Origin of the sequence: Thalassospira australica (assembly GCF_044790785.1) — a bacterium.
GTDB lineage: Bacteria > Pseudomonadota > Alphaproteobacteria > Rhodospirillales > Thalassospiraceae > Thalassospira > Thalassospira australica_A.
Window position 1 is genome coordinate 2,492,672 of record NZ_CP085258.1, and the last position, 57,671, is coordinate 2,550,342.

Genomic DNA, 57,671 nt, shown 5'->3' on the forward strand with positions numbered 1-57,671 from the left:
GACCCTTGCTGCCGCCTGACGCAGACGAATATAGGTATTTGTGTGGTTCAGTGTTACCAATTCGTCCGACTTGAGCGCGTAATCGATAATCCATTCGATTAAGTTTTGAGCAAAACCTCCGCATCGCCATTCTGTCATTTCAAACCCAGCACAGAATACTGATGAACTGGGGGGAACCTCCAGCAACGGAGTTAATATACAATTCGGGGAAACTTGGTATGGCGAGGTCATCGAAGCATCTATACTATTATATACCTCTAATACGGTAACCTAGCCCCATTGAGTAAACAATCAATAATTGCATTTCCCTGAGCGGTCTTCTGCTAAAAACACGCTAATCGACATTTAGCGACGGAAGAAGAAAACTCGCCAACTATCCTTCATAAGCGCCAATGGCAGCATTCGATTTCGATGCTGCCGTTTTTCGTTGGATTATTTGATGGCGCGTTCGGCCTGCTGTTCGAGCTTGTCGATCCGTCTAAGACCAAACCAGCCAAGCCCAAGGAACACGATCAGCAAAATAGGACTTAGCAGCGTTAGGTTACGTTCAAGCAGTTCCGACATCCCCTCGCCCAAGGCATATCCAAGCACGAAGAACAACCCGATCCAGATCAGAATCGATGCGATACTCAGCGGCAGGAACCGCATGAACGACATCGAGCTCATCCCCACCGGAAACACACTGATCGAACGGATGGTGTTGGGATAGCGACACAGCATGATATAGGCCACGCCATAATGTTCAAACAGGCGCATGGTTTTGCCCAGCCACTTTGAAAACGAGTCAGGAAGTTTTCTGACAATCGCATCGCCATATTTCCGGCCCAGCCAAAAGCGCACCATGTCCCCGACAAATGCGCCGGAAATCATCGCGGCCATGGATGGCCCGATCAGAAGGCTTTTGGATACGACAAAGATGCCGACAAAAACCGGCAGGATGCTGGCCTTGCTGACGCAATAGGTAAAGATCAGCGTATAGACCAGTTGCTGATGATCCTGAATCCAAAGGTTGATTGTCTCGAACACGTGCGCACTCGCCTGCCTGCCCCAAAGATAAGAAGGCTTCTAGGCCAATCCGGTCATATAAGCGAGTGTGCGGCTTCACACTACAGATCCGTGCGGCACTTTCCCTGTCCGGTCACGCCATCTCGAACCGAACCGCCTGTGCCCCTTCCCACAACGTCATCTTGCCCAGCTTCTCGAGGCTTTCATGATTACTGGTGACCGTGATGAAATGGTTACCGGCAAGCTGCCCGACCTTGGATGCAAAATGCACCCCGCCATAGGCCAGCAGGATTTCGGTTTCGCTGATCCCGCCGGGATACAGGATGATCTGGCCCGGTGCCGGGAAACTGGTATGGTTTTCATACCCGACGCCAAACTGATAATCGCCAAGCGGCATCCACACGCCCTCGCCGCTCCAGCGGACATGGACGGCCTTGCTTTCAAACGGCATGCGATCCATGAATGCCTTGCAGGTTTGCGGCGCCCTTTCAATCTCGAACATGGCATCGAACTCAAAGGGTCCGGCGGTAATTTTCAACGCGGTCATAAATGGTCTTTTCCTGTTGCGATCACAAATCCGGCCTTATTATTCCGGCGTCATTCCGGCCCGTAAGACATGTGTATTCCGTCGAAATCGGGGTCTATTCTGACACCTCCCGCATAGGGATTGGCATAAATCGACAGCAGCCAAAACACGAAAAGAGTAACAGTGCCAAATAGCCCCAAGGCCCGCCGCCCCGCCCGTGGCCGGTCGGCATGTACCATCGCAATCGCGATATGCGACAGAACCACCAGAACAATCACACCGACCCATTTAAACGACCCGTGATCGTTTCCCCCGATGGTCAGGCGTTCCACCCTGGCATTTTCAAGCATATTGACCGCCGAAATCAGGTCACTTGCCACCGGGCTCGCCAGACCGTCAAAGGCGGCATTGACGACGATCCGGCGAATGTCGTGAATGATCGCATCGACTTCCGGGGTGGCTTCGCGGTTTCGCGACTGTCCCCATTCGTCATCCACAACCCGTTCCTGATAGGTCGCGGCAAGCGAAGCAATTTCCGAAAGGTCGAAACGGTCAAAATGCGATGTTTCATGCAACCGTGAGAGTGCCGTGCGTTCCTGATTATGCGCAAGCTGAGCCCGGTCGTTCAGACGCCATAATTCAACGGCAAGAAAACTGAACATCAGCGCAAACATCGTCGTTGCCGTCACAAAAAACGGCCCGACCGGAACGGCATCCGATCCGGTTTTGCGCGCCCGCCAGAATATGATGCTGCTTAACGCAAAACAGATCGCAACACCTGCTGCAATGATCAGAAGTTGCCAGCGCGGCGAAAGTGCAAAAAACTCTCCCATCCCGTATCCCCCGGTTATTTCATGATATTATTGCATAAGAAATATCATGCACCATACAAGCGCCAGTGCAAGACTGATCAGGGTAACAGGGATGCCGATCCGGGCATAATCGCCAAAGCCGATAACAATCCCGGCGGCACGGGCCTGCTCGACCGCAATGATATTCGCAACCGAACCGACAATTAAAAAGTTGCCCGACAATGTGCTGAAAACAGCCAATCCGTGCAACAGTTCCGGCGTCCAGTCCGGGCCAAGCGACAGTAACATCATCACCAGCGGCACATTGCCAATCGTGTTGCTACCCGCAAGCGAAAGGGTTGCCAACACCACCGGATTATCGATCCGAAGCCCGGACAAAGCATCACGGAAAACCGCGGCAATCGCTTCATCTCCGGCCATTGCTCCGGTAACGATGAACAGCCCGCAAAACAGGGCAAGCAAATGCCAATCCACCCGCCCCAGTACCTGATCGGTGCCAAGCTTCCGGCTGAGTAACAGCACGGCCACAATTAGAAGCGACCAAAGGGCACGATCCTCGATAAAGATGAAAATCGCGATTACCGCAATGGTCGCCACAACCGCCTTGATCAGCATCGGACGATCAAGGGGGATGACAACATCTTCGTCCACTTGCGCCAGTCCGGACACAGACGCAAATGCGGCACGCGTCATCGGGCCAAAGGCAATCACGCCATACACAATCAAAAGCCCGATCAGGGCGGGCACCCCGCAGGCCAGAAGGAAGGCCATAAAATCAAGCTGCCCGAATTCGGCAATCATAAGGTTCTGCGGATTACCGATCAGGGTTGCAGCCGATCCGGCATTGGCCGCACACGCCACCGCAATCACATAGGGACGCGGATCAAGTCGGCGCGCCATCACTCCCTGTATCAGGATCGGCGTCACCGCCCAGACGACAACATCGTTGGTCATCACCGCCGACAGGCCGCCACAAATTGCAATTACCCCGGCCAGAAGCCCGCGCGGGGTCAGATCAAGATGGGTAATCCGGTTGCCGATCCAGTCAAAGAAACCGCTGGCGGCATATTGCGATGACAACACCATAAGCATCAGCAAAACCGAAAGTGTTGCGAAATCGACCGACGCCAGGGCAGCATCCCCGTCTATCGCCCCGCTTAACAGCAGTACCAGCGCCCCGATCAGCGCAATCCCCGTGCGATTGATCGCAAGCCCCGGCCAGCGCCCCAGCGCCATGCCGATATAAACGCCGACAAATACAGCAACAATCAGCCAGTCCAATATCCGCCATCCCGTTCAAATTAGGGGCCTGATGCCCGCCTGTCATGTATCGCTACTCCGGCAATCGAGCGCGGTCAATCTCATCGCGGGATATGCACAAATTGCAATGCCCCATGTTGAAATCCGATAAATTACGTTCTTGCAACGCTCAAAAGCGGCCATTCGCGCCATTTTGTGCACAGCAACATCGTTTGTTCGACGTTTCTGCGGCTGTCTCATGACAAAACGCCATAAAATTTCACTTGCGCCCGAGGTTCAACAGGCGTACATCGCGACTTGCCCAAAGTCGCACGTGCCTGTGGTGGTCCTGCTAGATGGAACCCGTAGGACTTACTTAAAGCAACGACGGTGTAGGGCTTTTTTGGTCTCAGGTGGTTGTCCAAATACCACCGACACTGAAGAGGCACACCATCATTGCCCTACGTGCGGACGGGAAACTCCCATCCAGAGCGAGGCAACAAGTTTCGCAAGTTCCGGTAGGCACCGGAGCTTATCAGCCTGCCGGTAGTCCGCGTATATGCGCCTCCACCGCGCCTAAACGCATCAGGTACCGCAAGCTGCCATATCGTGGAATGGGAGAACGCCCCAATGGCAACGCAGCGTATTATCGATTTTCTCGCCCAGAACCGACCGGAAGGTCCGTGCCTGGTTGTCGACCTTGACGTGGTTCAGCGCAACTACGAAACCTTTACCCGTGCCCTGCCGGATTCCCGCATTTTCTATGCGGTCAAGGCAAACCCGGCCCCCGAAGTCCTGAGCCTGCTTGCCGATCTTGGCAGCAACTTCGACACCGCATCCGTGCCCGAAATCGAAATGGCGATGGCCGCAGGTGCGAGCCCGGAGCGTATTTCGTTTGGCAACACCATCAAAAAAGAACGCGATATTGCACGTGCTTATGAAATGGGTGTTCGCTTGTTCGCCGTTGATTGCGTCGAAGAAGTCGAAAAGATTGCCCGCGTTGCGCCGGCTTCGCGTGTGTTCTGCCGCATCCTGACCGATGGTGAAGGCGCCGAATGGCCGCTGTCGCGCAAATTCGGTTGCGCACCGAGCATGGCACTCGAAGTTCTCGAACATGCCCATCACATGGGTCTGGACGCATACGGCGTTTCCTTCCATGTCGGGTCGCAGCAGTGCAATCTTGACGCATGGAATACCGCCCTTGCAGAAGCCTCGTCGATTTTCCGTACCCTGGCCGAAAAAGGCATTGTCCTTCGCATGGTCAATATGGGCGGCGGTTTCCCGACCCGTTATCTGCGCGACGTTCCGGCAACCGAAGCCTATGGCTCGGCGATCGTTGACGCGCTTCACACCCATTTCGGCAATCACATGCCCGAAACCATCATCGAACCGGGCCGTGGCATGGTTGGTGATGCCGGCGTGATCAAAGCGGAAGTCGTTCTGATTTCGCGCAAACACGCCGATGACGATGTGCGTTGGGTTTACCTTGATATCGGTAAATTCGGCGGCCTTGCCGAAACCATGGACGAAGCAATCCGTTATCCGATCACCACGATCCATGACGGCGGTGATGTTGCACCGTGTGTTCTTGCCGGTCCGACCTGTGATTCGGCCGACGTGCTTTACGAAAAGAAACCCTACGACCTGCCGATTGCCCTGACCATCGGTGACGAGGTTCTGATCGAAGCAACCGGTGCCTATACCACCACTTATGCCTCGGTGGCGTTCAACGGTTTCGCACCGCTGACCGCCTATGTGATCTAGGGATCACATAGATGATCGTAATTGATCGCGAAAACAGCCTTTCGCACGTCGAACGTGAAAAGCTGCTTGATCGCGTCATGGGTCCGGCGCGCTTTCAGAAATCGTCTGAACTGCTGCGCCGTGACCGTCTTCCGGCGGACGGTCTGGCGTTTGTCGCCTTTGATGGCAAACACATGATCGGGACGGTCCGGTTGTGGAATGTTGATGCTGGCGACAGCGGTTCCGCGCTGTTGCTGGGGCCGCTTGCGGTGGAAAAAATTTATAACGGTTCGGGCGTCGGCGCGGGTTTGATGTATGCGGCATTGAATGCTGCACAGTCAGCGGGGCACCGTTCGGTTCTGCTGGTTGGCGACCCGGATTATTACGCGCGTTTCGGATTCCATGCGGCCCCTGCCAACGGGCTTTTGATGCCCGGCCATTTTGATCGCCACCGGTTCCTCGGCATCAATCTTGGCAATGGTGATGCTCTTTCGGGTTCCACCGGCATCCTTCAGGCCACCGGCCAGATGGCACATTGAGTTGGCACATCGATAAAACGACCATGACCTTATAATAAAAGCCCCGCAGTCAGTTCACAGTGCTGCGGGGCTTTCATTTTATGGGCGATACAGCAATTAGCTGGTGCAATTATTGCGCGACAGCCAGCCGATAAAGATGCCGTTATGTTCAAGCCGCTGGTGGCTGAAACATTCACCGCCGGGATAGGCCCCGCTTGCCGGGGTGAAGCGCACGGCCCCCTCGCCGGGCAGACGGTTGGTATTGGCTTCAACCAGTTCGGTATGCACTTCGCCAAGTCCATCGGACGGGGCCAGGCAATCATACCGCCCGCCATTGCTATTGATCGTGCGAACTCCGATCATGCCGTGGTTCATCGGCCAAGCTTTCAGAACCGATGTCAGATCGCCGCTTGATACCGCAAGGCAGGAATTGATTGCCGGCATCAGTTCGTTGATGAAGCGTGTCCATTCCGGGTTGTCGGGCTTTTCAAGTTCCTCGACATCGACGACCGGGAAATCACCGGGTGCCAGGGCAAGCCCGGTAATTTCGGCCGAAACAGCACATTTGGTCGAACCGCTCGGCCCGGTCCAGATGGCGTCCTGCCCCTTGCCGCGGATCGAATACATCTCGTTGGCATATTCATATCCCGACCCGGTCCGCTTGATGTTCAGAACCAGTGGCTCCCGGCCAAGGAACTCCACAACCGCCTCACCTTTACGGCCTTCAAATGTCGCATAAAACCGGCTTTTATCCTCGCAGATAAAGGTCTGGCGTCCGGTCAGCGGGGCCATTGCGGCCTCGTCCAGGGCGGCTTCGATACGACTTAACGCGACCTTGCTTTGCGCCATCGCCCCGCTGACTTCATGCTCGTCCGGGGTGCCCGGCGTGCCATTGACGGTTTTTGTTCCCCCGGCAAAGCGACCCATGGCAAAATCAAGATTAAGCTTAAAGTTCAGCGCATCACCGTCGCTTGCCCCGCCAAAATTTGTGCGATTTGCATCTTCAACAAATCGCAGAAGCTTGCCGTTGCGGTAATAGAATTTGACATCCGACTTGCCATAATGCCCAAGATCACGATGTTCCTCCACATAGACCGGCTGCCCATCGGTAGTGACATAGGCCTTGAATGTCGCCTTGCTGTCCCCGGCACTATAACTGCCCGGGATCATCCGCAGATCGGGCAGGCGTGCCTTGATCTCGGCAACGTCGCGTTCAACATCCGAACTACCGCCATTGCGCGCGGCCGCGGCTGATCCCGGTCCGGCCCGCTTGACCAGAACCTCGACATCATCAGGCGCATCGTTGGTCAGCACGGGATATGCCTGTTCATTGCGAAACAGCAGATCGCCATTCTTGGTTTCGATCTTGGCCTCGATCACGTAACGATGGCGCGGATCAATCTGTGTGGCATCATAAGGCAGGATAAACACCATCGGCGGATTGGCCGCCGGTTGGGTGATGGATGCTATTTCGGCCGACGGGGCGTCGGCCTTTGACACGTCAAGAAGTCGCACGACAAGGTTGGCACTGTTGGGTGCCAGCGCGATCCTTTCGCGAAAAACAACGGTGCCGGTAACCCGGTCCTGATTGGATTGCAGTCCGGCGCAGCCCGTGACCAGGACCAGAAGCCCGATCATCAATACCGCCCGCAACCTTCCCCAAATCCATGAAGAGAGTTTCATTCTGGCCTCAGTTTGCTCGTGTTATTATCGGGTGTAGTCCCCCACCCGCAATCGTGACCGCAAACAACAAGAAAACCAAGGCCAAAAATCGGTAAAATTACTGATTAAAGTTATGTGATTTCATTACAGCACTGTCAGGCGGCAAAGCCGCCTGACACCGGACAACCTGATACCTGCTTTAACCGGCAAACCGGGTGCAAGCCTGCCCCGCCACATCGGTTTCAATCGACAGCAACGCACCTTCAAGCTCGTTGCCATTGCCTTCCAGCCCGACCGATGCAGACGTGATATAAAGTGTTCTAAGGTCCGGCCCGCCAAACACGCAACTGGTTGGCTGCGTCACCGGAAGTTCGATGATGCGGTCAACCGAACCATCCGGCGCAAACCGGATCAGGCAGCTGCCCCCCCAGCGCGCATTCCAGATATAGCCTTCCGCATCCATCGCCGATCCATCCATATTGCCCCGTTCGTGCGGGCCAAAGAACGGTTTGGGATTGGATGGTGTGCCGGTTGCCATGTCGAAATCATAAACATCCAGCGTATTCCTGATCGTGTCGCCAAAGAACATCTTTGTCCCATCGGCCGACCACAGCAACGTATTGGAAATCCCGACATCCGCGACAAAGCGTTTGATATCGCCATTCGGCTCCACCCGGTTCAGCGTTCCGGTCGATACCGTCACCGGCAGGTCTTCGCCATTCGGCCCGATATTGTTTTGCATCGTCCCGTGCCAGAACCGCCCCGCCGGATCGACACGCGCCTCGTTCGAACGGTTGCCAGGATGATCCGCATCCGGGGCGACAAACGGGGTCGTCTGTCCACTTTCAGCCTCCAGAAACGCCAAACCGTCGGCCAATGCCACCAAAAGCCCGCCGCCTGTGCGCGGCACAATTGCCGATACCGGCTGATCAAATGTCCAACTACGCGAGCCACCGTCACGCGGGCGCAATGCAAATGCTGTTTTACCGACAATATCCACCCAGTAAAGGACACCATCCTCGGCATCCCAATGCGGCCCCTCGCCCAGTGTGCAGCGTAAGTTCGGCAGGACCGTTTTGACTTTGGACATGATATCTCCCTGAAATTCTGGCGGGTTTTCCCCGTTTTAACCTGTCCCTTTAACACAAACCGGCCGACCATCCGGCCACGATCCGGTGCAGGGAAATCGTTATGTCTATTGCTATCGCGAATGGGCAAATCTGAAAAGTCATTTTGTATGATGATTGAGCCAGGTTCCATTTTAACCGTGCTGGACAATCGCAACTCGGTTGCATTTTCATCAGGTTATTGATAGGCATTCTCATATTCATGCAGCCTGCTTTGCCGGATGTGATCCGCGATTTTGCACCGGTACCGACTTCTTGCGAGTTTCCGCCCAATGTTCGATCTGAAAAATGTCTCCTTCCAAAGCGAAGGCAAGAACCCGAAAACGCTGCTGGGCGATATCTCGGTATCCTTCCCGACCGGCAAATTCAGCGCAATCGTCGGACATAACGGATCGGGCAAAAGCACGCTTTTGAAATTGCTCGCCCGCAAAAACAAACCGGCATCCGGGCAAATCACGCTTGATACCCGGATCCTCGATACTCACAGCACGCGCGATTTCGCCCGCAAGGTCGCCTATCTGCCGCAAAGCCCGATTGTACCCGCCCATCTCAGTGTGCGCGAACTGGTTGCCTTTGGCCGATATCCGTGGCGCGGTGCCTTTGGCCGCTATCGGGCGGAGGATCATGAAAAGATCGAACGCGCCATGGAAATGACCCATGTCACCGATTTTGCCGACCGCTTTGTTGCAAGCCTTTCGGGTGGGGAACGCCAACGTGTCTGGCTTGCCATGCTGCTGGCACAGGATGCTCCGATTCTGCTGCTTGATGAACCGACCTCGGCCCTTGATGTTGGTCACCAGCGTGACATCCTGCAACTGGTGGCGAACCTCAAATCCGAAATCGGCCTGACGGTGATCGCGGTTCTGCATGATATCGACATGGTCGGACGCTTTGCCGATCATATCTTGGCCCTTCGGGATGGCCGCACCTGCTGGCAGGGAATAGCGGGCGATTTCATGCAGGCCGACACGCTTCGCGATATTTTCCAAACCGAAATCGGTGTGATTCGCCTGCCGGAATCCGCCCATTATATCAGCTACATAGCTTAGGGTCCTGACCATGCGAAACCGCCTCATCGCATCCATCGCCTGTTCCGGCATGATTGCCTCCGGTATCCTTGCCGCATCAATCGCGTCGGCCGAAACCTACATCCACGAAATGGGAACGGTGAATTTCGCGACCCCACCGACCCGTATTGCCGTATCGAACTGGTCACTGACCGAAACGGTTCTGGCCCTTGGCATTAATCCGGTCGCCATCCCCGAGGCAGACGGCTATCGCGAATGGGTGGTCGAACCAGCATTGCCCGCCGAATTCATTGACCTTGGTACCCGTATGGCCCCGAATTTCGAAGCCCTGCGCGACAGCCGCCCCGAAGTCATTCTGATCAGCAGCGACGTCGCCATGGCCTATGACAAGCTTTCGGCTTTCGCCCCCACCATGGTCTATTCGATCTATAACAGCGATCAGCCCGCCATCGACAAGGCCGAAGACCTGATGCGCAATGTCGGCAAACTGACCGGACGCAGCGATAAGGCGGAAGAAATTATCGCATCCGCCAATCAGCAGATCGACGCCGCTGCCGACCGCATCCGCAAGGCGGTTGGCGACGATGCCAAGTTCGCGGTCGTGCGCATCCTTGACGATGCCCATTTCCGCATTCACGGCACCACATCTCTTTTCGGATCGACCCTGGCGCGGATGGGCTTTGCCAACACTTGGACCGGTGCGGTCAATGGCTGGGGGTTCAGCAACGGCGAAATTGGCGACCTTGCCAAACTCGGCTCGGCCCACTTCGCCTATATCGAACCGACGCCCGAGGCAGAAAAGACCAGACTGTTTGCCTCCCCGGTGTGGAAGGCATTGCCATTCAACCGGCAAAACACCGTCTATGAAGTCCCGGCAAGCTGGACATTCGGCGGACTTTTGTCGGCGGTACGTTTTGCCGAACAGCTTGCCGACGCCATCACCGAAGCACACGGATCGTAAATCGATATGACCAGACACCTGTTTCTTTGCCTGTCCGTGATCGCCGGTTTGATCGCACCGCTTGCGCCGAAATTTGTGCAGGCTGAACCGATCACCATTGAACATGAACGCGGCACGCTGACCCTTGATACCCCGGCAAAACGCGTTGCGGTGACCAACTGGGCCACCACCGAAACCGTCATTGCACTCGGACTTGATCCGGTCGCGATTGCCGATCCGCAGGATTATATTGATTGGGTTGCCAAACCCGACCTTCCCCAAAACTTCACCGATATCGGCCAACGCGCGGCACCCAATATCGAAGCCCTGCGTGATGCCAAACCCGACCTGATCGTGATCAGCAAGGACCTTGAAATGGCATATGACAATTTCAATGCCATTGCCCCAACCATCGTATTGTCAGTCTATAACAACAACCGCGATGCCCTGCCCGAAGCGCGTAAACTTTTCGATACACTCGCCAAAGCCACCGGTCGCGAGGCAGAGGCCGCCGCATGGCTTGCCGATGCCGATGACAAATTCGCCGAATATGGCGATCGCATCCGGGCTGCCATGCCGCCGGGGCGCGCACTTGCCATCACCCAGTTTGTCTCCGAGAGCCATATCGGCCTTTATGGTAAATCGTCTCTGCCCGGTACAGTACTTGCAATAATGGACCTGCCACTGGCCTACCAGGGGCCAGTCAACAATTGGGGTTTTGCCAAGGGCGGGGTCGAAATCCTTGGGCCCCGGGCACAGGATACGCTGGTGTATCTTAACCCGGTACCTGATGTAATCCGTGAAAAGGTATGGGCATCCCCGGTCTGGAAAATCCTTGATTTCGTGCGAAATGACCGGGTTTACGAACTGCCGGTCGTCTGGGCCTATGGCGGCATGCCATCCGCCCTGCGCTTTGCCCGGCTTCTTGCCGAAAGCATGGAAAGCGGCCCGGTTAAATGAGCGGCGAAACGAGCCGTGACATGAGCCGGTTTTTCTATCGCGGTCCGGCGATCCTGTGCCTTGTACTTGCAATCTGTTCGGTTGCCATCCTGATCAACGATCTTTGGCCATTCCTGCAAAAGGGGGCAGGGATGAACGTGTTGTTTCATCCCGATGAAACCGATTTCGATCAGATCCTGTTTCATTTCAGCACCCTGCCCCGTGTCGCGATGGCCTTTATCTGCGGTGCCGGTCTGGCCTTGGCTGGTGCTGCAATCCAGACGGTATTGCGCAATCCCTTGGCATCGCCGACCACACTTGGGGTTGGTGCCGGTGTTGAATTTGCCCTGACGGTTTTCCTGCTTCTCGCCCCGGCGGCTTTGGCGCCGTTCAAAGAAGCCGCAGCCCTTGCCGGGGGTATGCTCGCCCTTGGCGCGGTTTATCTGATCGCATCGCGGCGCGCCAATGCGACGCTGTGGCTGATCCTGGCCGGGATGATCATCAATCTGATGCTGCAATCGGGCACGCAGATTTTTCTGCTGTTTAACGAACAATATCTGCAATCGGTATTCATGTGGGGGGCGGGTGACCTCGCGCAAAATGGATGGGACTCAACGCAGTTTGTTTTGCCCCGCCTGCTGGTCGGTGTTACGGTTGTGCTGTTGCTGTCGCGCCCGCTTGATCTTCTTGCCCTTGGCGACGAAACTGCAAGTTCGCTTGGCGCACGCGTCACAATATTGCGGCTTTTGATCCTTGGCTTTGCCGTCTTCATTACCGCATCGGTCATTTCAGTTGCCGGTCTGATCGGCTTTATCGGCCTGGCAGTTCCCGCCGCCCTGCGCATTGCCGGTCTGACGCGTTCGCGCGATCTGATGATCTATTCGCTGTTGACCGGTGGCTTTGCATTACTGTGTATCGACTTCCTCGTCCGGCAGATGAACGGGCTTGGCGGTGACATCGTTCCGACCGGTGCAGCCACCGCATTGATCGGCGCACCATTTATCATACTAATCCTGCGCAAGGCCCGGATCATGCCCGGCCAACAAAGCGAGGACCACCATCCCGATCAACATATTGTCTCGAAAAATCTGCTGAGCCTCCTACTGGTATTGGGGCTGGTTACAGGCTTGGGCTTATCTTTGTTTGTATCGTTTAACGGCCATGGTTTTGTGCTTCTAACCGGCGGTGAAAGCTTCTTCGATATCATTATTCAGCGCTCCGAACGCACCTTTGCCGCGATCATTTGCGGCGCGGCTCTGGCGGTTTCCGGCACGTTAATTCAACGCGTCGGGCGCAATCCACTGGCCAGCCCGGAAATCACCGGTGTCAGTTCCGCCACAGCACTCGCCATGATCATCGCCCTCGTGTTCTTCGGCTTCGGACAACGTGCCGAACTGATGTTCATCGGCGCTGCCGGCGGGATCATTGCCCTGATTGTGCTGTTACTGCTCTGTCGGAAATTCACCCACGCCCCGCATTACCTGTTGCTCAACGGCTTGGCCTTGACCGCCATTCTGGGCTCGATTGTGCGCATTGCACTGACCCGCAGCGGCACGCAAACATCGATGCTGATTTCATGGCTGGCGGGCACAACCTATTTCACCCGCATGGACGAAGTCCTGATCGTCGCCGGGGTCACCGCCGCCCTGCTGGTTGTGGTGATTGCGGTGCGTCGTCCACTTGAACTGGCATCGTTTGGCAATGATCAGGCAACCTCACTGGGCCTTGGTATTTCGGGCTTCCAGTTCTTCATCATGCTACTGGCTGCCATCCTTGCCGCCAGTGCCACCTTGCTTGTCGGCCCCCTCAGCTTCGTCGGGCTGATGGCACCGCATCTGGCGCGTATTGCCGGTTATCGGCTTGCCGGTGGGCATTTGCTCGGTGCGGTTCTGATCGGGGCAAATGTGATGATGGTGGCCGAATGGATGGCCAGAAACCTGCTTTATCCGCAGCAATTGCCAACCGGCCTGATCGCAGCCCTGATCGGAACAACTTACTTCCTGTTTCTGGCGATCCGCAAACGCTAGCAGCGCCTATGTAAGTGGCCAGTTTTTTGCCATCTTGTAAGCTTCGTCAAGGCTATGAGCATGCTTTAAGGGAAAAGGCAGCATTCTGGCGAAGTTGCTGTTTTCGACCTCATCCGCATGATCATGTTCGTGATGATGGTCTTCCTCGACCCTGATCAGCCCCTTGGCGAAGTGCAGCAGTCGATCACGATTCTCCTTGAACCAAAACGCCGCCTGTTTACGGGTTTCGTGATCCTGTTCGACCTGTCCTTTAATCAGCATGATCAACAATGCCGGTTGCGTACGGACCGAAAGTTGATAAAGAGCCTTGATATAGGCTTCGCCATCCGCAGCACTTTGGGCATCAACCATCTCAAACAGCACAATATCGTCTGCCGGTGTGCTTGATCTGAACATCCAATTCCCCATGCCGGTCATAAAGGCCCGAGACGGGCTGATACTTTAATAGACGAAGCCGGGCAGAATTTTTTCACTCCGAAAATAACAAAGGCCCGCGAAATACGGGCCTTTGTGCATTTAATCAGTGTCGAAGATCAGTCTTCGAAGTGACCTTTGGCGGCAAATCCGCCCCCCTGATAGATCACAGCCGGGTCGTGGCGATCTTCGGGCGGAAAGGCTGCTTCGATTTCCTCGCGGAAGATATCGGAACTGTCCTGCGGCTGCCAGCCGATCAGATCGGCGTGGTCGTTGCACCACCATTTGGTACGGTTGTTCGAAACCCCATACATCACCAGGTGACCGGTCATCGGTGCATCAAACACTGCCTTCATGAGCGAAATAAAATCGCGCGGGCTCATCCAGGTTGACAGCATCCGGCGATCTTTCGGCTTTTCGAAGCACGATCCGATGCGAAGCGAGACGGTTTCGACATCAAACTTGTCGTAATAGTAGCTCGCCAGTGCCTCGCCATAGCATTTGGTCACACCATAAAGACTGTCGGGCCGCAGTTCGGATTTGTCATCGAGCTTGGTGGTGCGCTTGTGAAATCCGATGGCATGATTCGAACTGGCAAACAGGATTCGGGGCTTGCCGTTTTTGCGTGCACCTTCATACAGGTTGTAGGTACCAAGGAAATTGGCCTGCAACAGATCATCAAATGCGGCTTCGATCGAAATCCCGCCCAGATGAATGATCCCGTCGCAATCCTTGGTCAGTTCATGCACGGCGGCACGATCCGAAAGATCGCACGGTACGACTTCCTCGCCCGGGCCGGCCGGGTCCATTGGTGCGATATCGGACAGACGCAGAACATCGGCATAGCCTTTAAGCCCTTCGCGCAGGATTTTCCCAAGGTTGCCGGCAGCACCGGTAATCAGCAAACGTTTCATCGTCTTCCTCTTTGAAGTCATCTTGGTCCGCGATCAGCCCCCACCGAACACAAGGTTCGGCAGCGTCAGCGAGATCGCAGGCACATAGGTTGTCAGCATAAGGGCGGTCAGGATCGCCAGATAGAACGGCCAGATCGTCATGACGGCCTTCTCGATCTTCACCCCGCCAATCGCACAGCCGACAAACAGGCAGGACCCCACCGGCGGCGTACAGAGGCCAAGGCCCAAATTCATCATCAGAACCATGCCGAACTGGATCGGGTCCATACCGACCGAAACGGCCAAAGGCAGGAAGATCGGCGTGCAGATCAGGATCAATGCCGCCATATCCATAATCATGCCTGCGACCAAGAGCATGACATTGATCATCAGCAGAACCATGATCGGATTATCGGTAATCGAAGTGATGGCCGAAGCCAGTGCGTCAGGCACCTGATAAAAGGCCAACATATAACCGTAAAGCGACGCACACCCGACCAACAACATGACCAATGCCGTCGTCTTGGCCGATTGCTTGACCGCCGCGATAAAACCGGCCCAGTTAAGTTCGCGATAGACAAGCCCGGTGATAATCAGCGCATAGGCCACACCAATGGCACCGGACTCCGTGACAGTGAAGACACCACTCAAAACCCCGCCGACAATGATGACAGCGGTGAAGAAGCCCGGAATTGCACGAATAGCCGAGCGTACGACAACGCGCCACCCAGGAAACGGAACAGACGGATAACCATGCTTGATTGCCACCAACCAGGTCGCCAGACCAAGCAGCACACACATCATTACACCCGGTACCAGTCCGGCCATGAACAATTTGGAAATCGAAATACCGCCGCCGGCGGCCACCGCATACAGGATCATGTTATGGCTGGGCGGGATCATGATACCGGCAATCGACGAGGTCACAGTAACGTTGACCGCATAATCGGCGCGATAGCCTTCCTTCTTCATTACCGGGATCAGGATCGAGCCAAGGGCCGAAGTATCGGCCACGGCCGAACCCGAAATACCGCCAAACAGCATGGACGAAAACACGTTCACAATGCCAAGCCCACCACGGCGATTACCGACTAAAGCGGTTGCAAACTGCACCAACCGATTGGCAATCCCGCCATGCAGCATCAATTCACCGGCAAAGATAAAGAACGGAATGGCCAGCAGCGAGAATGCACTTACACCGGATCCGATCCGCTGAAACGCAATGAGGGTTGGCAGCCCCTCGAAAAAGAAAGTCGCAAGTGCGGCAACGCCAAGAGAAATGGCAACGGGCATGCCAATGAGAATGCCAATGGCAAACAGGCCCAAAAGGATGGTCATGCCCATTTAATTTGTATCCTCGTCAAGCAATGCGTCGTGATAGTTGGGACTTTGTACGATGGTATTCCAGCCGACAAGAATGCGCAGGATGTGCAGCAGACTGTAATAGGCGATCCCCGCCCCGCAGGCGGCCATCGGCATAAAGCGCCAGCCATCGGATATATGGATGATTGGAATACGCTTGTTCCAGCTGAAGATCACCAGTTCGATCCCGCCCATCAGCATGAAACACCCAAATACCACCATCGCCACGTAGCTGATGATTGCAAGGCTAGCCCCGAACCGCGCAGGCAAGGCATCCCGCAGGAACGATACCGAAAGATGGCTGTTATCGCGAACGCAGGCCGCCGCAACCGGGAATGTAATCAAAACCATCAGGATCATGGAAACCTGTTCAACCCAGGTCGGGGTAGAATTCAGAACGTATCTCCCGAAAACCAGCCAGGCAAAACTGGGGATCAACGCAACCATCGCCATCCCACCGACCAGATTGAAGAACAGCGCCAGCCAGCGCCCAAAACGATCAAGCATCACTGTTACTTGTGTCAACATTCACTCGTTGCCGGAAAAATAATGGAAACAGCCCCGAAAAGCGCGCGGATGTGGAATCGAACCTTTTCAAGGCACAACTGGCAAGGGTGGCCGATAAAGCCACCCTTGCCAAAGACCGATTACTTCTGGGCGTCCTGGATTGCCGTCACAAGGCTTTCCAATTCCGGGTTTTCCTCGACGAAGCTGTCATAGACCGGCTGCATCGCATTCTGGAACGGAGTTTTATCCGCGATTTCGTTGATCTCGACACCAGCGTCGATCATTTTCTGTTTCGACTGCAATGCACGCTCTGCCCACGCAGCACGCTGAACTTTTACCGACTCATCGGCTGCTTCCTGCAGGATTTTCTTTTCATCATCCGACAGACCGTCATAGAGCGCCTTGTTGACGCACAGGCATTCCGGCAGGATCAGGTGTTCGGTTACCGAATAATATTTGGCCGCTTCGAAATGGCCCGAGCTGTCATAGGACGGATAGTTGTTTTCCGCACCGTCGATCACACCGGTCTGAAGCGACTGATAGACCGCACTGTACTCCAGCGGCGTAGCATTCCCGCCAAGCGACGCGATCATACGAACATAAAGATCGTTGCTCATGACGCGAATTTTCATGCCTTTAACATCGTCCGGCGTCGTGATCGGTTTGTGGGTGTTATAGAAGGAACGTGCGCCAGAATCGTACCAGCCAAGCGCCTGCAAGCCTGCATTTGCAAGACCTTCGGCAATCTGTTCGCCTGCCGGGCCATCCATAACTTGATGCATGGCATCGACACTTTTGAAAATGAAGGGCAGCGAAACCACGTTTGCTTCCGGTGCGACTTCGCCCAGCGGACCCAGGTTAAACACGGCCCAGTCCAGACCGCCCAGACGAACCTGTTCGATCGCATCCGGCTGGTTGCCCAGAACTCCGCCGTGAAAGACCTTGGCTTCCAGTTCGCCATTCGACTTTTCGTTCACCAGACGGGCAAACTCTTCCATCCCGGTCGAAACCGGATAGTCTGCCGGATGGATATTCCAGCCGCGCCATTCGCGGGCTTCGGCACCCGAGACAAAGGCGACCGACATTGCCGCTGCGGCAATTGTCAGTGTTGTGGTTTTCAGAAACTTGTTCATTGGTATTCCTCCCGTGACTTTATGTCGTTCAACGTTAAAGTCTTGTTTTCCCTGATGGGACCAGTTGTTGTCAGGAAACGTTACATCTTGTTACTTGTAAGAACAAGCAATGCTTTACCTGACAACTGTTTATTGCGCGCTATTTGCTTTTTCAGCGTCGCAGGTAGCCCCGGCAGAAGCCACCTGCCGGGTTGCAGCTTAGGCTACTTTCAACGCGTCCTCGCCGAACGCCTTGCGAATAACCTTCGCCAGCATGTCATGTTCTTCACGGCTCAGATCGGTCAACGGGCTGCGCACCGGGCCGGTATCGCGCCCGATAACCCGCATGCCGGCCTTGACGATCGATACGGCATAACCTGTGCCGCGATCACGCACCGCCAGATACGGATAGAAGAATTCGGTCAGGATACGGTTCATCGTCGCATCGTCATCGCGCGTCAGCGCGTCATAGAATTCCAGCGCCTGCTTGGGCAGGAAGTTGAAGATTGCCGACGAATAGGTCGTAACGCCCGCTGCCTTATAAGCCTTGGCAAAAACTTCGGCCGTCGGCATTCCACCAATATAAGAAAGGCGATCTCCCATGGTGACACAAACGCGTGTTACCAGTTCGATATCGCCGTGACCATCCTTGAAACCGACAAGGTTCGGGCATTCCTCACATAATTTGGAAAGCGTTTCAGCCGACAGGATCGCATTGTCACGGTTGTAAACGATCACACCGATCCTGACCGCATTGCAGACCGCCTTGACGCGCTCATACATGCCTTCCTGCTTGGCACCTACCAGATATTGCGGCAGCAAAAGCAGGCCATCGGCACCGGCCTTTTCACATTCGCGGGCCAGTTCGACTGCCATGGCGGTGCCATAACCGCAACCGGCAATGATCGGGGTGCTGCCTGCGACTTCCTTGGCGACACGCACGGTCTGAACGACTTCCGCCGGGGTCAGTGAGAAAAACTCCCCGGTGCCACCAGCCGCAAACAGGGCTGCTGCCGGATATTGCGCCAGCCAGCCGACATGCGTGCGATAGGTATTCATATCCAGCGAACCATCCGCATTGAACGGCGTAACCGGGAAAGAAAGGAGACCGGCACCAATTGCCGTTTTCAGTTCCTGATAATGCATAAAACGTCCTTCAATTCATAAAGCGTCGACATAACCTATGATGATTCTATAAATTCATCATATTACTGTGTCAATCATATTACTTTAATGACTCTAGCATGGGTGTAAAACCGCCACTTTCCGGGATCATCCACCGTTATCGCCTTTATCGAAAATCATCATACAAACGCAACCTGCATCAAAAAGACACGACTCCCGGAAATTGATATGATGACTTCACTCGAATGCGACGCTAGGCTGTTGAGAGCACCAAGAAAAAGACCTCAAAAACAGAAGGATAGGCACAGGGAATGACAGACATCACCAAGGCAAGCCGAATTCTGGCCGATGCTTTCACCCAAAACATCCTGATCGATCCCTTGCCCGAAGGAACCAACCCGACCAACTTCGAAACGGCGTACAAAATTCAGCAGGCGACCCTTGCCCTGAGCGGCGCGAAACAAACCGGCTGGAAGCTTTCGGTGGCAACACCTGCCGCACAGGCAGGGCTTGGGCTTGACGGGCCGTTGATCGGGCCGTTGCTTGATGGCCGGATCATTTCCGACGGGGCCACCATCACCACAAATGATGTCCATTTCCCGAATATCGAGGCCGAGATTGCCGTGGTCATGGCCAGCACTCCTGATGCCAATGCCAACGCCAAAGCGATCCTTGATCACATCAAAAGCGTGCATCTGGCTATAGAGATCGCAGATCGCCGGTTTATCGAAAAGCAGGGACCGGTCTCGACACTGGCCGATTTGAATTCCACCGGCTATCTGGTACTTGGTCCGGAAATTGCCGATTGGCGCGATATGGCGTTTCTGAATGGCCCGGTAGAAACACGGTCCGATGACAAGATTCTGGCACAAAACAGTGATCCCACCGCATGGCCTGATCCATTTGGCGGGTTGGCTTATCTGGTGCGGTTTCTCGCCAAACGCGGCCAGAATTTAAAAACAGGCGATGTCATCACGACCGGGGCCTGTGCCCCGCCGACCCTGACCAAACATGGCCGTATCGAAGCGATTTTTGAAGGTGTCGGCACTGTACGCGCCGAAATCAAAACCGCCTGAAACGGAATAGAAAATGGCAAAGGGGCCGTGCGATTTGAGTCGCACGGCCCCTTTGTTTTCAGAATCTATATATCTTCACTGAAACGGGTGACCGGCACGCCAGCCACATCAACCCGCAACATGACAAGCTTGCCCGCATCAGGGAATTCGGCGCGTTTATCAGTCAGGTAATTTTCCATGTGACTGGTGACATAAAGCGTTTTCATATCCTCCCCGCCAAAGCACGGCATGGTCGGATTGGGCATCGGCATATCAATTGATTGCAACAATGTGCCGTCGGGTGCAAACCGGTTCAGCTTGCCCGCCGAGACACCCGCACTCCAATAACAGCCTTCCATGTCAACCGCCGCCCCGTCCGGGCGTCCGACCGTGTCGTCAAGGTCAAGGAAACGCTGGCAATTGCTGATCACGCCGGTTTTGGTATCGAAGTCCCAGCGATTGACCCACGGTCCGCGAGAATCCGAATGATACATGATGCGCCCGTCGGGCGACCATGCCAGACCGTTGGAAATCTTGATCCCTCCAGCCTTGTGTTCGACCTCCCCTTTACCGGTCACGCGATAAAGCGATGCGACCGGTTGTTTGTCGGCATTCTGGTCCATCGTGCCGACCCAGAATGCCCCGTCCGGACCGATCTTGCCGTCATTGGTACGGCTCATGTCATTGTCGCCGTCAACCTCGGCCAGCTTTTCGCTATCACCCGTTTTCGGATCAAACAGGATGATGTCGCTTTTCAGCGCCACAACCAGCCGCCCCTGATCGGTCAGACCGAAACAGCCGACTTCGCTTTCGAACGACCAACTGTCACGCTGCCCGGTTTCAATATCAAGTGCGTGGATTTTCCGGCCAACAATATCGGCCCAGTAAAGACGGTTGTTATCGCCGTCCCAGTTCGGGCATTCGCCCAGCTCAAACCGTTCTTCCAGCAGAATGCGGGGCTGCTGTACGGCCGAAATATCACCTGACATGATCCGTTCCTGTATTCATTCCGACGCAATTCGTCATATGACTTGTGTGCAAGGGCACAGGGGCACTTGTCAACAAATTTACGTGGAAACTTTAGAGGCCGGTTTGTTGGCTTGGGTCCTGCGTTACATGTCGCGAGCGTGGTCGGTGACCCGCTGGCGGGCCTGATGCAGGTGGTAACGCATCAGCAATTCCGCACTTTCACCATCCTGGCCTCGGATCGCATCATAAATCTGGCGATGTTCCAAAAGAACCTTTTTCACCCGCTCGGCCGATCCGGTCCGTGTGATGTTCAGCGCGACATTCATGCTTTTGGCAATCACACCATGCAGGGAATTGAGCATGGTGACAAAGATATCGTTGCCACTGGCGCGTGCGATGGACATGTGAAAATCGAAATCGGCCTGATCGGCGATTCCACCCGCAGCAATGCCGTCTTCAAGCATGGTCAGCGCACGTTCGATATCGCGATGATGGCGCAGGGTGGCACGCTCGGCGGCCAGGCGGGCAGTTGCCCCCTCAATGGCGATACGAGCTTCGAAACAACGCAGGAGCCCGGCAACATCATTGATTCCGCCAAACTCTATCAACCCCTGCGGTGGCCGTTTCTTGACGAACGACCCGACGCCCTGACGGGCATAGACCAGTCCATCAGATTGCAGTTTGCGCAACGCTTCGCGCACAACCGGGCGCGATACGCCAAAGGACGCGCATATTTCATTTTCAGAGGGCAGCTTGGCCCCTTCGGACAGATTTCCCGATACAATCTGTTCCAGAATTTGCCCGTAAAGCTGATCCGCAAGCTTTTCACGTTTCTGGATTTTAAGCTGCAAGCCGGTCATTTCCCCAATCCCCGTCAACTTGTTATCTTGTCATTCTTACTTGTAATTTTTATCGGCAAATCCCGGCGGGGTAAAGGGGAAGTAATCAATCGACCAGTGAATAATCGCGCCTGCCGATCAGTTCCTCTTCATCATCGACAAGGCCATTATCCGATCCGGTCAAAAGGCTTGGTGTCAGGGTCATGCTACCCGACAGGGTATCGTTATAACCCAGCACTCTGACATCGCCGAATTCCTTGAATTCCGGGCGATTATGGACGTTCGGCACATGGGATACCGGCTCGACACAGAATGTCTGGCCGTTTTCCGGGATATAGAACTGCAGGTTTGACAATGTGTCGCTGGCTTCCAGAAGCAGGCTTAACTGCCGGTCTGCCCAGGCCATTTCCGCCTGCTTGTGCCAGCCGACATAATGCACATCAAGCCCCTTGTGATGGCGGATCTTTTTGCCATCCGCAAAATCACGGCCAAGATCAATCACCGTGTGCGTCGTGGGCAATTTGCCTTCGTCCGTGCTGAAACAATCGGTCGCAACAAATCGCACCCATGCGTCATTCCCGCCGGGGAACCACGGATGCAATCCGATCCCATAGGGCATCGGGTCCCTACCAAGATGGCGGACGCCGATTTCAACCGAAATGGAATCATTTGAGACCTTGATCTGCTGCCATGCAACATAGGCAAAGCCGGTTTGTGGATCGTCATGTTTGTGATTGAACCGGATGGCATCGACCGTCGGGCGTTCGATATCCCAAACGGATGCAATGCCAAATCCGTGAATGGCATGTGGGTCTGGCGCACGGTTGGCCGGAACATTGATGATTTTACCATCGAACTCGAACTGGGCATAAGCCAGCCGGTTGGCAAACGGCACCATCGGAAAACATCCCAGATGCGACGGATTGCCCGATGTCAGGGAATAATCGTCAACCGGGCGCAACAGGTTGATCACCCCGTTGCCGTCGGGACGCATCCAGTCGATCCGCGAAATGGCCCCGCCCCGGGGCACAATCCCCACCCTGAACGGCCCACTGTTCCAGCGATATTCCGGTTCAGCCGGTTTGGCCATTGTCGTCGCCTCGTCATTATAGCAAAATCATATGATGACTTTCTGTCACCAACATCGTAGGACTATTTCAGGATGTTAAGTTTACGAGTATTAACATCCCGTTCCGATCATAGCGGATTTGAAGAGCAAGAAAATGAGCAACAACTCCGCGCAGAACGCGCCACGAAAAGTTTCGCTGACCGAAAAGGTCATTGCAAGCCTTCGTCACGAAATTGAAAGCGGCATGCGGACGCCTGGCAGCAAACTGCCGACCGAGCCCGTGCTAACCGAGCAATTTGGCGTAAGCCGCACGGTCGTGCGCGAAGCCATCGCCGCCCTTAAGGCCGATGGATTGCTTGAACCGCGTCAGGGAGCCGGTGTTTTTGTGCTGGCACCCAGCCCGCGCAAACTGGGTAATGCAATTTTTGTCGTAGATTCCGCGCAAATTTCCGATGTGCTTGAAGTCCTTGAACTGCGCATGGCAGTCGAAATCGAGGCCGCTGGTCTTGCCTGTGCGCGAAGTTCGGCGGCACAGCAGGCTAAAATCTACGAAGCCCTGCAAGAAATGACCGACCAGTTCGAAAGAGGCAACCCGACCGAAAAGGCCGATTTCGAGTTTCACCGCGCGATTGCCGATGCGACCAACAACCGGCGCTATGTCGAGTTTCTCGAACATCTGGGCGATAAAACCATTCCGCGTGCGCAATTACGCCGCCGCCCGCCCGAGGTCGAAGACCAGAAAAACTATATGCAGAAAATTCTGGCGGAACATCATCGCATCTTTGATGCAATTGCCGCGCGCGATGCCGAAACCGCCCGCACGGCGATGCGCGAACATCTCAGCCAAAGTCAGGCCCGCTATCAAAGCCTTCTGCGGCAGCGTTAGGCAAAATCAGCCCTGTTCGATCAGGGCTGCGATATCGCGCATGTCATCGAAAACAATATCCGCGCCCGCTTCGTAAAGCCGGGCTGCGGCAGTTTCGCGGTCTTCCGCATAATGCCCGCCCCCGACATAGCCGATGCAGGTCATGGATGCGGCCACCGCGGCCTTCACCCCTGCAACGGAATCCTCAATCACAATTGCCTGATCCGGGCGAAAGCCCATTTTATCAGCGGCATATAAAAACAGATCGGGTGCCGGTTTACCGTTCTGGACAAAATCGGCACTATAAATATCGGTGCCAAACCACGGACCAAGTCCGGTAACCGACATTGTGCGCTCAAGGCGCTGTACCGAACTGCTTGATGAAATGCAAAACGCAATATTACGGTTGCGCAGTGCAGTCAAAACTCCCTCGATGTCGTCTGTTTTCTGCAACTCGAGGTCATAGCGGGCAAACAGGCGATCATAAAATAACGGTTTGAATTCTGCGCTGATATCGCGTCCGGTTTCGGTACGAATATGTTCAATCGGAGCGGCACTGGATCGCCCGGTGAAACGGGCGGCAACTTCAGCAAAATCAAGCGGTGCGCCATAATGATCAAGCACATCGACAAGCGTCGCCAGCGAAATCGGTTCGCTGTCAACCAGAACGCCGTCGCAATCAAAAAGAACGACATCCTTGCCGGCCATGATCGGTGCTGACGCCGGGTTACGAGCGTTATCTTGGACATTTCCGGGGGCCATGTTGAACCTGGCTTCGTTGGGTTTGATGGCAAAAGCCTATACAATCGCGAACATCATCGTCAATCAAAATGAACATTTGACCAATCGATGCACTTTTGTTCAATTGCGTGCAGTATGAATTTATCGCAGCGACCAGCACGCGCGAGGAACGCTTAAAACCGGGATCGGGATTGCCTGCAAAATTTGGTAATTCCGCCAACCGGACCCGCGGGAGGAAGATTAAATGAGTCTTACAGATAAAGTCATTATCGGTGTGGACGTTGGCACTGGAAGCGCGCGTGCAGGCGTGTTTACCCCGGATGGAAAATTGCTCGGAAGTGCCGCCCATGCCATCGCCATGAATAAACCCAAACCCGATTTCGTCGAACAGGACTCGGAAAATATCTGGCAATCGGTTTGCCAGTCGGTTCGCGATGCGCTGGCAAAATCAAATATTGCCGCCGATCAGGTCGCAGCCATCGGATTTGATGCCACCTGTTCGCTCGTGATCCGCGATACCGACAACCGTCCACTTGGTGTCACCCCCGGTGGTACGGATAACTGGGATGTCATCGCCTGGATGGATCACCGCGCTGTCCGCGAAGCTGAAGAATGCACAAAAACCGGCGCCAAGGTGCTGGAATATATCGGTGGCACCATGTCGCCCGAAATGGAATTGCCCAAACTGATGTGGCTGAAACGCCACCATCGCCAAACCTGGGATAAAATGGGTGCGGCTTACGACCTTGCCGATTTCCTGTCATTCCGCGCAACCGGCAGCAATGACCGGTCCTGCTGTACGATCACGTGCAAATGGACCTATCTGGCCCATCAGGATGATCCGTGGGACCGCGCGTTTCTTGATCAGATCGGCCTAGATGATTTCCCCGGCAAGGCCGGAATTGATCGAAAGGCATTGGGCGTTGGTGGCCTGATCGGCAATCTGTCACAACAGGGGGCAAGTGAGCTTGGCCTGACCACCAATTGCGTCGTGGGTGCGGGGTTGATTGATGCCCATGCAGGTGCCCTTGGCACGCTTGGCGAATATCTGCATGGCAATCTCGATGAACGGTTCGCCATGATTGCCGGGACCTCGACATGCCATATGGCGCTATCGTCGGAGCCGCGCTTTATCAAAGGTGTCTGGGGTCCTTATTTCGGGGCGATTGCGCCGGGGCTTTGGCTGAACGAAGGCGGCCAATCGGCAACCGGTGCCTTGCTCGATCATATCGTTGCCATGCATCCGTTTTCGCACGCCATGGGCCGTGATGCGCACAAGCTTGCCGGACAAAAGCTCTTGCCGCTGATGACGGCAACGACCGATCTTGCACCGCGCCTGCATGTCCTGCCCGATTTCCATGGCAACCGGTCGCCGCTTGCGGACTCAGAGGCCCTTGGCGTCATTTCGGGTCTCAGCCTTGATCAAAGCGAGGAGAGCTTCCTTGACCTTTACTGGGCGACGGCCTGCGCGATTGCCTATGGCACGCGCCATATCATCGACGCACTGAACGCCACGGGCTATGACATTAAACACATCCATCTAAGTGGTGGTCACACCGCAAGCCCGGTTCTGGTCAAACTTTATGCCGATGTCACCGGGTGCAATGTCGTGATGTCCGATTGTGCCGAACCGGTGCTGCTGGGATCCGCTATGCTGGGCGCGGCCGCCCTTGACCCGGTAGGCGGGCTTGCCCTTGCATCGCGTCGGATGGCAGGCAAGGAAACCGTTCACGCCCCGGACCAAACCGCAGAGGACGCTCACGATAGGCGTTATGCCATTTTCCACAAGCTCCATGCTCACCGGCAGGAACTTGATGCCATGGCCGCAGGCTGATCCATCAAAAAGCCCCGCAACATACGCTGCGGGGCTTTCCATTTTGGTCGCAAGCCTCATCAGGCCTGAACGGCTTCCTGACGCTGGCTTCCCAGCCCTTCGACGCCAAGCTCCATGATATCGCCGGGTTTGAGGAAGCGTTGCGGCGTCATGCCCATGCCAACACCAGGCGGGGTGCCCGTCGTGATAATGTCGCCCGGCTGCAGGGTCATGAATTTCGACAGATAGCTGATCAGATGGGCAACGCCATAAACCATGGTGGCGGTGCTGCCATTCTGAACGCGTTCGCCGTTCAGTTCCAGCCACAGGCGAAGGTTCTGCGGATCGGCAACCTCGTCCCGCGTGACAAGCCACGGGCCAATCGGGCCGAAAGTATCGTGGCTTTTGCCCTTGACCCACTGGCCAGCATGTTCAAGCTGAAACGCGCGTTCGGACACATCATTGACCACGCAGTAACCTGCCACATGGCCAAGCGCCTCTGCCTCGGTCACATATTTGGCTTCCTTGCCTATCACGATGCCCAGTTCGACTTCCCAGTCCGATTTTTGTGAACCGCGCGGGATTTCCACATCGTCATTCGGGCCGCAAACCGCCGATGTTGCTTTGAAAAAGATGATTGGTTCAGTCGGCACCTGCATGCCGGCCTCGGCGGCATGGTCGGAATAGTTCAAACCGATGCAAATGAACTTGCCCGGTTTGGTAACACAGGCACCGATCCGCGGCTTGCCTGGGACGGTCGGAAGGCTTGCCGGATCAAGGGCTGCGATTTTGGCAAAGGTCGCATCAGAAATGGTATCTGGATTGAAATCCTCGATCACCGACGAAAGATCGCGGATCACACCATCCTGATCAAGAAGCCCGGGCTTTTCCGCACCGGCAGTTCCAAAACGCAGAAGTTTCATTTGGTTATTCCTCCCATGACCGGTTTATTTGTATTCCTCATACAAATAAACCCTTCCTTGGTCCAGCAACGATCATTGATCTTGTAAATTAAAAGGGCCGCAGATTTGCGGCCCTTGCTGGGATCACGCTGTGACGATCACGCAAGATTGGCCCGGAAAAACTCGGCCGTCCGCACATTGGCGGTTTCCGCATCCTTATGATCGTAATGCGCCCCGCCCTTACGTGCAAAGGCATGATCGCGACCGGGATAGAAATGAAGCTCGGTCAACGGATGGTCATCAAGCGCGTCCTTGATAACGGCCTGTGCATCGGCAGGGATATATTCATCATTCCCTGCCAGGTGAATGATCACCGGCTGTTTGATCTTCCCGGCTTCGCCGACATAATTGTTCATGCCGCCACCATAATAGACTGCAAAGGCATCCCCATCGGTGCGCGTGGCCGACAGGAAGGTCAAAAGCCCGCCAAGGCAGAAACCGACAACACCGGCCTTGCCATTTGCACCATCAATCTTGCGTGCTGCCGTAAGGGTTGCAGCAATATCCTCGACGCCCTTATCGACATTGAATGCCTGATAATAGCCAAATGCCTGTTTCCATTCTTCTTCGGTCTTGTCGGTGATTTCGATCCCCGGCTTGATCCGCCAGAACAGATCAGGACAAACCGCGATATAGCCCTGTTTGGCATAATCATCGGCAATGCCGCGCATCACGGCATTAACACCAAAGATTTCCTGAACAACCACCACCACCGGTGCCGGTAATTTGGCTGGCATGGCAACATAGGCATCGAAATTTCCGTCCGACGTCTGCACGGTCAGCTTATTGGTCATGGTGGTCCTCCTTGCTGGGTCGAATTTTCCGGCAATGCCGGTTGTTTCCTTGATGAGGTATTGGATCATACCGGTTTCGCAAGGGGTTAATTAAGCCGGTTCGCCATATTCATCCTCGACCCGCAGGGAAAATGGCAGGGAGATCAAAACATCCAGGCCACCGCCATCACGGTTTCGAATGGCGATTTCACCGCCATGTGCCTTGATTGCACGCCGCGCAATCGAAAGCCCCAAGCCAAAACCGGCGCCATTTAAACTTGGCTCTCCGCGGATAAACGGCTCGAACATATTTTCAAGCTGCTCAGCCGGAATTCCCGGTCCCTGATCGGAAATCGTAATGCAGAAAACATTTCGATTAGCATCGGCTTCGGCCGAAATCCGCACCAGTTGGCCTTCGCGTGAATGTCGCAAGGCATTGCGCACGATATTTTCAAACGCCCGCCGCAGAAGTTCGGCATTGCCCACCACCACCGGCACTTCACCATGCCAGTTGCGTTTGATCGCAAGATTGGTCTGGACCTTGATCCCGGTTGCCTCGGCCTCAAATCGGGCATCGCTAACAACCCGGCCCAGAAGATGGTCGATATCAAGCCATGTCTGGTTCTGGCTGGCACCGCTTTCGGCCCGTGACAGGGTCAGAAGTTCTCCGACCAATTCATCCAGCCGAATGGTTTCCTTTTCAATCCGGTCAAGTGATCCCTCTATCCGTTGCGGTTTCTGACGCGCCAGCCCGACGGCCAGTTGCATCCGCGCCAGCGGGGATCGCAATTCGTGCGATACGTCGTTCAGCAGACGGTCGCGTGCTTCAATCAATTGCTGCAACCGCACGGCCATCACATCGAAGTCACGCGCCAGATCGGCAATCTCATCGCGCCTGCGTCCGATCTTTTCGCCCAGCCGCCATGTCAGGTCACCATTCGAAAGTCGTTCGAACCCCTCCTGAAGCTGTCGGATCGGGCGTGTCAGGTACCAGGCCAAAACACCGCTAAACACCAGCCCTCCCAGAACACCCGAAATCACCAACGGTGTCGGAACATTGAACCGCCTCCGTTCCGGGATAGAGGCAACGATATCGGACACATCAAATTTCAGGTGTACCAGCAACCCGGTCGGGCTGACTGCGTCACGCGACAAAAACCCGTTCGCCCGAATATCCTCGAACCGATCTTCGGGCACGAAATCTGATACCGGCCCATCGGTCCGGTTTGCATCCGGCTCGATGCTAAGCCGGATGCGTTCTTCTTCGGGCCAATGGGCAATCGCCTTTTCAAGCGCGCCAATACCTTCGGCCTCGACAATCCGGGCCGCGGTTTCGACATAACCGCGCGCGGTTTCCTGAAGATAACCGACATGATAGGGTTTGGGCGGATCGCCATACAGTGTGAATAAAAGCCACACCCCCTGCCAGATTGCCATAAAGGTCAACGCAAAACCGATCAGGATTTTCCAGAATAACCGGCCTCTCATATGTCCTGCCTCAGGCGATAGCCGAAGCCGCGCACGGTCTCAACCAGACCGGCATCATTGCTGGCGGATTGAAGCTTCTGGCGAAGGTTGCTCATATGCACATCGATCGAGCGGTCATAAACCTCGCGCGGACGACCCAGAACTTTCATGGAAAGCTCGTTTTTCGATAAAGCCCGTTCTCTCGCACGCATCAAAACTTCCAGAAGATTGAATTCCGATACCGTCAGTTCCATGTCGCGACCATCAAACTGCGCCGACCGCCGCGCAGTATTCAGCCTCAGTTTTCCAAGAACGACTTCATCGCCCTTGTCCGATCCGCCAGCATCCCGGCAGTTTTCGCCAACCGGTTCAGCCCGGCGTAAAACAGCCCGAATGCGTGCTACCAGTTCACGCGGGTAATAGGGTTTGGGGATATAATCATCCGCCCCGAGCTCCAACCCGACAACCCGGTCAACGTCATCCCCCTTGGCAGTCAGCATGATGACCGGCACCCGGCTTTTGGTGCGTAATTCGCGCAGCACCTCAATCCCGCCAATACCCGGCATCATGATATCAAGCAACACAACGGAAAACCCGCCATCCAGCGCCATGCGCAGGCCATCCTCGCCATTATAGGCCTTGGCGATTTCGAACCCCTCGCCTTCAAGATATTCGCCCAGCATCGCGCCGAGTTCGACATCATCATCAACAAGCAGAATTCTGGTCACGGGCAACGGGTCTTTCAAATGCGGGTTAATTCCTGTTCATGATGACATTCTAGCGCTTAAACCGCCTAACGAAAGGCGTGGATGCCAGACTTTACACATTCCTTACAGATCATTTTCATCCCCCTCACCCCGTTCTGACAAAGGGGTTGCTATGTCTGGGATGCCCGACGGCTCAATTGCCTTTCAACGTCGGGCGCGTCTCATCCAAGGACATGAAAGCCCGATGAAGAAATCATCCAGGACCGCACGCAACCTTGTCATCGCCCTGATCGTCATACTGGCAACCGCATGGATGGCACAGGCCTATCTGTTCCCGTCCGAAGCCAAAACCAGTTATGTGACCACCAAACCCCGTATCGGCAATCTTGCCGATACGGTTCTGGCAAGTGGCACCATCACAGCCTCCAAACTGGTCAGTGTTGGCGCACAGGTATCAGGGCAGATCAAGGCACTACATGTCGATCTCGGCGATGAAATCAAGGAAGGAGATCTGATTGCAGAAATCGACCCTTCAACCCAGCAGAACGATTTACGCGATGCCGAGGCCGCCCTTGCCAACATCAAGGCACAACTTGCCGCCAAACAGGCCGAACTGAAACAAGCGGAACTTGATTATGCACGGCAGAAAAAGATGCGTGCGCTTGATGCCTCGCCACAGGAAGATTTCGAAAGCGCCGAGGCAACCCTAAATGTGACCAAGGCTGAAATCGCAGCGCTCAATGCGCAAATCGATCAGGCAAAAATCGCCGTTGATACGGCCGAAATAGATCTGGGATATACCAAAATCCTCGCCCCGATGGATGGTACGGTCGTTGCCCTGCCGGTCAAGGAAGGCCAGACGGTCAACGCTGCTCAATCCACTCCCACCATTATCAAGCTGGCACAGCTCGACACCATGACGGTCGAAGCCGAAATATCCGAGGCCGACGTCATCCGCGTCCGCGAAGGCCAACCGGTCAGCTTCACCATTCTGGGCGATCCCGACACGCTCTATGAAAGCACGCTTCGCGCCATCGAACCGGCCCCGACCGGGATCGAGGATGACGACGACAACACCGACGACGAGGCGGTTTATTATAATGGCCTGTTTGACATCGCCAATCCGGACCACCGCCTGCGTGTCTGGATGACGGCCGAAGTCACCATCACGTTAAACGAAGTGGAAAATGCCCTGATCATACCGTCCGCCGCGCTGAGTGGCCCGAACAAGGACGGGCAATATACCGTTCGGGTTCTTGATGACGAAGGCGACCCGGTTGAGAAGCCGGTCACAGTTGGCATGAACACCAATATCAACGCCCAGATCATCAGTGGCATTTCCAAAAATGACGACATTGTCATTGGCGCGACCAGTGGCGCAGTCGCAACCAGCCAGTCCATACGTCGCGGCCCGGGGGGGATGTTCTGATCATGAACCAGATAGCGAGAAACACGGTTAACACCCCGCTGATCGAAATCCGCGATCTGTGGCGGCACTACCCGGCGGGCGAGGATCGCATTGCCGTGTTAAAGGGTGTCAACCTGACGATTGAACGCGGCGAAATGGTTGCGATCATTGGCGCGTCCGGGTCGGGCAAATCGACGCTGATGAATATTCTGGGCTGTCTTGACCGACCAACTGGCGGGGAATACCGGGTTAATGGCCGCCTGACCGGCGATCTGGAACCAGATGAACTGGCCGCCCTTCGGCGCGAATATTTCGGATTTATCTTTCAACGCTATCATTTGCTGTCGGATCTAAGCGCACTTGGCAATGTCGAAGTGCCGTCAATTTATGCCGGTTTTGACGCCGAAACCCGGCGCGACCGTGCAATGGATATCCTGACCCGTGTCGGACTTGGGGATCGCATTCATCATCGCCCCAGCCAGCTTTCCGGCGGGCAGCAGCAGCGCGTCAGTATCGCACGCGCGTTGATGAATGGCGGCGATGTCATTTTGGCCGATGAGCCGACCGGCGCACTTGATAGCCAAAGCGGCGCACAAACGCTTGAACTGTTAAGGAACCTGCATCGCGATGGCCATACCGTCATTCTGGTCACCCATGATCATGATGTTGCCGCCCATGCCGAACGCATCATCGAGATCCGCGACGGTGAAATCATCCGCGACGAACGCCAGACACAGGCCTTTGCCCAACACACTGCCAGCAAAAAGGCCGAAACCCGCCCCCGAAGCGCATCCCCCATCCGGGCCGAGATTGACCGCTTTGCCGAAGCATTCAAAATGGCACTGGTGGCCATGAATGCACATCGGTTGCGGACCTTTTTGACCATGCTCGGCATTATTATCGGGATCGCATCGGTGGTCTCGGTCGTAGCCCTTGGTCAAGGATCGCAGGACCGCATCCTTGCCGATATCAGCTCCATCGCGACCAACACGATTGATGTCAATCGCGGCAAGGATTTTGGTGATCGTGATGCCAGCCAGATCAGAACATTGACCGCCGCCGATGCCGATATTCTGGCGACCCAGTATTATGTCGACAGCGTCACACCAAGTGTTTCAAGCAACGTCACCCTGCGATATGGCAATATTGAAGTCGATGCCGCGGTTGCCGGTGTCGGCACCGATTATTACCGGGTACGCGGCTATGAAATGGCCGACGGCATCTGGTTTAACAGCCTTGCCGTCGACAAACGCAGTCAGGACGCGGTCATTGACGACAATACACGTGAAAAACTGTTCCCGAACGGCGAAGACCCGCTGGGGCAGGTGATTTTCCTTGGCACCGTGCCGGTACGCATCATTGGTGTCACCGCGCCAAAGGACAGCACATTTGGCAATAATGACAGCCTGAATATCTGGGTGCCCTACACCACAGCACTGACCCGAATTCTCGGCCAGAATTACCTAAGCAGCATCACCGTTCGTATTGATGACGCAGTCCAAACCGCGTTGGCCCAACAGAACATCGAAACCCTTCTGACCCAGCGGCACGGGGTGAAGGACTTTTTCACGATCAATACCGACACCATCCGTGAAACCATCGAAAAAACCACCAGCACCATGACACTTCTGATTTCATCAATTGCGGTGATTTCCCTGATCGTTGGCGGTATTGGCGTTATGAATATCATGCTGGTGTCGGTTACAGAACGCACCGGTGAAATCGGGGTTCGGATGGCGGTCGGCGCACGTCAAAGCGATATCCTGCGCCAGTTCCTGATCGAGGCGGTTCTGGTCTGCATCCTTGGCGGGGCACTTGGCGTTCTGACTGCCCTTGGCATCGGCGTTCTGTTTGACGCGATGGGAAGCTCGTTTTCGATGGTTTATTCGACGACCTCGATTGTCGCGGCCTTTGCCTGCGCCACATTGATCGGGATTTCATTCGGCTTCCTGCCTGCCCGCAATGCCGCCCGGCTTGATCCGGTCGACGCCCTGTCGCGCGACTGACGGAGAATACAAAAATGATCACACGGATTTTAAAGACCGGAACCATCCTTTCGATGATGGCACTTGCAGGGTGCAGCAGCCTGAACGAAACCCGCTATTCCCGTCCGGATATTACGTCGGGAAACGGCTGGAACGGAGCCGCCACCGCATCGGACAACAGCAACGCAGCAACCATCACCGCCTCGCAAAACTGGTGGCAGAATTTCGGCGATGACCAGCTTGACGAACTTGTCGCACGTGCGCTTGAACGCAATAACGACCTGGCGGCGGCCACCATCAAAGTCCGCAAGGCACAATTGACTGCGGGCCTTGCAGAAGATGATCTCTATCCCGATTTTTCCGGTGTGGCGGATGCATCGGTTTCACGCGACCTGGACGAGGATAATGGCAGTACGCGAAGCTTTGGCACCAATGCCGGGATCAGTTACGAGCTCGATCTTTGGGGCAAGCTTGGCCACGATTACGATGCCGCACGCTGGGAAGCATTGGCAACGCTTGAAGACCGTGAAAGCACGGCATTATCGCTGATCGGTACCACCGCCACCCTGTATTGGCAGGCGGTTTACTATCAGCAACGTCTGGATATCGCACAAGCCAGCATCGATTACGCCCGGCAGACTCTTGATCTGATCGATGTTCAATATGCGTCCGGTTCGACATCGTCGCTGGAACTGTTCGAAGCTCGCCAGAACCTTGAAAGCCAGTTGGCCGATTACACCCAGATCGAACAGAGCCTGACGGAAACCAAAAACGCGCTATCGATCCTGTTTGACCGCGCACCGGGTGATATTGAAATTCCGCGCATGACATTGCCGTCCGGTGCCCTGCCCGATGTGGCGGCGGGTCTGCCATCGGAATTGCTGTCGCGTCGCCCGGACGTACGGGCGGCTGAATTGCGCCTGAAGGAAAGCGTTTCGAATTTGAATTCGGTCAAAACCAGTTTGCTACCGACCCTGACCCTGACGGGGGAATTGGGCACCAGCAGCGACCAGTTGCGCAACCTTTTGCAAAATCCGATCGGCACGCTTGGCGCAAGTCTTGCCCTGCCGTTTCTGAACTGGAACGAGGGGCAGCTCAACATCAAGGTATCCGAGGCCGAATATGAACAGGCCGTCGCAGAATTCCGTCAGACAGCCTACGAAGCCATGAGCGACGTTGAAAACGCGCTTTCGGCCCGCACTCAATATGATCGCCGTGCCGCCCGGCTTGAAGCCGCCCTTGACGCCTCACGCAATGCCGAACGGATTTATGAAACCCGGTTCCGATCGGGGGCGGTCGCCATGCAGGACTGGCTGGACGCGCAAGAAACCAGACGTTCAGCCGAAGAAGCCCTTCTAGCCAACCAGCTTGATCGCATTAGCAATCTGATCACGCTCTATCAGGCATTGGGCGGCGATGCCACCCCGGCCAATGCCCAGACCGACCCGGCACCGGATACCACCGCAGCCTGACACCAACCACCAGACAGAGAAACAGATGATGCGTTTTCAAAACCTTTCGCACCATATCGGTCATGTCCTGATCCTTTTGGGGGCAGGATTATGCGCAACCGCAATCCTGCTTGGCGAAAGCCGGGCGGCACAGGAACGCAGGGATGATATTGGACAGGATCGTCCGGCGAGCATCAGTTTCGCCACGGATTGACCGCGCGGCGATCCACCACATCGGGCACAATCCCGCGTGCCGCGTTCGATACATGATCCATCACATTGCTGGCCGCGATATCAAATTGACGCGCGATCATGCGTTTTTGCCGTTCAGCAAATAGCGGCGCACGATCCGCCAGATCAATCGGGCTTCCGGCGATTTCCGTCCCGGCAAGGAACGCATCGCGATCCAGCCAGTCCAACGTATTTTTCGTCAGATCAAGACGCAGCACATCGCCATCACGCAAATGACCGATGCCACCACCAGAAAAAGCCTCCGGCACCATATGGCCGATACACGCCCCCTTGGTGACACCGGAATAACGGCCATCGGTGATCAGCATGCTTGATGCTTCAAGGATGCGATGATGGCGCAGGTTCTGCGACGGCGAAAACATTTCCGGCATGCCATAGGCTTCCGGTCCCTGCCCGCCAATGACAAAGGCAAAGGACAAATGCCCCTGTGCCAGCATGTCCTTTGGCGCATCCATATCAACCCGGTTGCCACCATTGCGCCGGACCACGGCGGCAATCAGGTCTTCATCCACACCGTCGGTTTCAATCAACCGCTTCACCAGATCGGGCGAGGCAAAATCGGCGTTACAGACATGCTCGTTTTCATAATAACGTACGATGAAAACGTGATCGTCGAAATGTTCGATCAGATGGTCACTCATACCCGATGTTTTGACTGCGCAATTTTCAAAGAAACTACCAGTCAGAACATCCACACCGGACCGCTTGCGCACCGGCGTCGCACGGATAACCGATGTATCCCCCAGCGACAAATCGACGGGATTTTCCAGATTTGCAATCCTTTCCCCCCATGTCCTGCCAAGCACCGTCGGCGCATCAAGATCCATCGCCACGCCAAGATCGGCCAGAACGCGATAGATACTTTCCATGCCACGGTTTTTGCCTTCGGCCATTTGCTGCGCCAGAACAAAGGTATCGCGGTTTTCCGTCAGGCTATGAGCGAAGATTTCTGGCACCGGCGTTTTAAGACGCACATCCTGATAATCATCAATCCTGACATCAAACCCGGCATAACGCATCATGAAAGGCAAATGCAGCAGCATGTTGCTGCTTGACCCCGTCGCATTATGGATGCGCACGAAATTGGCAAAGTTGCGCTTCAACAGATTGCTGATCGCGTATTCGGGTTTGTTGAACACACCAAACAGCGCATCAATCCCGATCGCCACCGCAGCATAAGGCGGCACATCCGTTAGCAATTCCAGTTCCGGCGGGGTTAACCCAAAAGCCGCCAGCATGGTCCGCGATGAATTGCCCGTACCGTTAAAGGCGCAAATCCCGCCCTTGGAATCACAGGTCGCACCGGCAAGCTCGTCGAGAACCCGGCGTTCCATCTTGCCATCAATAATGCCCAATAACCGCGCCCGGTCCAGCAACCCGGCAAAGGCTTCATCAGACGTGCATTGCAGAATATAACGCATGTTTTCGCGAATATCGGAACCAAGGTCATCATGCCCCGCCCGGTCCGCATCATCGGCAATTTTATCAAGTAATCGCCGCGTCCCATCTGGGATTTCTCCGCCCTTCAGGACATGGGACGGCGCAAACACCGCCCAGACCGGCGCTTGATCACCGCGATATTTACGCGCCTGATCGGCCGCTGCCAGACCGGCCACAACCGCAGCGGGGGATTTGTCGCACCCGGCAATGACATAGGCCGCGTGGTAGCTGTGCCCTTCAAAGGTGATATTGACCGCCGCCGCCGTGTGGTTGCGTGACGCCAGGGAATAGCTTTGGCCGATATTATTCTGTGCCGTACCATCACAAATCACCGGCACATGAAACAGGAACGGCACCCCACCCATTTCCCATATACGGATTGCAGCCATCAATGCTTGCGGCCGATCCAGCAAATGCGCCGGATGATCAGGTGCCCCGCCAATGATCGCAATGCGTGGGCGGTTTTCAACCAGCCGCCCGACCACATCGCGTATTTCGGGCACCACAAATTTCCGGTCACTGGCAACAGCCGGGTTTTCATTCACCGCATCGCGCAACAGCCTGACAACCGTAATCGGCTGATTGGCAAGCCCCTGAATACAATCACGATAGGGGTTGGCTTTTTCGTTGATGGTGATGGCATTGGGGATGGATTGGGATTGGGGCATGGTGAACTCTGACTGCGGGAAGCGGAACAAAATGGCGCGATTTATTTGATGGATCGTAGACTATCAGACAAGTCCGCCATCGACGATAAAGCTTTGTGATGAGCACGCCGACGACACATCAGATGCCAGAAACAATACCATCTGCGCAACATCATCAGCTATCAGACGACGTTTGACACATTGCTGCTGCTGGATGCGTTCTTCGTCTTCCGGACTGATCCAAAGGTCAAGCTGGCGCTGGGTAATGATACAGCCCGGAATAACTGTATTGACCCGGATACCATCCGCCCCCCAGTCGCGCGCCAATGCGCGCGTCATACCGACCACACCTGCCTTGGCGGTTTCATAACCGACCAGATCGGGTAACCCCATCAAATAACTTACGGAACTGAAATTAATGATGCTGCCCCGGCCCTTTTCGGCCATGCCCTTTGCCACGGCGCGTGAACAGAAAAACTGGTGCGACAGATTGACGTCAAGCTTGTCTCGCCATTCATCCGGCCCGGTTTCTTCGGGACTGTGGCGATCATCGCGGGCGGCATTATTGACCAGAACATCAATCACGCCGATTTTCGATGCCATTTCGGTAACAGCCTTCGGGATTCCGGCCTGATCACGCAGATCAAGTGACATATAATGCGGCCGCACGCCCAGATCGTTCCCGATCTCCGCGCACAGCTTTTCCGCCGCCGCATCATCAATATCAAAAAAGCCGACCCGTGCACCCTGCGCACAAAAGGCGCGAACAATCGACGCCCCGATACCCGATGCCCCGCCGGTTACAAGAACCGATTTACCATCAATGTCGTGATAACTCGCTGTCATGACGTTCCCTGACTTGTTTTCATCTTTTATTTTTCACAATCAAATTAAATGCTGCGCCGCACCCAGGAAAATCCGCATAAAATCAACCAAAAATCAGGATTTTGAATAATCTTGAGCGTGAAAAGCGAGATTTTTAATTTGTTCATTAAAAAAAATTTGACAGGACGGATTGAAGGCGTCAACATTTTTTCGACAACAAAAATAAATGTCACTGCAAGACACATATCATTCAGGGATGAAACAGATGAAAAAACTCCTCTCCTCGGTCGCACTGGCCGGTGCCGTACTGTTTTCCGCCAATGCCTTTGCCGATGATCTGATCGTTGGCGTCAGCTGGTCGAACTTTCAGGAAGAACGCTGGAAAACTGACGAAGCCGCGATTGTGAAGGCGCTTGAAGCCGCAGGCGCACAATATATCAGCACCGATGCTCAAAGCTCGCCCTCCAAACAGCTTTCCGATATCGAAAGCCTGATTTCGCGTGGCGCGGATGCCTTGATCGTTCTGGCACAGGATTCATCCTCTATCGGTGCCGCCATCACACAGGCGATCAACGAAGGCATTCCGGTTGTAGGCTATGACCGCCTGATCGAAGACCCGAATGCCTATTACATTACGTTCAACAACAAGGAAGTCGGCCGACTTCAGGCCGAAGCCGTGTTTGCCCAGCAGCCAAAAGGCAATTACGTGTTCATCAAGGGCGCGCCGACCGATCCGAACGCCAATATACTGCACGAGGGTCAACTTGAAATCCTTCAGGCGGCAATTGATAGCGGCGATATCACGGTTGTCGGCGAAGCCTACACCGACAGTTGGCAACCGGCCATCGCACAGCGCAACATGGAACAGTTCCTGACGGCTGCCGACAACAAGGTCGATGCGGTTGTCGCCTCCAATGACGGCACGGCAGGCGGAGTTGTTGCCGCCCTTTCGGCACAGGGCATGCAGGGCATTCCGGTTTCCGGACAGGATGGTGACCACGCCGCACTTAACCGTGTTGCCCTTGGCACCCAGACAGTTTCGGTCTGGAAAGATGCCCGACTTCTGGGACAGCGCGCGGCTGAAATCGCCGTTGAACTGGCAAAGGGCACCAAACTGGGCGACGTCGAAGGCACCCAGGATTGGAACAGCCCGAACGGTGTGACCATGAAGTCGTACTTCCTTGATCCGGTTGCAATCACCCAGAACAAGCTTGATCTTGTGATCGACGCGGGATGGGTATCCAAGAACGTCGTCTGCAAAGGGGTTGAAAGCGGCAAGGTCGCTGCCTGTAACTAGGCAGGTTTCCTCCTTCCGACCTTGTTAAACCCCGGGACCGGCCGCATCCGATCGACCGGCCCCGCTGCCTGACGAGCATTTTACATGACAAGACTACTTGCCAAGATGGAAGTCGACCGCCGCCTTGTGGGCCTGGCCGTTGTGCTTCTGGTTATCTGGATCGGCTTTGACATCGCATCGGGCGGTCGCTTCATCACGCCGCGCAATATCTTTAACCTGTCGGTGCAGACAGCATCTGTTGCCGTCATGGCGTGCGGCATGGTGCTGATCATCGTTACCCGGCATATCGACCTTTCGGTCGGTGCGATACTGGGTGTTCTTGCGATGATCATGGGGGTCGTGCAATCCGACATCCTGCCGCACTTCCTTGAATACAATCACCCGATGACATGGATCATTACCCTGCTTGTCGGTTTGATCATCGGCGCGGCAATCGGCGGGGTTCAAGGCCTTGCCGTTGGTTACCTTGGCGTTCCGGCCTTTATCGTAACCCTTGGCGGGCTTCTGGTCTGGCGCGGGGCGGCATGGTGGGTCACACAGGGGCGCACTGTTGCACCGCTTGATCACAACTTCATACTGCTTGGCGGCGGGATCGAAGGCACGATTGGCGCAACCTGGAGCTGGATCGTCGCTGCCATCACCATTGCCGCCATCATCTATGCCGCCATCATGGAACGCCGCCGCCGGTTATCATTCCAGTTCCCGGTCAAACCGGTCTGGGCGGAATATACCAACACCATCATCAAGGCCGGATTGGTACTCGTGGCGATCATCACATTGAACGCCTATCACCTGCCCCAACGTGCAGCCGAACGCATCCTTGAAGATCGCGGCATTCCGGTAACGCCTGAAAATCTGATGATTTCACACGGCATTCCGATCCCGCTTCTGATTGTTGCCCTTGTGGCGATTGTTCTGACCATCGTTGCCAAACGGACCCGGTTCGGGCGTTATGTCTTTGCGATGGGCGGCAACCCGCAGGCCGCCGAACTGGCCGGCATCAATGTCAAACGCATGACGGTCGCGGTCTTCGCCCTGATGGGAGTTCTATGCGCGATCAGTGCCGCGATTTCTTCGGCCCGCCTGCAATCGGCAGGCAACGAGCTTGGTACGCTTGACGAACTGCGTGTCATTGCTGCGGTTGTCATTGGCGGAACGTCGCTTGCCGGTGGTGTTGGCACGATCTATGGAGCATTGATCGGTGCGCTTGTGATGCAAAGCCTGCAAAGCGGCATGGCTCTTTTGGGTGTTGATACATCCCTTCAAAGCATCGTGATCGGGCTTGTGCTTGTCCTTGCCGTGTTCAGCGACAAGTATTTCCACCGTCGCTACAGCGACCCGACCAGTTAGGAGTATGGGGATATGAACGATATCAAAACCGGTCAGAACCCGCTGGTCGAAATGCGCGACATCCATATCAGCTTTGGCGGGGTCAAGGCGGTCGACGGGGTTTCCATCGATCTTTACCCCGGCGAGGTTGTTGGTGTGCTCGGTCATAATGGCGCAGGAAAATCAACCCTGATCAAGGTGCTTTCGGGTGCCTATAAGGCCGACACCGGCCAGATCATTGTCGATGGCCGCGAAGCCAAAATCGAGAATGCCCGTGATGCGCGCGACAACAATATCGAAACCATCTATCAGAATCTGGCGCTTGCCGATAACCTCGACGCAGCCCAGAACCTGTTTCTGGGCCGCGAAATCGTCGATAAATTCGGCTTTCTCGATGATGGGGCAATGGAACATAAGGCACGTGAAGTCCTGCATCGACTAAACCCGAATTTCCATAAATTCACGTCCCCCGTGTCGGCTCTCTCGGGCGGGCAACGGCAATCTGTCGCGATTGCGCGTGCGCTTTTATTCGAAGCCCGCGTTCTGATCATGGATGAACCGTGCGCTGCCCTTGGCGTGCATGAAACCCGTATGGTCGGCGAACTGATTGATCAACTGAAACGTGACGGGCTCGGTATTTTGTTGATCAGCCACGATCTTCATGATGTGTTTGATTTGTCTGATCGTTTGCATGTTATGAAGAACGGCAAGCTGGTCGGCACCGTCCCGACCAAAGATGTCACCCATGATGACGTTCTTGGCATGATCATTCTGGGTAAAATGCCCGATCATCTTTTGCATCTTGCCGGACCGGGTGCCACCAACGCCCAGAACAAAGAGGCCCTTTAATGACTATCGACTTCCCGAATACCGCCAGCGACATCCTGCCCGACGATCATGGCAATGCCATTCTGGTTGGTCGCGTCTGGGACCCGCGCGTTTCAGGCCCGACCCCGGTTGTCGTCGATCAGGGCAACCTTCGCGATATCAGTAAGCTTGCCCCGACGATCAGCCAGATTCTCGAACGCGAGGATCTGGTGTCGCAGCTTCGAAATCCATCGGGTTTCCCCCTTGTCGGCACGCTTGATGACATTGTCGCCGCATCAAAACCCGGTGCCGGTTCGCAAACCCTTCATCTGCTCAGCCCCAATGACCTTCAGGCGATCAAGGCCAGTGGTGTGACATTTGTCGCAAGTCTTCTGGAACGCGTGATCGAAGAACAGGCGCGTGGAGACGCCAGCAAGGCCGATCAGATCCGCAGCGAAATCAGCGGCATTATCGGCGATGACCTGTCACAGATCGAACCGGGGTCGCAAAAGGCCGTCGACATCAAGGAAGTCCTGATCGCAAAGGGCGCATGGTCGCAATATCTTGAAGTCGGCATCGGTCCGGATGCGGAAATCTTCACCAAATCGCCGCCGATGTCGGCGGTTGGTCATGGCGCGCATGTCGGCCTGCATCCGATTTCAAACTGGAACAACCCGGAACCCGAAGTGGTTCTGGCCGTCAGCTCAAAGGGCAAAATCGTCGGCGCGACCCTTGGCAATGATGTCAATCTTCGCGATGTCGAAGGCCGTTCCGCCCTGCTTCTGGGCAAGGCAAAGGATAATAACGGCTCCTGCGCCATTGGGCCGTTTATCCGTATCTTTGACGGCAATTTCACACTTGAAACCGTCAAACAGGCCGACCTTAAAATGGCGGTCGACGGACTGGATGGTTATCACCTTGATGCCGGAAGCTCCATGAGCCAGATCAGCCGGCCTCCTGAAAGCCTTGCCGCACAGGCTTGCGGCAAACATCATCAATATCCCGATGGTTTCATGCTGTTTCTTGGCACGATGTTTGCGCCCACAGATGATCGCGGTGGTGCGGGCAAGGGCTTCACCCACGAAATGGGGGACCTTGTCACCATTTCCACCCCCTGCCTTGGCACGCTTTGCAATCAGGTCGACCGCTCGGACGCCATCGCGCCCTGGACCTTTGGCATCACGGCATTGATGACCAATCTGGCCGCACGCGGATTGCTTTAATCCGGTGCATCACCGGCTTGCCAAAGCGGCAAAAAACATGCCTTATCCGGAACCGGGTTTTCGCCCGGTTCCGATCCCGCCTTGCAGAATAACAGGCCCCGCCGATGAGCCGTCGAACCGATCACGATACGCCACGCCAACCGTCCCAGATTGCCATTCTGCGCTTTTTGCGCATCCATGGACCGGCTGCACGGATCGATATCGGCACTGCCACCGGATTAAGCCCGGCAACTGTTACCTCGCTTACCGCCGATCTGATCGCGCAGGGGCTGGTAAAGGAAACCCAAGGCGCACCAAACGGCAATAATGGTCAAAGTGCCACACGCGGCCGCCCCAAGGTCATGCTTGACCTTGTGCCCGATGCGGCCTGTGTGATTGGTGTCAAGCTGACCATCAATCTGGTTGAAATCGCACTGGGCAATTTCAAGGGCGAGATTGAACGCAGCATCCAGCACAGCATCAACACCCGCGATCTTGATGAAACATCGCTGGTAACAACGCTTTGTCATCTGATCGATCAGTTTATTGCCGACAACCGCGATATCGCAACAACCCCGCCGATCGGCATCGGCATCGCCGTTCAGGGCGTCGCCGATAGCAATAGCGGCGAAATCATCTGGTCGCCCGCCCTACGCCACCGGCAGATTGCGATTACCAAACCGCTGCGTGAACGCTTTGGCGGCATTGTCCAGATGTCAAACGATGCCAACTGCATCGCAACCGCCATCACCCAGAATAACGATCTTGGCGGCAATGGCGATTTTGCCGTGATCATGCTGGGCTATGGCGTGGGCATGGGGCTTGTCCTGAACGGGGTGGTCTATAACGGCCATTTTGGCGCGGCGGCCGAATTTGGTCATATGAAATATCAACCCGACGGGCCACTTTGCAATTGCGGGCGGCGCGGCTGCATCGAAGCCTATATCGGCGATTACGCCATTCTGCGTGACGCCAGTGGCCTGATTGACATGCCCGATGCCAACAACCTGCATCCCAGCGAAAAACAGATGATGGATCTTGTCAAACGCGCGCGAAACGGTCACGAAGACCTTGCCGATATTTTCCGCCACGCGGGCAAGGTGCTGGGATATGGCATTGCCAATCTGATTGCGCTTCTGGGTCCGGAACGCATTCTGATCACCGGGTCAGGCGCACGGGCCTATGATCTGATGGAACCGGAAATCGATCGCGGCCTCCGCGAGGCACAGGTGCCCGAGCTTCGCAGCGGGCCAAAGATCATCCACCTGCCGTGGGACAAGGATCTGGCATTGCAGGGCGCGATTGGGCAAAGCCTTTTGCGCCATGACGAAAGCATGTTTGCCAATCCACCAGCAAACTGACTGATCCATCGCCTGAGCCCGAAATGCAAAAAGCCGCCCGAAACCGGACGGCTTTTTGCGACATTCAGCAAAGCATGACCGGATCAGCGACCCGTTTTTTTGCGCCATGCCTCATAATTGGCTTTGGTTTCGTCCTTGGTCGCCGGATAAAGGCCGATAATCGGCTTGCCGGCCAGAACTTCTTCAAGAACGAAGTCCTCGAAGCTTTCCATCCCACTGCATTCTTCGGCCAGTTCGTCGGCAAGATGGGCAGGAATGACGACAACGCCATCCTTGTCCCCCACCAGAACATCGCCCGGAAAAACCGGCGCATCACCGCACCCGATCGGCACGTTCAGATCATATGCTTCATGCAGGGTCAGGTTGGTCGGAGCCGACGGACGGTTGTGATAGGCATGGATATCAAGCTTGCCAATGCCTTCCGCATCACGGAAACCACCATCGGTAACGATACCGACAACGCCGCGCTTCATCAGGCGGGTCACAAGGATCGATCCCGCCGATGCCGCACGGGCATCCTTGCGACTATCCATCACCAAAACATGCCCGACCGGGCATTGCTCAACCGCAACACGTTGCGGATGGTTGGGATCGCGGAAGACCTCAATCTGGTTACGGTCTTCGCGCGCCGGGATATAGCGCAGGGTATAGGCCTGCCCGACCATGTTTTCGTCCTTCGGCGCAACCGGCCCGACATCCTGAATGAACTGGTTGCGAAGGCCGCGTTTGAACAGGGCAGTACAAAGCGATGCCGTACTGACTTTCTTAAGCTTCTCGCGCGTTGCGTCGCCAAGGACATAATCGCTCATTATCTGAACTCCGTAAGTACGCCGGGGTTTGATCACCCCGGCAAATCAATGACATGCGATCAGGCGATATCAGCCGGCAGGACATCAGTCGGGATGTTCTGATAGCAAACCGGACGCAGGAAACGACGGATCGACATCGTGCCAACCGACGTCGCGCCGAAATTGGTCGATGCCGGGTATGGTCCGCCATGCACCATGCTGTCGGAAACCTCGACCCCGGTCGGGAAACCGTTCGCCAGAATACGGCCTGCCTTGCGCTCAAGGATCGGCAGCAGCGAACGCGCATCCGCCGCATCCCCGCCATCCATATGGATCGTGCAGGTCAGTTGCCCTTCAAGCGCCCTGGCAATCGCCTGCATTTCGGCAATGTCCTTGACCCGGACAACAAGCCCAAGCGGCCCAAACACTTCCTCGCCCAGCACATGATTGGCCAGCCAGTTTTCACCGGTTGTTTCAAACAGATACGGCGTAGCATTGCGAAGATCACATGATGTGGTCAGGACTTCCTTGACACCCGACGTCGCGGCAATGCGTTTTGCCCCACTGCGATAGGCATCAGCCATGCCATCGGTCAGCATGGTCTGTGCTGCCACATCGCCAAGCCCCGCCTTGGCGGTTGCGACAAACGCATCCGCATCCGGACCATCCAGAACAACCGCAATACCCGGATTGGTGCAGAACTGCCCCGCCCCCATGGTCAGCGACCCGACCCAGCCCTTGGCGAGTTCTTCGTTGCGCGCGCTCATGGCGTTTGGCAGCAGGAACATCGGATTGACCGAGCCCAGCTCACCAAAGAACGGGATCGGTTCCGGACGCTGCGCGCACAGATCGAACAATGCACGACCACCGCCAAGCGACCCGGTAAAGCCGACCGCCTTGATCAGCGGATGCTGCACAAGGCTCTGACCGACATCACGTTTGCCGCCCTGAATAAGGCTGAACACGCCCGGATGAATGCTACATGCCTTGACCGCAACATCAATCGCCTGTGCAACGATCTCACCCGTCCCCGGATGGGCCGAATGCCCCTTGACCACGACCGGGCAACCGGCGGCCAATGCGGCTGCGGTATCCCCGCCGGCGACCGAGAATGCCAGCGGGAAGTTCGATGCGCCAAACACCGCCACCGGGCCAATCGGACGCTGCATCAAACGCAGGTCCGGACGCGGCAAAGGCGCACGATCCAGCAATGCTTCGTCATGACGACGATCCAGATAATCACCGGCAAGGATGTGGCTGGCAAACAGGCGAAGCTGGCCAACGGTACGGCCGCGCTCCCCGTTCAGACGCGCTTCCGGCAGGCCGGTTTCCTGAGTACCGATTTCGGTGATTTCCGCACCGCGGGCATCGATTTCATCGGCGATTTTATTCAGGAACTTCGCACGTTCTTCACGGGTGGAATAGCCATAGGACCAGAATGCTTCCTCGGCGGCCTTGGCGGCCTGATCGACCATGGCCGGGGTGCCGACCGGGAAGGTATTGGCCGGGCCATGGGCCGGTTCGGACTGGAAGGTCTGCTCGCCCGCCACCCACTGGCCGGCAATCAGATGTTTTCCTGTCAGGTTATACGACATTGGTGCCTCCTTTGCGCGGGGATTGCCCCGCCGCTTATTTCACAAGTTTGTTTTCGCGCATGAAGCCGACAAGCTTGTCATGCTGCGCAGGCGTCAGGGGCCAGGCTGATGGCGGGCGCGTCGGACCGCAATCGTTGCCCAGAAGCTGCAACGCGGACTTAACCCCGGTCACATTAGTGCCGTTCATTTCTTCGGCACGGACATCCTCAAATGCCCGCATTTCCGAAATCAGTTTGCGGGCGGTTTGATAATCACCGCCTTCAAGGGCAGCATGGATCGCCATCGAGCGTTCCGGCCACACATTGATCAGCCCCGATGTAAAGCCACGCGCGCCCACCGCATAGAAAGTCGGCGCCCAAACCTCGGCCAAACCACCAACCCATACGATATCGGGATCGCAGGCTGAAATCGCCTCGGCCAGCTTCATCGGATTTGGCGTCGCCCATTTGACACCGGCAACACCTTCAACAGCACATAGATCGGCAATCGCCTTAGTGCCAATCGTATCGTTGCGAAGATACAGCATCATCGGCAAACCATCCGATGCATCGGCAATGCGTTTAAGATAGTCGACAACACCACGCGGCGCGACGAAGGGATCTGGTGGCTGATGGATCATAAGCGCTTCGGCACCGGCCTCTGCAGATGCCTTTGCCAGTGCAATCGCATCACGAATGCCGCGACCAACCCCGGCCAGCATCGGCGCGCGACCATCCAGCATTTCGGCAACCGATCTGGCCATGGCGATGGCCTCGTCCGTGGTCAGAGCATAAAATTCGCCGGTATTGCCGTTTACCACCGGGAAATGTACGCCCGAGGCCAGCGCGCGATCAATGATCGGGGAAAGTTTTTTCGGCGCGATATCGCCATTTTCATCATAAGGCGTCACAAGAATGCCCGAAATCCCGGACAGCACGCCACGCAAATCGGCTTTGGAAAGTGCCATTGGTCAAAGTCCCTGAATTCTGTTGGTGGTGGCGCGATGGGCGCGCCACCTGTTTCTCATCAATCATTGCCGGTCAACCAACCGGCAGATCAGAAGATATCCGGCTCGCCCGCGGTTTTGCCGAAGTCGGGCGACAGGAAGTCGAAATCACAGCCTTCATTTGCCTGGGTGACATGCTTGCCAAACATCCAGCCATAACCGCGCTGATAGCGATCTTCGGGCTTTTTCCATGCCGCACGACGACGTTCGAGCTCGTCTTCATCCACCAGCATGTCCAGACGACGGTTATCAAGATCAAGCTTGACGATATCGCCGGTTTTCAAAAGGGCGAGCGGCCCGCCGATATAGCTTTCCGGCGCAACATGAAGCACACAGGCCCCATAAGACGTGCCTGACATGCGGGCATCCGAAATACGCAGCATGTCACGATGCCCCTGCTTGATCAGGGCCTTGGGGATCGGCAGCATCCCCCATTCCGGGAAGCCTGGCCCACCTAACGGCCCGGCATTGCGCAGCACCAGAACATGATCGGGCGTGATATCAAGATTTTCGTCATCAACCGCCTTTTTCATTTCGGGATAGCTGTCAAAGACAAGTGCCGGTCCCTGATGATTACGGAACCGTTCATCACAAGCGGCTGGTTTGATCACGGCCCCATCCGGGCAAAGGTTACCGCGCAGAACCGCAAGCGACCCTTCGTGATAAACCGGGTTGGACAAGGGACGAATGACATCGTCGTTATAAACCGTCGCCCCCTCAAGCGTTTCGCCAAGCGTCTTGCCGGTCACGGTCGTAACACTTGTATCAAGTTTGTCGCCAAGTTCCGCCATCAGGGCGCGCAAACCACCGGCATAGAAGAAATCTTCCATCAGGTAATCGCCCTTGCCCGACGGGCGGATATTGGCAATCAGCGGCGTGATACGGCCCAGTGCATCAAGATCATCAAGATCAAGCTTGATGCTGGCACGGCGTGCCATCGCCAGAAGATGCACAACCGCATTGGTCGAACAGCCGGTCGCCATCGCAACCACAGCAGAGTTCCGGACCGATGCCGGGGTGACGATTTTTTCAGGTGTCAGATCTTCCCAGACCATATCGACGATACGACGGCCACACTGGGTCGACATGCGGATATGACCGGCATCCGGTGCCGGAATCGACGACGCGCCCGGAAGGCAAAGCCCCATGGCTTCGGCAATCGCGGTCATGGTCGATGCCGTACCCATGGTCATGCAGTGACCGTATGAACGCGCGATGCCGCCTTCGACACCGACCCATTCCTCGTCACTGATGTTACCGGCACGGCGTTCATCCCAGTATTTCCAGGCATCCGACCCGGAACCCAGAATTTTACCGGCATAATTCCCGCGCAACATCGGACCGGCCGGGAGATAGATCATCGGCACACCGGCCGAAATCGCGCCCATGACAAGGCCCGGCGTGGTTTTATCGCAACCGCCCATCAAAACCACACCATCAAGCGGATGGGAACGGATCAGCTCTTCGGTCTCCATCGCCAGCAGGTTGCGATACAGCATCGATGTCGGCTTGGTGAAAGACTCATCAACCGAAATCGCCGGAAGTTCGACCGGAAAACCACCCGCCTGATGCACGCCTTTTTTGACATCGCCGGAACGTTCGCGGAAATGCGCGTGGCACGGGTTCAATTCCGACCACGTATTCAAGATTCCAATGACCGGGCGGCCTGTCCAGTCTTCCGGATCAAGCCCCATCTGCATCAGGCGCGAACGGTGACCGAACGAACGCAAATCATCTGGCGCGAACCAGCGCGCACTTCTGAGATCTTCGGCAGATTTTTTTTGTTTTTCGGACATGGCGTTCCTCCCGTTTATCCGCCCTATCGGATGACTATGCACATGCGAAACCGATAGGACAATGTGATTTCCTTGATGATTTAATGTATGCGCATACACAATTACGTTGTCAAGTTATCTTACAGGTAATACTACACACAAGGTGGGAATAAAAAGGCTATATATTCCGGCATTGACAGAAGTTAAAACGACTTGTATGAAAATATGTATGCGCTTTCATATCGTCTGAAAATTTACAGGCAATAATAACAAGAACAAGCAAGGCGCTGCCTTTCCGGGAGCCACCCCGGCCGGGCAATACGGGCAAGGAGCCCCTATCAGGAACGCGTCATTCGGGAGGAAACAATGACCGGACTTTTCAAAACCCTCGCAACCGCAGCCGGGTTGACAGCCATGGTTGCAACGCCGATTCTCGCCAATGCCTCGGAACTGCCAAGCAATATTCGCATGGTCATCGGTTCGAAATCGACCGGTGGTGACACCTATCAGAACAGCGCGATCATCGCCGAGGCACTTTCCGAAAAGCTTGATATCAATGTCAAGGTTGATGCAGTCGGCTCCAGCGAGGCCTTCAAGGCACTGGAACGTGACAGCCGCGGCACGACGATCATGATTTTCCACGATCAATCCTATCTCGCAAACCTTTATGGCGTGCGCGGTTATGACGACATCTTTGAAAAATATGTTGTCGGCCCGACCGTCGCGATCAACCCGGGCAATGCATATCTCGTTGCCAAAAACTCGCCCATGCAGTCGATGGAAGACGTGATTGCCGCAGCAACAGCCGGACAACGCGTTCGTGTTGCCATTCAGGCGGGCGGCGTTTCGGAAATCGGTTTTTCGGCCCTTAAAAATGCCGTGAAAATCCAGCATCCGGGCGCCGAAGAAAACATCGTTCCGGTCAATACAGGCTCGCAGGCTGATAAAAACCAGCTTCTGTTTGATGGACAGGCTGACGTGATCAACGGTTCGGTTCAGGCCAATGAACAGTTCACCCAGTTGCCCGAAGACGACCAGAAAGCCATGCGCTTTATCTGGCTGACGGCACGTGAAGAAACCATCGCGCAGGCGAACCCCGAAGGCATGGGCGATACCACCCGTGACGAACTACTGGCCTTCACCACTCCAAATGTCAGCGTGACCTTTGATGGCGAGAAGGACTTCACCTTCGACAAGGAATTCTTCCTGCTATTCAACAAGGACATGGACCCGGAACAGATTGCCACCATCGACAATACGTTAAAGGAAATCTTTGACGCTGGCGAGATTCAGGAAAAACAGAAAGCATCGTTCTTCATCCCGGATTACAAGCCGCAGGCTGAAGCTTCTGCCTATCTGAAAGAAAAACGTGACGAATACCGTCAGGTTATCCAGTCGATCGCAACCAACTAAAACATAACGATCCGGCCCGGTGCAAAGCCGGGCCGGTTCTGCCTGTTCCGGCACTTGATCGAACTACTGTCCGGTTCTTGACCTCCGAAATCATTCCGTCGGAATTTCTCAAATTGTCGGAAGACATTTACCATCGGTCGCAACAGGCAGCTTCAGGAGGCGTTCCATGTCCTTTGAAAACCTATTGAAGGTGACGGTCGACTTTGACACGTCGCACATAATTTTTCCCACGATCATCGCCGTAATCCTTGGCATTCTGTTTCTTGCCATCCTGGTGACGCGCGGCCGGACCATCTTTGCATCCATCGGCTCCGGACCATGGTGGCCGGTTGGCATTGATCATCTGCGTTTCTTTGGCACCATCGCAGGCACAGTTCTTTATTTCCTCGCGATGCCTGCGGTTGGCGATATTTATCCCAATACCGGACTTGGATTTTACCTGTGCTCGATCCCTTACCTGTTTGCGATGAGCGTTTTGTATCTGCATGAACGTGGCCGCAAGCAGTTGATCATTGCGGGTCTCAATGCGGTCATCGCACCAAGCCTCGTCTGGTACATCCTGTCCGAACTTTTCAATATCTCGCTGCCATAGGTCCAGAACCAAGGCACGGATTGACCCAAGAGATTTATCATGGATCTTCTTTCCATCCTGACACCGCTGTTCTTTACGCTTGTTGCCGTTGGCACGGTGATCGGCATCATCTTTGGCGCGATCCCCGGCATGACGGCGACCATGGCAGTTGCGGTCTGTTTGCCGCTAACCTATTCGCTGGGGCTTGAAAACGGGCTGGCACTTTTGCTGGGCCTTTATGTCGGCGGCATTTCCGGCGGGCTTGTCCCGGCGATCCTGCTCAATATCCCCGGAACGCCGTCCTCTATCACCACCACGCTTGACGGTTATCCGATGACGATGGCCGGTGACGGCGAAAGCGCGCTTAAAATTGGGATAATTTCGTCGCTTGTTGGCGGGTTAATCAGCCTTGCTGCTCTTTATCTGTTCGCCCCCGCACTGGCCGATTTTGCGATCAAGTTTTCCTATATCGAAAAATTCCTGATCATCTTTTTTGCACTCACCGTCATGGCCGCCCTAAGCAGTAGCCTTCTGATCGGTATTTTCAGCGGCGTTCTGGGTATTTTCATCAGCCTGATCGGCTCCTATGACGTTTCGCGCGGCGGCAATGGCGAATTGCGCCTCGTGCCTGAATTCCTTGAATATTACCTTGAAAGCGGCTTTTCGCTGCTGCCGGTGCTGATTGGCCTGTTTGGTCTGGCGACCATCCTGATCGAGGCAGAAAACGGCATGCCCAAGGGACAGGGCGTTTCGGGTGCGACAATCACCAAGGGCAAGCCATTCAAGTTATCTGTTTTCAAGGGCCAGATCATCAACCTGATCCGGTCGTCAGGAATCGGCACCTTTGTCGGCATCCTGCCCGGTGTTGGCGGCAGTGCGGCATCAATCCTGGCATACAGTCAGGAAAAGAACTTTTCGCGCCATCCCGAACGTTTCGGCAAGGGTGAACCGGCTGGCGTCATCGCATCGGAAAGTGCCAATAACGGCCTGACCGGCGGGGCGCTGGTGCCGTTGCTGTCACTTGGCATTCCGGGCGATTCAACAACCGCCATTCTGATCGGGGCCTTTACCCTGCAGGGTATTCAGGTTGGTCCGCTGTTTATCGGCAACAATCCGGTGACATGGGATGCGATGATCATTGCCATGCTGGTGGCCAACCTTGTCATGTTCCTTGTGATGATCTTTGCCATCCGCCATCTGGCAAAGGTGGTATCAGTTCCGAAAAATATCCTGTTCCCGATCATCCTGATGATGTGCGTGGTGGGCGCATACACTATCAATTACGGTGTGATGTTCGATGTCTGGACGCTTCTGATCTTTGGGCTGTTCGGCTATCTCGCACACAAGATCGGCATTGAAATCGCCCCCTTCATCATCGGCTTCATCCTTGGACCTTCTGCCGAAATCTATTTCGTCAAAAGCCTTGAATCGTTCGGCACGCTGTCGATCTTCTTTACCAAAAGCTGGATCGCGGTTTTGCTTTGGGTTCTGATCGCCCTTTCGATCACCTTTTCGATCATGGTGTCGCGCAAAAGCAAAAAGACCGCATCGGGAAGTCGCAATAACGAGTAACCGGATGACTTGCCGGTTATAAATCGCTTATGTAAAGTCCAGAGCCGGGTCAAACCGGCCCTGGATCGACACTGGAACAATCCATAACGGATTGCCCTGCAACGAGAAACCGCTTTGCTTAGTGCACCGAAAAATACCGACGCCCTGAAAAACGGCGATCTGAAATCCGGCACGGTAACCATGGAAACCGTGGGACGACTGGCCGGTGTTTCTCAGGTGACGGTTTCTCGTGCCCTGAACGATCCGAAAAAGGTCTCGGCGAAGACGCTTAAACGCATTCAGGATGCGATTGAGCTGACCGGCTATGTACCCAACATGGTCGCCGGTGCTCTGGCATCCAAACGCAGCCAGTTAATCGCAGCTCTTGTGCCATCAATCACCAATGTCATCTATTCTGACCTCATGCAGAATTTCATCGATGTCATCCGCGGGTCGGGCTACCACGTTCTGATGGCAGAAACCGGCTTTTCACAGGAAGAAGAACAGGCGGTTCTGGCAACGATGTTAAGCCGTCGGCCCGATGGCATCCTTCTGACCGGTATCCATCATTCGGCGGGCTGCAAACGGATGTTGCTGGGGGCAGGCATTCCGGTGATCGAGGTATGGGATACGACGGAATCCCCGATTGATGTCTGTATCGGATTTTCCCATATCCGGGCTGGCGAAGAGATGGCGCAATTTGCCTATGACCGCGGCTATCGCAATGCCATGGCTGTATCGGCGGGCGATGAACGCGCATTGCGCCGCAAGGATGCATTTTGTACCCGGTTCGGCAAACTGACCGGCACAAAACCCGGTGCCGTCTGCTTTGAAAGCGGCGCAACGATTGAGCGCGGACGCAGCGGACTGGCTCAGGCGATCAAGAACGGTTTTACCAATGGTGTGATCATGTGCAGTTCCGACCTTCTCGCACATGGCGTTTTGATCGAGGCACAGGCGCGCGGTATTTCAGTCCCGGACGAGATTGCCGTTATCGGGTTCGGCAACCAGAACTTTTCGCCCTTTACCCTGCCCGCGCTGACGACGGTCGAAGTTGATCGCAAGCATCTGGGGACAGAGGCTGCCAAAGCCCTGATCGCGCGCATAGCCCATCAGGAACTCCCCCGCAACAGCATCGATATCGGGTTCGAGATTATCCCCCGCGCGTCGGCCTGATCGGCCCTCACGCCATCGGGATCAGGCAAAGCGCCGGAACAACCCGCGCCGTTCTCGGCAGATCATTGTCAATCCCGCCTGCCTTGCCAGATTGACCGCGGTTAATGTCGGTCCTGAAAGGGTCACAAGTCCGCCCACCCCGCATTGCACGGTTTTGGTGACAATTTCATAGGAACAGCGGCTGGTCATCAGGATGAAGCCACCCGTTTTGTCCACGCCCTCTCGCGCCACTGCGCCCAGAACCTTGTCCAGTGCGTTATGACGTCCGATATCCTCGCGCACGATGCGGATGGTGCCGGTGGCATCGACAAACGCACTGGCATGCAAAAGACCGCCGCCTTCGCGGTTGCGTGTCTGGAGTTCGGGAAGTGCCTCAATCGCACGCAAAACAACATCCTGTGGCATATTGCCCGGCACGACGGTGCCGATCTTGTCCATCGCAACCGCCTCAAGCGACTGAACACCGCAAAGCCCGCAGCCCGAACGTCCTTCAAGGGTGCGTTTGCGGGCATCAAGGCGATCAAACACATCTTCGTCCAGGTCGGCCTCGATCACATATCCCTGAAGGGTTTTGCGAACATCGCGAAGCGTGATCTGATCTATATGGTCGGCAACGCCCTCGGACAGGGAAAAACCGATGATGAAATCCTCAAGATCAAAGGGGGAAACCATCATCACCGCATGCGACCGGCCGTTGAAGGTAAGGGCTGCCGGGACTTCGGGCGGCAAAACCATCGGAGCGGCACCATCTTCGTCCGCCTTGTCCGAGGGGGCGACCACGGCCAAATCCTGTTTGCGGCTGTCAAAAATAGATCGGTCGTTTTTCATGGCACCCCGTCAATGATTGTGTCTGCGAATGTCGGCCAGAACAAATCCGTCGGCCGGTGCTGCGGGAATACGGTTCAGATGCAGTTTCATATCCTGATCAGGAACAGTGTAATGCATTTCGCGGCAAAGCAGGCGCACCGTTTCCTTCATGGTTTCAACCACGATCATTTCCCCGGGGCACCGATGACTGGTTTCGGTATCCCCTCCACCCTGCGGGACGAAATTGAAATCCTGGGATTTCCAGGATACCCGACGTTCGGGATCAAAATGCTCGGCATTGTCAAAATGGTTTTGATCACGGCTGGTACCAAACAGATCAAACAGCAGCCATTGCCCCTTTGGCAGCGTGTAGCCGTACCACTCGATGTCCCTTTTGGCCTTGGCCCCGACAAAGGGAAAGAACGGATAAAGCCGCCGGACTTCTTCGACAAACGGTTCGATAAATGTCTCGCCCCCGGTTTTAAAGCTGTCGCGCCACTGCGGATGTTCATGCAGGGCCAGGGCGGTAAAGGCGATGTATCGTCCGATGGCAACAATCGGGCGGAGGATATTAAGCAATTCGACCGTCGCGGTCTGCGCATCCAGCAATTCCCCATCGGGATCGCGATGTTTAGCAATGATGCAGATCGGACTTTCAGCCGCGGTGCTGATGTCACCGCGCCGGATCGCCTCAATCAGGGTTCTTAACGTCACCTCGATCTGATGGCGTTGCCAAAGGGCGGTCCACATTTTCGGGCCGAAACTGCCTGCCCGGTCAGACATGACAAACAGGGAATGGCTTAACTGCCGAAGGTCGGTATTTTCAACCGGCACACCACACCATTCGCAGGCCGCAATCGTCAGGACAAGGTTGGCCTCGTCAAGCAGGCGAACCGTGGGCCTGTGTTCCCATTCCTGCAGGCGCGACAGCCATGCGTCGCGAAAGGTCGCAACAAATGCTTTTGCCGCCGCCGGATTGGCAAGCATGCGAATGAACATCGCCTTGCGATCCCGGTGCTTTTCACCATCAAGCTGCTGAACACTGCCGGCGTCCTGCAACAGCCAAAGCGTTGTGGACGGCATCGCCCCCACACGGGTTGTATCGGGATGTTCGTAAAACAGATGGCCCGCCTCGGGACCACGCATGCAAATCACATTTTGCAACATCACGCGCGTTTCAAAAAAGTCCGTATCCAACGCATCGCACCGCCGGGAAATGAAATGATACCCTTCACGCATCAGCGCCAGAGTATTGTCAAATGCAGCATCACGGGGGATATCGTCCATTTTGCAGCCTCTTGCGTTATGTGCCCTTCCCGGATTGCGATCCGGGACATTACTCACGCAACACGGATACGGCCCGAAAGTTCCAGACGATATCGAACTTTCGCAAGATCACCTTGGCCCTTTTCTAGACCTTGGCGGGTTCTTTGACCTTGCGAATCATCGGGGCGGCTTCGATTACCAGCGGATGGAAACCGTCATGGCCGCTCTTGATCATGTCAAAAAGCTGCTTGCGCATCCGTGGCTCCCAGAAATCGCTGATATGCCCTGCCACCCCTGCCACACCTTCGGCATGAGGTTTGGATTTGAAAAAAGTCGCGATCTGATTGGCCATATAGACGAGTTTGTCAGGTGCCATTGGCGTTTAAACTCCCGCCGGAATTCTTGATTTACAGACGAAAACACCCGGTTTCATGATGATATCCTGTCATGAAACCGGGCAATGTTTCTCACCTATTCAGCCGCATCGACACGCGGAAGGATCCGGCGCGCCTGTTCGGCCTGCTTGTCATATTCCACCTGCCATTCGGTCGGCCCATTGCTGGGCGTGACCTGAACGGCGGTAACCTTGTATTCCGGGCAATTGGTCGCCCAGTCGCTATAATCGGTGGTGATCACGTTGGCCTGTGTGCCCGGATGGTGGAAGGTCGTGTAAACCACGCCCGGCGCAACCCGGTCGGTAATCGTCGCGCGAAGCGACGTTTCACCCGACCGCGACGCCAGACGTATCCAGTCCCTTTCGCGGATACCGCGCTGTTCGGCATCATGGGGATGAATTTCCAGCAGGTCTTCCTTGTGCCATGCGCTGTTGGCCGTCCGTCGGGTCTGTGCCCCCACGTTATATTGGCTAAGGATGCGCCCCGTCGTCAGCAATAGCGGGAAGCGCGGACCGGTACGTTCATCCGTTGCCACATATTCTGTCACAACAAACTTGCCCTTGCCACGCACAAAGCCGTCGATATGCATCACCGGCGTCCCCAGCGGTGCCTTTTCATTGCACGGCCACTGAACCGAACCCTCGCGTTCCAGAAGGTCATAACTGACCCCGGCAAAGCTTGGCGTGGTGTGGGCAATTTCATCCATGATCTGTGACGGATGGGTATAGTTCCAATCAAATCCCATCGCACGCGCCAGATTTTGCGTGACTTCCCAATCGGCAAAGCCGTTTTTCGGGCTCATCACCTTGCGCACACGGTTGATGCGGCGTTCGGCATTGGTAAATGTCCCGTCCTTTTCAAGGAAGGTTGAACCGGGCAGGAACACATGCGCATGATTTGCCGTTTCGTTCAGAAACAGGTCATGAACCACAACGCATTCCATTGCCGCAAGACCGGCGGCGACATGCTTGGTATCCGGGTCCGATTGCAGAATGTCTTCACCCTGAATGTAAATACCCTTGAACGTGCCTTCGACAGCGGCATCAAGCATGTTGGGAATGCGAAGACCCGGTTCGTCATCGAGTTTGACACCCCAGATTTTTTCA

General features: G+C 55.4%; 53 protein-coding genes (2 of these 53 running past the window's edge). 22 read left to right on the plus strand and 31 right to left on the minus strand.

Annotated elements, in window-relative coordinates; all coding sequences use genetic code 11:
- From LG297_RS11900 to LG297_RS11920, 5 genes are all read right to left on the minus strand, one after another.
- Positions 1–138, minus strand: the start of a protein-coding gene (locus LG297_RS11900) for a DUF1837 domain-containing protein (protein WP_404420472.1). 627 nt of this gene lie to the left of the window's left edge; the window shows 138 of its 765 coding nt (coding positions 1–138); its start codon is at positions 136–138; its stop codon lies beyond the left edge, outside the window.
- A gap of 294 nt (positions 139–432) precedes the next feature.
- The gene (locus tag LG297_RS11905) at positions 433–1,026 is read right to left on the minus strand and encodes a DedA family protein (protein ID WP_404420474.1); all 594 of its coding nucleotides are present in this window, start codon (positions 1,024–1,026) and stop codon (positions 433–435) included.
- A 112-nt stretch (positions 1,027–1,138) separates the two neighbouring features.
- Positions 1,139–1,552, minus strand: a complete 414-nt coding sequence (locus tag LG297_RS11910; protein ID WP_404420476.1) for a DUF3830 family protein — start codon at positions 1,550–1,552, stop codon at positions 1,139–1,141.
- A gap of 50 nt (positions 1,553–1,602) precedes the next feature.
- A complete protein-coding gene (locus LG297_RS11915) occupies positions 1,603–2,364 on the minus strand; it encodes a hypothetical protein (RefSeq protein WP_404420478.1) in 762 nt (253 codons plus the stop codon).
- A 27-nt stretch (positions 2,365–2,391) separates the two neighbouring features.
- Entirely contained in the window at positions 2,392–3,624 is a 1,233-nt protein-coding gene (locus LG297_RS11920; protein WP_404420480.1) for an SLC13 family permease, read from the minus strand.
- Between the two features lie 588 nt (positions 3,625–4,212).
- Here LG297_RS11920 and LG297_RS11925 point away from each other — a divergent pair.
- Both LG297_RS11925 and LG297_RS11930 read left to right on the plus strand, forming a co-directional pair.
- Complete coding sequence (locus LG297_RS11925) at positions 4,213–5,346, plus strand: type III PLP-dependent enzyme (RefSeq protein ID WP_404420482.1); 1,134 nt, start codon at positions 4,213–4,215, stop codon at positions 5,344–5,346.
- An 11-nt stretch (positions 5,347–5,357) separates the two neighbouring features.
- Positions 5,358–5,864, plus strand: coding sequence for a GNAT family N-acetyltransferase (locus LG297_RS11930; RefSeq protein ID WP_404420484.1), 507 nt, complete (start codon positions 5,358–5,360; stop codon positions 5,862–5,864).
- A 96-nt stretch (positions 5,865–5,960) separates the two neighbouring features.
- Here LG297_RS11930 and LG297_RS11935 read toward each other — a convergent pair whose 3' ends face one another.
- On the minus strand, positions 5,961–7,526 hold the full coding sequence (locus LG297_RS11935; protein ID WP_404420486.1) for a YbaY family lipoprotein: 1,566 nt from the start codon (positions 7,524–7,526) through the stop codon (positions 5,961–5,963).
- A 178-nt stretch (positions 7,527–7,704) separates the two neighbouring features.
- A complete protein-coding gene (locus LG297_RS11940) occupies positions 7,705–8,595 on the minus strand; it encodes an SMP-30/gluconolactonase/LRE family protein (RefSeq protein WP_404420488.1) in 891 nt (296 codons plus the stop codon).
- 309 nt (positions 8,596–8,904) lie between these two features.
- Between LG297_RS11940 and LG297_RS11945 the strand changes: the two genes are divergently transcribed.
- From LG297_RS11945 to fhuB, 4 genes are read left to right on the plus strand one after another with little or no spacing between them, the layout of a single operon-like run.
- Positions 8,905–9,681 carry an ABC transporter ATP-binding protein gene (locus tag LG297_RS11945; protein ID WP_404420490.1) on the plus strand — a complete coding sequence of 259 codons (777 nt, stop codon included), beginning with the start codon at positions 8,905–8,907 and terminating at the stop codon, positions 9,679–9,681.
- Positions 9,682–9,691: 10 nt separating this feature from the next.
- Entirely contained in the window at positions 9,692–10,621 is a 930-nt protein-coding gene (locus tag LG297_RS11950) for an iron-siderophore ABC transporter substrate-binding protein (RefSeq protein WP_404420492.1), read from the plus strand.
- 6 nt (positions 10,622–10,627) lie between these two features.
- On the plus strand, positions 10,628–11,560 hold the full coding sequence (locus LG297_RS11955; protein ID WP_404420494.1) for an ABC transporter substrate-binding protein: 933 nt from the start codon (positions 10,628–10,630) through the stop codon (positions 11,558–11,560).
- Positions 11,557–13,566: a Fe(3+)-hydroxamate ABC transporter permease FhuB gene (fhuB, locus tag LG297_RS11960; RefSeq protein ID WP_404420496.1), complete on the plus strand. Its 2,010-nt coding sequence runs from the start codon at positions 11,557–11,559 to the stop codon at positions 13,564–13,566. The genes LG297_RS11955 and fhuB overlap by 4 nt, the downstream gene beginning before the upstream one ends.
- 6 nt (positions 13,567–13,572) lie before the next feature.
- Here the strand turns inward: fhuB and LG297_RS11965 are convergent, their stop codons facing one another.
- The 6 genes from LG297_RS11965 to kdgD form a co-directional block, all read right to left on the minus strand.
- Positions 13,573–13,962, minus strand: a complete 390-nt coding sequence (locus LG297_RS11965) for a hypothetical protein (protein WP_404420498.1) — start codon at positions 13,960–13,962, stop codon at positions 13,573–13,575.
- A 137-nt stretch (positions 13,963–14,099) separates the two neighbouring features.
- Positions 14,100–14,894 carry an NAD-dependent epimerase/dehydratase family protein gene (locus tag LG297_RS11970; RefSeq protein WP_404420500.1) on the minus strand — a complete coding sequence of 265 codons (795 nt, stop codon included), beginning with the start codon at positions 14,892–14,894 and terminating at the stop codon, positions 14,100–14,102.
- Between the two features lie 33 nt (positions 14,895–14,927).
- Positions 14,928–16,217, minus strand: coding sequence for a TRAP transporter large permease (locus LG297_RS11975; protein ID WP_404420502.1), 1,290 nt, complete (start codon positions 16,215–16,217; stop codon positions 14,928–14,930).
- Complete coding sequence (locus tag LG297_RS11980; protein ID WP_404420504.1) at positions 16,218–16,763, minus strand: TRAP transporter small permease; 546 nt, start codon at positions 16,761–16,763, stop codon at positions 16,218–16,220.
- A gap of 119 nt (positions 16,764–16,882) precedes the next feature.
- Positions 16,883–17,875, minus strand: coding sequence for a TRAP transporter substrate-binding protein (locus LG297_RS11985; protein WP_404420506.1), 993 nt, complete (start codon positions 17,873–17,875; stop codon positions 16,883–16,885).
- A 198-nt stretch (positions 17,876–18,073) separates the two neighbouring features.
- Positions 18,074–19,000 carry a 5-dehydro-4-deoxyglucarate dehydratase gene (gene kdgD / locus LG297_RS11990; RefSeq protein ID WP_404420508.1) on the minus strand — a complete coding sequence of 309 codons (927 nt, stop codon included), beginning with the start codon at positions 18,998–19,000 and terminating at the stop codon, positions 18,074–18,076.
- Positions 19,001–19,290: 290 nt separating this feature from the next.
- Between kdgD and LG297_RS11995 the strand changes: the two genes are divergently transcribed.
- Positions 19,291–20,055, plus strand: a complete 765-nt coding sequence (locus LG297_RS11995; protein ID WP_404420510.1) for a 2-keto-4-pentenoate hydratase — start codon at positions 19,291–19,293, stop codon at positions 20,053–20,055.
- A 65-nt stretch (positions 20,056–20,120) separates the two neighbouring features.
- Here LG297_RS11995 and LG297_RS12000 read toward each other — a convergent pair whose 3' ends face one another.
- From LG297_RS12000 to LG297_RS12010, 3 genes are all read right to left on the minus strand, one after another.
- The gene (locus LG297_RS12000; protein ID WP_404420512.1) at positions 20,121–21,023 is read right to left on the minus strand and encodes an SMP-30/gluconolactonase/LRE family protein; all 903 of its coding nucleotides are present in this window, start codon (positions 21,021–21,023) and stop codon (positions 20,121–20,123) included.
- 123 nt (positions 21,024–21,146) lie between these two features.
- Complete coding sequence (locus LG297_RS12005) at positions 21,147–21,863, minus strand: FadR/GntR family transcriptional regulator (protein ID WP_404420514.1); 717 nt, start codon at positions 21,861–21,863, stop codon at positions 21,147–21,149.
- 85 nt (positions 21,864–21,948) lie between these two features.
- A complete protein-coding gene (locus LG297_RS12010; protein WP_404420516.1) occupies positions 21,949–22,932 on the minus strand; it encodes an aldose 1-epimerase in 984 nt (327 codons plus the stop codon).
- A 133-nt stretch (positions 22,933–23,065) separates the two neighbouring features.
- Here LG297_RS12010 and LG297_RS12015 point away from each other — a divergent pair, with 133 nt between their 5' ends.
- Positions 23,066–23,797 carry a FadR/GntR family transcriptional regulator gene (locus LG297_RS12015; protein WP_404420518.1) on the plus strand — a complete coding sequence of 244 codons (732 nt, stop codon included), beginning with the start codon at positions 23,066–23,068 and terminating at the stop codon, positions 23,795–23,797.
- 6 nt (positions 23,798–23,803) lie between these two features.
- Here the strand turns inward: LG297_RS12015 and LG297_RS12020 are convergent, their stop codons facing one another.
- Positions 23,804–24,484 carry an HAD family hydrolase gene (locus LG297_RS12020; protein WP_404420520.1) on the minus strand — a complete coding sequence of 227 codons (681 nt, stop codon included), beginning with the start codon at positions 24,482–24,484 and terminating at the stop codon, positions 23,804–23,806.
- Between the two features lie 277 nt (positions 24,485–24,761).
- Here LG297_RS12020 and LG297_RS12025 point away from each other — a divergent pair, with 277 nt between their 5' ends.
- On the plus strand, positions 24,762–26,351 hold the full coding sequence (locus tag LG297_RS12025; protein WP_404420522.1) for an FGGY-family carbohydrate kinase: 1,590 nt from the start codon (positions 24,762–24,764) through the stop codon (positions 26,349–26,351).
- 59 nt (positions 26,352–26,410) lie between these two features.
- Here LG297_RS12025 and LG297_RS12030 read toward each other — a convergent pair whose 3' ends face one another.
- The 4 genes from LG297_RS12030 to LG297_RS12045 form a co-directional block, all read right to left on the minus strand.
- Positions 26,411–27,253, minus strand: coding sequence for a fumarylacetoacetate hydrolase family protein (locus LG297_RS12030; RefSeq protein ID WP_404420524.1), 843 nt, complete (start codon positions 27,251–27,253; stop codon positions 26,411–26,413).
- Positions 27,254–27,390: 137 nt separating this feature from the next.
- Positions 27,391–28,086: a dienelactone hydrolase family protein gene (locus tag LG297_RS12035; protein WP_404420526.1), complete on the minus strand. Its 696-nt coding sequence runs from the start codon at positions 28,084–28,086 to the stop codon at positions 27,391–27,393.
- Positions 28,087–28,176: 90 nt separating this feature from the next.
- Positions 28,177–29,553, minus strand: coding sequence for an ATP-binding protein (locus tag LG297_RS12040; RefSeq protein WP_404420528.1), 1,377 nt, complete (start codon positions 29,551–29,553; stop codon positions 28,177–28,179).
- Positions 29,550–30,260, minus strand: a complete 711-nt coding sequence (locus LG297_RS12045; protein WP_404420530.1) for a response regulator — start codon at positions 30,258–30,260, stop codon at positions 29,550–29,552. Before LG297_RS12045 ends, LG297_RS12040 begins: the two co-directional genes overlap by 4 nt.
- Before the next feature lie 223 nt (positions 30,261–30,483).
- On the opposite strand from LG297_RS12045, the gene LG297_RS12050 reads away from it, so the two are divergent.
- Genes LG297_RS12050 through LG297_RS12065 form a run of 4 tightly spaced genes read left to right on the plus strand, consistent with a single transcriptional unit; the run spans position 30,484 to position 35,297 of the window.
- Complete coding sequence (locus LG297_RS12050) at positions 30,484–31,668, plus strand: efflux RND transporter periplasmic adaptor subunit (RefSeq protein WP_404420532.1); 1,185 nt, start codon at positions 30,484–30,486, stop codon at positions 31,666–31,668.
- A gap of 2 nt (positions 31,669–31,670) precedes the next feature.
- Positions 31,671–33,653, plus strand: coding sequence for a MacB family efflux pump subunit (locus LG297_RS12055; RefSeq protein ID WP_404420534.1), 1,983 nt, complete (start codon positions 31,671–31,673; stop codon positions 33,651–33,653).
- 14 nt (positions 33,654–33,667) lie between these two features.
- On the plus strand, positions 33,668–35,104 hold the full coding sequence (locus LG297_RS12060) for a TolC family protein (protein WP_404420536.1): 1,437 nt from the start codon (positions 33,668–33,670) through the stop codon (positions 35,102–35,104).
- Between the two features lie 25 nt (positions 35,105–35,129).
- Positions 35,130–35,297, plus strand: a complete 168-nt coding sequence (locus tag LG297_RS12065; RefSeq protein ID WP_404420538.1) for a hypothetical protein — start codon at positions 35,130–35,132, stop codon at positions 35,295–35,297.
- Here LG297_RS12065 and LG297_RS12070 read toward each other — a convergent pair.
- Both LG297_RS12070 and LG297_RS12075 read right to left on the minus strand, forming a co-directional pair.
- Positions 35,278–37,443 carry a dihydroxy-acid dehydratase gene (locus LG297_RS12070; protein ID WP_404420540.1) on the minus strand — a complete coding sequence of 722 codons (2,166 nt, stop codon included), beginning with the start codon at positions 37,441–37,443 and terminating at the stop codon, positions 35,278–35,280. The genes LG297_RS12065 and LG297_RS12070 overlap by 20 nt on opposite strands.
- Positions 37,444–37,506: 63 nt before the next feature.
- Complete coding sequence (locus tag LG297_RS12075; protein WP_404420542.1) at positions 37,507–38,268, minus strand: SDR family NAD(P)-dependent oxidoreductase; 762 nt, start codon at positions 38,266–38,268, stop codon at positions 37,507–37,509.
- A gap of 244 nt (positions 38,269–38,512) precedes the next feature.
- On the opposite strand from LG297_RS12075, the gene xylF reads away from it, so the two are divergent.
- The 5 genes from xylF (at position 38,513) to LG297_RS12100 (ending at position 44,243) form a co-directional block, all read left to right on the plus strand.
- Positions 38,513–39,544 (plus strand): D-xylose ABC transporter substrate-binding protein, encoded by a 1,032-nt coding sequence (gene xylF / locus LG297_RS12080; RefSeq protein WP_404420544.1) that lies wholly within the window; start codon positions 38,513–38,515, stop codon positions 39,542–39,544.
- A gap of 84 nt (positions 39,545–39,628) precedes the next feature.
- The gene (locus LG297_RS12085; RefSeq protein WP_404420546.1) at positions 39,629–40,894 is read left to right on the plus strand and encodes a sugar ABC transporter permease; all 1,266 of its coding nucleotides are present in this window, start codon (positions 39,629–39,631) and stop codon (positions 40,892–40,894) included.
- Between the two features lie 12 nt (positions 40,895–40,906).
- Positions 40,907–41,722: an ATP-binding cassette domain-containing protein gene (locus LG297_RS12090; protein WP_404420548.1), complete on the plus strand. Its 816-nt coding sequence runs from the start codon at positions 40,907–40,909 to the stop codon at positions 41,720–41,722.
- Positions 41,722–42,903 carry a fumarylacetoacetate hydrolase family protein gene (locus LG297_RS12095; protein ID WP_404420550.1) on the plus strand — a complete coding sequence of 394 codons (1,182 nt, stop codon included), beginning with the start codon at positions 41,722–41,724 and terminating at the stop codon, positions 42,901–42,903. Before LG297_RS12090 ends, LG297_RS12095 begins: the two co-directional genes overlap by 1 nt.
- A 104-nt stretch (positions 42,904–43,007) precedes the next feature.
- Complete coding sequence (locus tag LG297_RS12100; protein ID WP_404420552.1) at positions 43,008–44,243, plus strand: ROK family protein; 1,236 nt, start codon at positions 43,008–43,010, stop codon at positions 44,241–44,243.
- 83 nt (positions 44,244–44,326) lie between these two features.
- Here the strand turns inward: LG297_RS12100 and LG297_RS12105 are convergent, their stop codons facing one another.
- The 4 genes from LG297_RS12105 to araD all read right to left on the minus strand — a co-directional run bounded on the left by LG297_RS12105 (position 44,327) and on the right by araD (position 49,407).
- Positions 44,327–45,052 (minus strand): ribonuclease activity regulator RraA, encoded by a 726-nt coding sequence (locus tag LG297_RS12105; RefSeq protein WP_404420554.1) that lies wholly within the window; start codon positions 45,050–45,052, stop codon positions 44,327–44,329.
- 59 nt (positions 45,053–45,111) lie between these two features.
- Positions 45,112–46,626 carry an aldehyde dehydrogenase (NADP(+)) gene (locus LG297_RS12110; RefSeq protein WP_404420556.1) on the minus strand — a complete coding sequence of 505 codons (1,515 nt, stop codon included), beginning with the start codon at positions 46,624–46,626 and terminating at the stop codon, positions 45,112–45,114.
- Between the two features lie 34 nt (positions 46,627–46,660).
- Positions 46,661–47,572 carry a dihydrodipicolinate synthase family protein gene (locus LG297_RS12115; RefSeq protein WP_404420558.1) on the minus strand — a complete coding sequence of 304 codons (912 nt, stop codon included), beginning with the start codon at positions 47,570–47,572 and terminating at the stop codon, positions 46,661–46,663.
- Positions 47,573–47,661: 89 nt separating this feature from the next.
- Positions 47,662–49,407 (minus strand): L-arabinonate dehydratase, encoded by a 1,746-nt coding sequence (araD, locus tag LG297_RS12120; RefSeq protein ID WP_404420560.1) that lies wholly within the window; start codon positions 49,405–49,407, stop codon positions 47,662–47,664.
- 345 nt (positions 49,408–49,752) lie between these two features.
- Here araD and LG297_RS12125 point away from each other — a divergent pair, with 345 nt between their 5' ends.
- From LG297_RS12125 to LG297_RS12140, 4 genes are all read left to right on the plus strand, one after another.
- Positions 49,753–50,799, plus strand: coding sequence for a hypothetical protein (locus tag LG297_RS12125; protein ID WP_404420562.1), 1,047 nt, complete (start codon positions 49,753–49,755; stop codon positions 50,797–50,799).
- A gap of 166 nt (positions 50,800–50,965) precedes the next feature.
- Positions 50,966–51,391, plus strand: a complete 426-nt coding sequence (locus LG297_RS12130) for a tripartite tricarboxylate transporter TctB family protein (protein ID WP_404420564.1) — start codon at positions 50,966–50,968, stop codon at positions 51,389–51,391.
- A gap of 39 nt (positions 51,392–51,430) precedes the next feature.
- Positions 51,431–52,942 carry a tripartite tricarboxylate transporter permease gene (locus LG297_RS12135; protein WP_404420566.1) on the plus strand — a complete coding sequence of 504 codons (1,512 nt, stop codon included), beginning with the start codon at positions 51,431–51,433 and terminating at the stop codon, positions 52,940–52,942.
- Between the two features lie 114 nt (positions 52,943–53,056).
- Positions 53,057–54,097 carry a LacI family DNA-binding transcriptional regulator gene (locus tag LG297_RS12140; protein ID WP_404420568.1) on the plus strand — a complete coding sequence of 347 codons (1,041 nt, stop codon included), beginning with the start codon at positions 53,057–53,059 and terminating at the stop codon, positions 54,095–54,097.
- Between the two features lie 21 nt (positions 54,098–54,118).
- Here the strand turns inward: LG297_RS12140 and fdhD are convergent, their stop codons facing one another.
- From fdhD to fdhF, 4 genes are all read right to left on the minus strand, one after another.
- Entirely contained in the window at positions 54,119–54,925 is an 807-nt protein-coding gene (fdhD, locus tag LG297_RS12145; RefSeq protein WP_404420570.1) for a formate dehydrogenase accessory sulfurtransferase FdhD, read from the minus strand.
- A 9-nt stretch (positions 54,926–54,934) separates the two neighbouring features.
- The gene (locus tag LG297_RS12150; RefSeq protein ID WP_404420572.1) at positions 54,935–56,191 is read right to left on the minus strand and encodes a cytochrome P450; all 1,257 of its coding nucleotides are present in this window, start codon (positions 56,189–56,191) and stop codon (positions 54,935–54,937) included.
- A 124-nt stretch (positions 56,192–56,315) separates the two neighbouring features.
- Positions 56,316–56,546, minus strand: a complete 231-nt coding sequence (locus LG297_RS12155; protein WP_404420574.1) for a formate dehydrogenase subunit delta — start codon at positions 56,544–56,546, stop codon at positions 56,316–56,318.
- A gap of 95 nt (positions 56,547–56,641) precedes the next feature.
- On the minus strand, positions 56,642–57,671 hold the end of the coding sequence (gene fdhF, locus LG297_RS12160) for a formate dehydrogenase subunit alpha (RefSeq protein ID WP_404420576.1). The gene runs 1,850 nt beyond the window's last position; 1,030 of the gene's 2,880 nt are visible here — the last part of the coding sequence; its start codon lies beyond the right edge, outside the window; its stop codon occupies positions 56,642–56,644.

What these genes read in the sequence shown, in the direction of transcription:
- LG297_RS11925 (WP_404420482.1), top strand. Translation starts at nt 4,213, where the DNA reads ATGGCAACGCAGCGTATTATCGATTTTCTCGCCCAGAACCGACCGGAA.
- LG297_RS12155 (WP_404420574.1), bottom strand. Translation starts at nt 56,546, where the DNA reads ATGGCACCTGACAAACTCGTCTATATGGCCAATCAGATCGCGACTTTT.
- LG297_RS12150 (WP_404420572.1), bottom strand. Translation starts at nt 56,191, where the DNA reads ATGGACGATATCCCCCGTGATGCTGCATTTGACAATACTCTGGCGCTG.
- LG297_RS12100 (WP_404420552.1), top strand. Translation starts at nt 43,008, where the DNA reads ATGAGCCGTCGAACCGATCACGATACGCCACGCCAACCGTCCCAGATT.
- LG297_RS11915 (WP_404420478.1), bottom strand. Translation starts at nt 2,364, where the DNA reads ATGGGAGAGTTTTTTGCACTTTCGCCGCGCTGGCAACTTCTGATCATT.
- LG297_RS12055 (WP_404420534.1), top strand. Translation starts at nt 31,671, where the DNA reads ATGAACCAGATAGCGAGAAACACGGTTAACACCCCGCTGATCGAAATC.
- LG297_RS12115 (WP_404420558.1), bottom strand. Translation starts at nt 47,572, where the DNA reads ATGGCACTTTCCAAAGCCGATTTGCGTGGCGTGCTGTCCGGGATTTCG.
- LG297_RS11930 (WP_404420484.1), top strand. Translation starts at nt 5,358, where the DNA reads ATGATCGTAATTGATCGCGAAAACAGCCTTTCGCACGTCGAACGTGAA.
- LG297_RS11955 (WP_404420494.1), top strand. Translation starts at nt 10,628, where the DNA reads ATGACCAGACACCTGTTTCTTTGCCTGTCCGTGATCGCCGGTTTGATC.
- LG297_RS12095 (WP_404420550.1), top strand. Translation starts at nt 41,722, where the DNA reads ATGACTATCGACTTCCCGAATACCGCCAGCGACATCCTGCCCGACGAT.
- LG297_RS11995 (WP_404420510.1), top strand. Translation starts at nt 19,291, where the DNA reads ATGACAGACATCACCAAGGCAAGCCGAATTCTGGCCGATGCTTTCACC.
- LG297_RS12040 (WP_404420528.1), bottom strand. Translation starts at nt 29,553, where the DNA reads ATGAGAGGCCGGTTATTCTGGAAAATCCTGATCGGTTTTGCGTTGACC.
- LG297_RS12085 (WP_404420546.1), top strand. Translation starts at nt 39,629, where the DNA reads ATGACAAGACTACTTGCCAAGATGGAAGTCGACCGCCGCCTTGTGGGC.
- LG297_RS11935 (WP_404420486.1), bottom strand. Translation starts at nt 7,526, where the DNA reads ATGAAACTCTCTTCATGGATTTGGGGAAGGTTGCGGGCGGTATTGATG.
- LG297_RS12065 (WP_404420538.1), top strand. Translation starts at nt 35,130, where the DNA reads ATGATGCGTTTTCAAAACCTTTCGCACCATATCGGTCATGTCCTGATC.
- xylF (WP_404420544.1), top strand. Translation starts at nt 38,513, where the DNA reads ATGAAAAAACTCCTCTCCTCGGTCGCACTGGCCGGTGCCGTACTGTTT.
- LG297_RS12090 (WP_404420548.1), top strand. Translation starts at nt 40,907, where the DNA reads ATGAACGATATCAAAACCGGTCAGAACCCGCTGGTCGAAATGCGCGAC.
- LG297_RS12075 (WP_404420542.1), bottom strand. Translation starts at nt 38,268, where the DNA reads ATGACAGCGAGTTATCACGACATTGATGGTAAATCGGTTCTTGTAACC.
- LG297_RS11980 (WP_404420504.1), bottom strand. Translation starts at nt 16,763, where the DNA reads ATGTTGACACAAGTAACAGTGATGCTTGATCGTTTTGGGCGCTGGCTG.
- LG297_RS11970 (WP_404420500.1), bottom strand. Translation starts at nt 14,894, where the DNA reads ATGAAACGTTTGCTGATTACCGGTGCTGCCGGCAACCTTGGGAAAATC.
- LG297_RS12125 (WP_404420562.1), top strand. Translation starts at nt 49,753, where the DNA reads ATGACCGGACTTTTCAAAACCCTCGCAACCGCAGCCGGGTTGACAGCC.
- LG297_RS11950 (WP_404420492.1), top strand. Translation starts at nt 9,692, where the DNA reads ATGCGAAACCGCCTCATCGCATCCATCGCCTGTTCCGGCATGATTGCC.
- LG297_RS11975 (WP_404420502.1), bottom strand. Translation starts at nt 16,217, where the DNA reads ATGGGCATGACCATCCTTTTGGGCCTGTTTGCCATTGGCATTCTCATT.
- fdhD (WP_404420570.1), bottom strand. Translation starts at nt 54,925, where the DNA reads ATGAAAAACGACCGATCTATTTTTGACAGCCGCAAACAGGATTTGGCC.
- LG297_RS11985 (WP_404420506.1), bottom strand. Translation starts at nt 17,875, where the DNA reads ATGAACAAGTTTCTGAAAACCACAACACTGACAATTGCCGCAGCGGCA.
- LG297_RS12010 (WP_404420516.1), bottom strand. Translation starts at nt 22,932, where the DNA reads ATGGCCAAACCGGCTGAACCGGAATATCGCTGGAACAGTGGGCCGTTC.
- LG297_RS12110 (WP_404420556.1), bottom strand. Translation starts at nt 46,626, where the DNA reads ATGTCGTATAACCTGACAGGAAAACATCTGATTGCCGGCCAGTGGGTG.
- LG297_RS11965 (WP_404420498.1), bottom strand. Translation starts at nt 13,962, where the DNA reads ATGTTCAGATCAAGCACACCGGCAGACGATATTGTGCTGTTTGAGATG.
- LG297_RS12105 (WP_404420554.1), bottom strand. Translation starts at nt 45,052, where the DNA reads ATGAGCGATTATGTCCTTGGCGACGCAACGCGCGAGAAGCTTAAGAAA.
- LG297_RS12015 (WP_404420518.1), top strand. Translation starts at nt 23,066, where the DNA reads ATGAGCAACAACTCCGCGCAGAACGCGCCACGAAAAGTTTCGCTGACC.
- LG297_RS12050 (WP_404420532.1), top strand. Translation starts at nt 30,484, where the DNA reads ATGAAGAAATCATCCAGGACCGCACGCAACCTTGTCATCGCCCTGATC.
- LG297_RS12130 (WP_404420564.1), top strand. Translation starts at nt 50,966, where the DNA reads ATGTCCTTTGAAAACCTATTGAAGGTGACGGTCGACTTTGACACGTCG.
- LG297_RS12060 (WP_404420536.1), top strand. Translation starts at nt 33,668, where the DNA reads ATGATCACACGGATTTTAAAGACCGGAACCATCCTTTCGATGATGGCA.
- fhuB (WP_404420496.1), top strand. Translation starts at nt 11,557, where the DNA reads ATGAGCGGCGAAACGAGCCGTGACATGAGCCGGTTTTTCTATCGCGGT.
- kdgD (WP_404420508.1), bottom strand. Translation starts at nt 19,000, where the DNA reads ATGCATTATCAGGAACTGAAAACGGCAATTGGTGCCGGTCTCCTTTCT.
- araD (WP_404420560.1), bottom strand. Translation starts at nt 49,407, where the DNA reads ATGTCCGAAAAACAAAAAAAATCTGCCGAAGATCTCAGAAGTGCGCGC.
- LG297_RS11945 (WP_404420490.1), top strand. Translation starts at nt 8,905, where the DNA reads ATGTTCGATCTGAAAAATGTCTCCTTCCAAAGCGAAGGCAAGAACCCG.
- LG297_RS12005 (WP_404420514.1), bottom strand. Translation starts at nt 21,863, where the DNA reads ATGACCGGCTTGCAGCTTAAAATCCAGAAACGTGAAAAGCTTGCGGAT.
- LG297_RS12000 (WP_404420512.1), bottom strand. Translation starts at nt 21,023, where the DNA reads ATGTCAGGTGATATTTCGGCCGTACAGCAGCCCCGCATTCTGCTGGAA.
- LG297_RS12135 (WP_404420566.1), top strand. Translation starts at nt 51,431, where the DNA reads ATGGATCTTCTTTCCATCCTGACACCGCTGTTCTTTACGCTTGTTGCC.
- LG297_RS11940 (WP_404420488.1), bottom strand. Translation starts at nt 8,595, where the DNA reads ATGTCCAAAGTCAAAACGGTCCTGCCGAACTTACGCTGCACACTGGGC.
- LG297_RS12025 (WP_404420522.1), top strand. Translation starts at nt 24,762, where the DNA reads ATGAGTCTTACAGATAAAGTCATTATCGGTGTGGACGTTGGCACTGGA.
- LG297_RS11910 (WP_404420476.1), bottom strand. Translation starts at nt 1,552, where the DNA reads ATGACCGCGTTGAAAATTACCGCCGGACCCTTTGAGTTCGATGCCATG.
- LG297_RS12035 (WP_404420526.1), bottom strand. Translation starts at nt 28,086, where the DNA reads ATGACCAATAAGCTGACCGTGCAGACGTCGGACGGAAATTTCGATGCC.
- LG297_RS12030 (WP_404420524.1), bottom strand. Translation starts at nt 27,253, where the DNA reads ATGAAACTTCTGCGTTTTGGAACTGCCGGTGCGGAAAAGCCCGGGCTT.
- LG297_RS12070 (WP_404420540.1), bottom strand. Translation starts at nt 37,443, where the DNA reads ATGCCCCAATCCCAATCCATCCCCAATGCCATCACCATCAACGAAAAA.
- LG297_RS12020 (WP_404420520.1), bottom strand. Translation starts at nt 24,484, where the DNA reads ATGGCCGGCAAGGATGTCGTTCTTTTTGATTGCGACGGCGTTCTGGTT.